Below are 57,671 nucleotides of genomic sequence, written 5' to 3'. Positions count from 1 at the left end.
ATATATTCCTTAATCTTGGGATGCTGAATTATATTAAACTTTTCATCAGTTTCTTGTATACTTATAGCTCTTATGTCTTGAGGAAGATTTTGATTAAATAAATCAAAAAAGTTTTTTAGTTCTAGAGGCGTATGATCTACAAACAATTCAATATAAGCTTCATTTGAAGAAACCTTGGCATCTGTTCGCCCAGCGGCTAATACTTTAAAATCTTTTGTTTCCAACACATAGTTAATAGTTCTCTCTACCATCCGTTGTATAGTATTTACATTTGGCTGTTTTTGCCATCCATGATATCTAAAACCTAAATATTGAAGCTGAATGAGATAGTAGAATCGTTTTCGAAACATAGTCACTTTTAATTATAAGTATTCGAATATAGATAAATTATGCATTTCATCGATTATAAGACGTTTTTTAATCAGGAAATTATATAAAATCAATTTTATAAATTATTATATTTGAGTAAATCTAATTAATAATTTAAAAAATCAACTTAGTTATGGTTAAAGCAAAATATCAAGATGTTTTGGATCTTGGACAAGAATTAAATATCCAAAACGGAGATGTATCTGAAGATAATGGAGTTCTTAAGGTAAAAGGAACTGCAAACACTCAATATGAAAAAAATCAAATTTGGGATAAAATAAAAGAAATTGGTGGAGATGCTCCGTCTGATATCGAAGCGAATATTGATGTAGCGGATAACTCTGTTTATCATAGACATACTGTAAAAAGTGGAGAATCTTTAAGCAAAATAGCGAAGCACTATTATAAAGATCCAATGAAGTACAAAGAAATTTTTGCTGCGAACACTCATATTCTAAAGAATCCTGATGTTATTCATCCAGATCAAGAATTAATTATCCCTAATCTATAAGATAAAATTTAAAACATACTTAGTATCTAAAGGCCATCCAAAACTTATTTTGGATGGCCTTTTTATTATCTATAAATATTTCAAATAGGTTTTAACCACTTGATATAAAGATTAAAAATATAAGTGTTTGTTTAAATCTACTGGTCAAAAGCAATAAAATGTGTAACTTTGCGGTTTTACCGTAAACTTACCCCGCCAAATCTATAAGGAATTATGAAGTCAATTTTATTTTCATTTTTTTTAACAATAGGGATTTCTAGCTATGGGCAGGTCTTATCCAAAACCAATATTATTTATGAGTCTCAGAAAACTGTGGTGATGAATAATGGCAAAGAGTATAAAATACTTAAGGAAGCTCCACTTTATGAAGCTTTTACGGATACAACAATACCTTTAAGATATAACTTCGAAGATAAAGTTCTAATTCTTAAACGAGTATTAATACTTAAAGAGAAAGACAACGAAAAAGAGTTAATAGAATGGGCACAAGGAAAAATGACATTTTATGAACTTAGGGAATCAAAAGATTCGGAATAGTTTTTACGCTATTTATCTACACCAATACTTCTGAAATCAATATATCATTTTCTTATATTGACCATTATAAGCTTAAACATATTCTATTCTAAAAAGTGTCTTTTTTAAGCCAATCAATACAAATAATAATGAATGTTCCGAATTATTAGAGTAGAAAAAGGCAATTATATCTACTATCAAAATAGCGAATTATATTGTATAAATTCAAAAAGAAAAATAACAAAAATCACTAACACTTTCAGTGTTTACTAGCTTATTTCGCAATTACTTTTTTTGCTATAGCAAGAATTTGTTCAAATTGCTCAACAAGAGTAAGATTAGAGTTGTCAATTTCTATAGCATCTTCTGCTTTGCGCAAAGGAGAGTCTTTTCTTGTACTATCTATATGATCTCTATTCACTACGTTTTTTAGAACATCTTCATAAGTAACATCTTCTCCTCTTTCCAAAAGCTCTTTATATCTACGCTCTGCCCTGTCTTTTGCAGTTGCTGTCATAAATAATTTCAATTCGGCATCCGGAAAAACAACAGTACCAATATCTCTACCATCCATTACAATTCCGCTGTCTTTACCCATTAACTGTTGCTGTTCTACTAATTTTTTTCGAACCATAGAAATAGCCGCTACGGGACTTACTAATTTAGAAACCTCGAGTGTTCTTATTTCTTTTTCTACATTTTTATTGTTAAGCACTACTTCGGCAAGACCTGTATCCGAATTAACTTCAAACCTTATGTTGATTAAAGATAGGCTTTGTTCTAGCGCTTCCTTATCAAAGTGAGATTGATCAATGAAGTTATGTTGCATTGCATATAACGTCACTGCACGATACATAGCACCTGTATCAACATATATATATCCTAACTTTTTTGCTAATTGTCGAGCAACGGTACTCTTACCCGTAGAAGAATAGCCATCTATTGCTATTATTACTTTTTTTTCCACTATTGAAGATTTACATTAACACCAAAAGTACTGGAGGAAGCTGCAGAATTATAACGAGCATAAGAATATGCAAATTTAAACTTACCAAGTTTTAGAGAAAATCCACCGCTAAGACCTGCAAATGATCGTTGATCTACTATTCTTAATTCTTCAGATCTCCTGAAATTATACCCTAAACGAATATTAAACCCACTATCTGGAAAAAATTCTAATCCCACAACCATATGACGAAGAGCATTATTCAAAAAACTAGGATCATCAGCTTCTACGTTACCCTCAAGATCCGTAATATCTCGAGCAGGGTTTCTAAAAGCAACATCCCAAACTTGTAAGTTCTCCAACGTCAAATTCCATCGAATTGGTACATTTTTAAGTGTTTGGGCAACCCCCATATCTACAGATAGAGGCAAATCTTCTCTTACATCTGCATAAGTTGTAAATTGAGTTCCCAAATTACGAACTGCAAATCCAAAATCTAATTTTGACTCTGGATTATGATAAATCAACCCCAAATCCAAAGCACCTCCCAAGGAAGTGTACTCTTCTAGTTTTGATGAGATAAATTTACCACTGGCACCAACATGGAAATTCGAATTAGGAATTGCATATCCATATCCAACTGATATTGCTACTTCACCAGCACCAAAATCTCCAGTTTCATTTCCAATTTCATCAAAACCATCAAAATTACCATAATTAATATAGGTAATTCCTGCATGGAAAACTCGTCTCTTTTCTCCAAAAGCTTTAGCATATGAAACAGATCCATAATTAACATCTGCAATATAATTCACATAGTTCACTGCTAATTGGTTATCCATATCGATATTAATAGCAGCGGGATTAAGCATTGCAGAAGTGGGATCCATATTATAGCCCGTTACATACTTACCACCAAGCGCAGCTTGTCTCGGAGAAGAAACCAAATTCAAGAATTGATAAGTATATCTACCTCCTATTTGTGAATAGGTCAAGGTGGTAAAAAGAACTATTACCAGAAATATGTATTTACGCATCATTAGCAGCAAAAATAAAAGAAACTATCTGGAAAACGATAGTTAGCGACAAAAATTTTACGAGACATCAAATAAAACGCAAAAGACTTCTAAAATAATGTGATAGAGAAGTTATTGTCAGTTTTTCCTGAGCAACTTTCTAACTTTACATAAATAAAAAGATAATTATATAATCAACATAAATAAAACACATAACCAACTGATTATCAGTGCGAAAACAAATCACCTGCAATATTATATGTATATCTGAGTTATTATGAGTTAGCAACCCAAATGTATAAATACTATTTCATCAACTAATATTTATACAACTCAAATCAATACTAACTTAACTCACAACCATGGGCTTTTTTGACTTTTTAACCGAAAAAATAGCAGTAGATTTAGGCACAACCAACACACTCATAACTCATAAAGGTAAAATAGCAATTGATGCTCCTTCTATTATAGCTGTTAACAGAATTAGCGGTAAAATAATTGCCGTAGGAAAGGAAGCAAGCGCTATGCGTGGAAAAATACATAAAAATATCAAAACCTTTTATCCATTAAGAAATGGAGTCATTGCTAATTTTGACTTATCAGAAAAGATGCTCAAAATTCTCATCAAAAAACTATCGGATCTTAGCAATGCTATTTTTATTAAATCCTATAAAATGATTATCGCGATTCCTTGTGGAATCACTAAAGTAGAAATGCGGGCTGTTAAGGAATCTGCCAGGCGTCTTAATGCAAAAAAAGTATATTTGATCTCTGAGCCAATGGCCGCAGCTATTGGTGCGGGTATTGATGTATTACAACCAAAAGGGCACATGATAATTGATATTGGTGGCGGTACTACAGAAATAGCTGTGATAACACTTGGAGGAATTATATCAGGTCAATCTGTAAAAATCGCGGGAAACGTATTTAATGACGATATTAGTCAATATGTAAGAGAAAAACACAACTTACACATTGGAGAAAATACAGCTGAGGATATTAAAATTAAGATTGGTTCTGCAATAGATACATTAGTATCACCCCCAGAAAAAATTCCGGTACAAGGAAGAGATATGCTAACAGGTAAACCTAAACAGGTTTATATTACTTATAAAGAAATAGCAAGGAGTCTGGATAAATCAATATCTCAAATAGAAAACTCAGTACTTGATACTTTATCCAATATTCCTCCAGAGATTTCTGCTGATATCTATAAAACGGGTATTTTTTTGACAGGAGGAGGATCCTTACTCCGTGGTCTTGATAAACGATTCTCTCGAGTTACTGAACTACCTGTCTATAAAGGAGAAAAACCTTTGGAAGTTGTTGTTAAAGGAAGTGAAATGGTTTTAAAAAACCTGAACAAATACACTAGTGTATTAATTCATAACGATTAATTCTAATCAAATATTCTGAATATTTAAAACTAAAGTATCAACTATAACATATTTACAAAATTAAATATGTATATTTGATGCGTGGATAAAAAACAGATATTAGAAATAAACAAGGCTTTGGCCAATTCTACTCGATTAGATATACTGAAGTGGTTAAAGAATCCAGCTACGAATTTCCCGCCGCACTCTGATTTAGGTCATTTTGATTTTGGAGTTTGTGGTCAATTTATTCAGGATAAGTCAGGTTTATCACAACCTACTATTTCTCATTATTTAGCCACCATGAATAAAGCTGGGTTATTGATACCCACTAGACATGGAAAGTGGACCTATTTTAAAAGAAATGAAAAGGTAATCCAACAATATATTAATGAAATAACAAATAATCTATAAAAAATTTATTCATACATATTTACAAAACTAAATATATAATTATGAAGATATTAGTCATTGGTTCAACAGGAACCATCGGAAAAGAAATTTACAATTCGCTTAAAAAAAATCATGAAGTATATGGAGCACATAGAAATAGTGACTACTTCCCTATTGATATAACAGATAAAGCCTCTATAAAATCTCTTTTTGAAAAACTACCACAATTAGATGCAGTTATTAATGCTGCTGGAACTGCTTCTTGGAAATCACTTTCTGATCTTAAAGAGGAAGATTATTACATTGGAATTAATAGTAAATTAATGGGACAAGTAAATCTTGTACATATAGCCAAGGACTATTTAAAAGAGAACGGTTCTATAACACTTACTACTGGTATTCTTGCAGAACACTATGAACCTAATGCTGTGGCGCTTTCTTTAGTTAATGGTGCAATTCATAGTTTCGTTAATGCCGCTTCTCAAGAGCTAAATAATGGTATTCGCCTTAATACTGTGGCTCCTGGAGCCATCGCAGGTGATTTTCCGAAAGACCAAAAATTTGCAGGATATTTTCCTGTTGAAATCGAAGATGTTATAAAAATATACGAGTATATACTAACTAATAATAATACTGGTCAAATTCTAAAAATTTATTAAACATATGAAGATTCCTATATATCAAATAGATGCTTTCACCCAGAAACTCTTTGGAGGAAACCCAGCTGCCATTTGTCATTTACCGCATTGGTTAGATGATCAGAATTTATTAAATATAGCAATAGAAAACAATCTAGCTGAAACAGGGTATTTTGTAAAAAAAGATGACATTTATGAAATTAGGTGGTTTATGCCATATGCTGAAATTGATTTATGTGGTCACGCTACCTTAGCATCGGCTTATGTTATTTTTAATTACATAGATACATCCATTACTGAGGTAACGTTTTCTTCTAAAAGCGGTATTCTAAAGGCTAAAAAAGAAGATAACGGTACTATCACACTAGATTTTCCTTCTCGACCTCCTGAACCAGTTGATATCCCAAAAGAGATATATGAAGCGTTCCAATCCAGACCTCTAAAAGCTTATGCAGGAAGAGATCTAATAATAACCGTTAGTTCTGAAGAAGAAATTTTAGCAGAAGAACCTAAACTAGAACTCCTCAAGGGACTCCCCTATTTATGTACAATAATTACTTCTGAAGGAAATACTTCGGATTTTGTATCCAGAGTTTTTGATGCTAATTCAGATATACCTACGGAAGATCCTGTCACTGGTTCAGCGCATGCTGCATTGATTCCTTTTTGGGCAGAAAAACTTGGCAAGACAAAATTAAAGGCACAACAATTATCTAAACGAAGAGGAGAAATAGATTGTAGATTAGAAGGAGATCGTGTTTTTCTTAGTGGGCATTCAGTACCTTATTTAATTGGTGAAATAGAAATTTAGATAATAAAATAAACAATATCAGTAAGTGAAAAAAATTCAAAATAAACAATGGATATATAGTAAAATACCTGAGAAATCTGTTGATCAAAGCCATTATACTTTAGAAGAAAATATACTTACTATTTCGGATTTAAAATCAGGACAAGCCATACTAAAGGCTGCTTATTTTAGTATAGATCCTTATATGCGGATCCAACAATCTAGAAACAATACTTGGGAGGAACCACATCCATTGAATACCGTTCAAAGAGGAGCTGTTGTCTGTCAAATAGTTGGAATTAATGATAGTAATACCACTCTGAAAAAAGGAGATTGGGTATTATCGTATACTGGTTGGCAAGAATATGCAATTACAGAAATTAGCAACCTTCGTTTGCTAGATCCTAAAGAGGTTTCAGTCACAACAGCTTTAGGTGTTTTAGGCATGCCCGCACGTATTGCATATTTTGGATTCATTGAAACTGGTTTGCCAAAAAAAGGAGAAACTGTTGTTGTTTCTGGTGCTTCTGGAGCGGTTGGCCAAGTTGTAGTGCAGATTGCCAAAATTAAAGGTTGTAAAGTTATTGGTATCGCCGGATCAGAGGAAAAAACAAAATTCCTTAAAGAAATCATAGGTGCACACGAAGTAATAAATTACAAAAAATATCCGACGGCAAAAGAAATGCACCAAGAATTACGAAGACTATCTCCAGAAGGAATAGACATATACTATGATAATGTTGGTGGATATATTACTGATGCTGTTTTTGAACACATCAATCTTAATGCACGAATTATTATTTGTGGGCAGATTTCACAATATTTGGGAGGTTTAGATACCCCAGAAATGGGTCCTCGATTTCTCCACAAAATATTATACCAAAGAGCTACTATAAAAGGGATCCTTGCAAGAGATTATAACGATAGAATGGACGAAATGCTTTCAGAAATGATTCCTTGGGTTCAAAATGGTTTGATACAATATCATGAAACTATTATAGAAGGTTTTGATAAATTACCAGAAGCTTTGAATATGTTATTTTTTGGCAAAAACAAAGGAAAATTAATTGTAAAAGTGTAGAATAAAATGTTATTCTATAAACATTTTATTGATTTTGGATCGTAGTTTTCTTCCATAATCCTCCTGCAACCAGTCTCTATAATTTTTGGTGCTTTTACTAATACAATATGAATATCTGCGAACTCTATACTCTATATCCTGATCTAGCAATTTGCTAAGAATTCGTGCGTCAAATACATCTTCACTATTTTCCACACACATTTTAGCATGCTGTTCTATGGATTTTTCTAAAACACTTTTACTACGCAAACCATATCTCTTAGTATTCGTATATTCAGTTTCAATATCAAAATCTATTTCTGTAGAATTACTAAATTCTTTTCTTACTTCATCGGGCATTACATATTTAAATTTACGCTCTATCTCATCATCACTAACCAGACTATCATAGTAAAAATCCGGCGATTTGAAAATAGACTGCCAATCCATCTCTCCATTCCAAAGGCCAAAGCGAGCTGTATTATTTCCCATGTCAATAATATTAAACTCTGGTTTTTTAGGAAGTATTCTAGATCCTCTACCAATCATCTGAAAATAGAGTGTTAAGGATTTAGTAGCTCGGTTAAGAATTACCGTCTCTACAGTAGGCTCATCAAAACCAGTAGTCAAAATACTCACAGAAGTAAGAATAGCATTATCAGTATACTTAAACCATTTAAGTATATCTGCTCTTTCTTGTTTACTATTGGTATTATCTAAATGCCTTATAGGGTACCCTGCTCTATGAAAAACATCATACACCTGAATGGAAGTGTTTATTCCATTGTTAAAAATCAAGGTCTTTTGCCCTTTTGTTCTTTCTTCGTAGGCTTTCAACAACTTATCCTGCATCAATGCATTTGTATACAGATCTTCGGAAGATTTTACCGTATAATCACCATTCATACCGATCTTAAGAGAACCAAGGCCTACGTCATATGTATAGGTCACAGGCTTGGCCAAAAAACCATTCCCGATAAGTGAGGAAATCGTGTCTCCTACAATTAACTCCCTATAGTTATCCTTCATAGGAAGTTTCATATTAGAACTTAATGGAGTCGCAGTAACTCCTAAAATAAAGCAGGTATCAAAAAAACGAAACAACTTCCGAAAAGAATTATAATGGGCTTCATCAATAATCACCATTCCAACATTATCAATCTCTAATTGATCATCATTAAGTCTATTATTAAGTGTTTCTACCATCGCTACGAAACACATATATTCATTTTGATCTTCTAACTTTTTTACAGTACTGTTAATGATCTTATTTTTCACATCAAACTCTGTAAGCATCTTAGAAGTTTGATCACAAAGTTCGATACGATGCGTAAGCACCATCACTTTTTTCTTTGTGGTCTCTATATATCTTCGTACAATTTCAGAAAAAATAACGGTCTTCCCTCCTCCTGTTGGGAGCTGATATAATAAATTATAATTTTCAGGAAATTCCTGCAAACGCCCAAAAATCTTATCTATATCTCTGGCCTGATAATCATAAAGTACTTTTTGTTCCTTTTTTTGTATTTCAGAGGGTTCTACCCGCATTTGCATCTAATTAAAAATAAGCTACAAAATTAAACACTTTATAAACTTATATAAAAGATTTTGTGAAATATATTTCGTTTGATTCAAACATATCTTCTCAAAAGTGTTAATTATTCATAATATTTCTTACAACTGCGTTTGTTCTTTTAATTTTAAATTAAAATTGATAGACTAGCTAATGGCTAAGATTAATAAAGATCTAATACCTGTACAAGCACTGCTTATTCCTAAACCAATTTTGTATACAGGAAAAATATTAAACTGGATTTCGCCTTTTTTAGCTTCTCGGTTTGGAGCCCGTATATTCTTAACTCCGTTTAAATACACGAGACCTGAACGAGAACGAGGTATGGCTATAAAAAGTCAGAAAGAAAGCATCAAAATAGAAAAGATAAATAGAGAAATTGTTGTTTATAATTACGGGAACTCAGCCAAGAAGATTTTGTTAGTACATGGATGGTCTGGCAGCGGCACTCAACTTTCTAAGATAGCTGATCAGTTATTAGAAAAAGGATATAGCACCGTAAGTTTTGATGCTCCGGCACATGGGGAATCTCCTGGTAAAAGAAGTACTATGCCACATTTTATTGAGGCAATTCATCAATTAGAAAAAACACACGGTCCTTTCCATGGTGCAGTAGGACATTCACTGGGAGGAATGTCATTATTAAGAGCTACTAAATTTGGTTTAGGAATTAAAAGACTAGTGATCATTGGTACTGCTAATAGTATTACCAAGGTAACTAAAGATTTTGTAAAGAATCTACAGTTAAGTCAGAAGACCGGTAAATTAATAAAGCAATATTTTGACGCACATTACGGAGAAGATCTTAACAACTATTCTGGTGCGATTTCTGCTGAAAGTGTAAAAATACCAACATTGGTAGTTCACGATAAAAATGATGTAGATGTTCATTATAATGCGGCTCTTGAGATTATGGAAAAACTAGAAGATGGTGAATTACTGTTGACCGAGAAATTAGGACACAGAAAAATACTTGGAGATCAAACTGTAATCGGTAAGATCATTAATTTTGTGAAAGAATAATCATTCTAATGTTATTGATTGTATTCGTATACGACTATATAGTTATAAAAATATTAATCTGAAGAAAATGAAAAATATCCTAATAGTATGTATCAGTATTTTAACTATGAGTTGTACTGGTAATGCACAACAAGAAGTCCAAAAAGAAAAGAAGGAATACGCAGTTTCTAAAACAAATAAGGAATGGAAAGAAATTCTTACAAACGAACAATATTATATTCTTAGACAGGCTGGAACCGAAAGACCATTTTCTAGTCCTCTAAATAAAATGTACGCTGCAGGAACTTTTCATTGTGCTGGATGTAATACTCCTTTATATGAAAGTGAACACAAATTTGACAGTGGTACTGGTTGGCCTAGTTTTGATAGATCTGTAAAAGGAAATGTATCTCTTGATACTGATTATAAATTAGGCTATGCAAGAACTGAACTTTTATGTGCAACCTGTGGAGGTCATTTAGGGCACGTATTTAACGATGGACCAAGAGAAACAACAGGAAAAAGACACTGTATCAATGGCGATGCTTTGGCTTTTGAACCAAAAAAAACTAAAGAATGAGCAAATATCCTTTTCAGAAAACGGAAGAAGAATGGAAAAAAGAACTTTCCGAAGAGCAATATAGAATACTAAGACAAAAGGGAACTGAACGTCCTTTTACAGGGGAATATAATATTCATTCAGAAAATGGAACTTATAAATGCATGGCTTGTCAAGTTCCTTTGTTCGAAAGTACATCAAAATTTGACTCTGGGTGTGGATGGCCAAGTTTCGATGAATCAATTGAAGGAAGTGTAGAGTATTTAAAAGATACTACACATGGAATGATAAGAACAGAAATTTTATGCACTAATTGCGGTAGCCATTTAGGTCATATTTTTGATGATGGACCAACAACAACCGGTCAACGATACTGTGTAAACTCAATAAGTATAGGTTTTGACAAATCGTAACCGAGTATCATTTTTATACTTTGGAACACTTATTGATGTATACCTTTAATATCAAAACAACAAATAATTACACATTATGAAAAAGATTTTCACACTTTTATTTTTATCGACTCTTGTATTCACTTCTTGCGTAAATGACGATGATGTAGATTTCGATACAATTGGACAAACTTTTGAGTTTACTACCACATTTAATCCAGGAAACGAATTTGGGCATCGCTTCTTTTTTAATGAAAACATTTTTGATTCGGATGTAGTATTGGTGTATCGATTAGAAGGTGTTGATAACGGACTTGACGTATGGGAACCATTACCTACTGCTACTATTTTTTTAGATGATGGCAGTGGCGGTGAAATTACAGTACTTTATAGATTTAACTTTACTTCAGGAGATGTAGATGTACTTTTAGAAAGTAATGACCCAGGTTTAGTTCCTGCTAATTTAACCGATAACCAAACATTTAGAATTGTAGTTGTACCGGCTTCTTTTGCAGAAAATACGGATATCAATTTATCAGATTTCAACGCAGTACAATCTGCTTTAAATTTAGAATTCTAAAGACACATTATAATTCAACAATATATAGCATTGCTCCTAAAAAATAAGTAATGTTTCAAAAAATTAACACTATCCTAATGATAGTGTTTTTTTATGCGTTTTATTAAGTAATTATTATGAAAATGGAATCTACAAATCCTTTTTAGGTTAACCGAATTATCCGTAAATTCGTGTCTTCAAAAAATTCACATTTATGAGCGCATATGATATTATCGTATTAGGAAGTGGACCTGGTGGTTATGTTACTGCTATCAGAGCTTCTCAATTGGGGTTTAAAACTGCTATTATTGAAAAAGAAAGCCTTGGAGGTGTTTGTTTAAATTGGGGGTGTATCCCAACAAAAGCCTTATTAAAAAGTGCTCAGGTATTTGATTACCTAAAACATGCTTCTGATTATGGTTTGACTGTAGAAAAATTTGATAAAGATTTTGATGCTGTTGTAAAACGTAGCCGTGGTGTTGCAGAAGGAATGAGCAAAGGTGTTCAGTTCTTAATGAAAAAGAATAAAATTGACGTAATCGAAGGTTTCGGTAAGTTAAAAGCTAATAACAAAGTAACAGTTACCGATAAAGATGGAAATGCTTCTGATTATGAAGGAAAACATATTATTGTTGCTACAGGAGCTAGATCCAGAGAACTACCTAATTTACCTCAGGATGGTAAAAAAGTAATTGGATATAGAGAAGCAATGACCTTGGATTCTCAACCAAAGAAAATGATTGTGGTAGGTTCTGGAGCTATTGGTGTAGAGTTTGCACACTTTTATAATGCTATGGGAACAGAAGTAACTATAGTAGAATTTCTTCCTAACCTGGTTCCTCTTGAAGATGAAGAGGTATCTAAACAATTCGGAAGAAGCTTTAAAAAAGCTGGAATTAAAGTAATGACTAATTCTTCTGTAGAAAGTGTAGATATAAGTGGCGATGGAGTAAAAGCTACCGTAAAAACCAAAAAAGGAGAAGAAATTCTTGAAGCTGATATTGTTTTATCGGCTGTAGGAATTAAAACGAATATAGAGAATATAGGTCTAGAAGAATTAGGCATCGCTACAGATAGAGATAAAATTGTAGTGAACGACTGGTATCAAACTAATATCCCAGGTGTTTATGCTATTGGTGATGTCGTACATGGTCCTGCATTAGCTCATGTTGCTTCTGCTGAAGGTATTACTTGTGTAGAAAAAATAGCAGGAATGAACGTGGAGGCTATCGATTATGGTAATATTCCTGGATGTACATATGCATCTCCAGAAATTGCAAGTGTCGGAATGACTGAAAAACAAGCCAAAGAAGCAGGTTACGAACTTAAAATTGGTAAGTTTCCGTTCTCAGCTTCTGGTAAAGCAAGTGCTGCAGGAACTAAAGATGGTTTTGTTAAAGTGATTTTTGATGCAAAATACGGTGAGTGGTTAGGATGCCATATGATTGGTGCTGGAGTTACAGATATGATTGCAGAGGCTGTGTTAGGTAGAAAACTAGAAACTACAGGGCACGAAGTATTAAAAACAATTCACCCACATCCAACAATGAGCGAAGCTGTTATGGAAGCTGTAGCTGATGCGTATGATGAAGTGATACATTTATAATTTATTTTACATCTTATAAAAAAGCACCTTACTAAAAGTAGTAAGGTGCTTTTTTTATATTTCATATCTTCTTCGAAACAGTATTAATTTGGACCTGGTATAGAACCAATATTAAATGAAGGCACTGGTAATCGTAAACCAAAGAACCAGTAAGGATCGCCAGTAAACACGTTAATAGCAGCTCCAGATTGCACGTAATCATTAAGAATAGAAACCACGATCCCCGCTCCTAGTTCCGGGACATCATCCCCATCAAAATCAGGGGCTGAAATATGTAACCCAATCCCCCAATCAAAAATCCTATTATAAGCTACACTCTTTCTTCTGAATTTTTGATCCCACAAACCTTTAAGAATTAAATTATAATATGGCGCCATTTGAAATTGCGTTTTAACCTCAGTTCTAGCTAATGGGTCCGCAAAAATAACCCCCACAGTCCCCTCTATATGAGGCAAAACTTTGAACATAAACATCCTTCTGTTTTCTGTATAAACAACCCCGTTCTTAGAATTTACTTCCAATTTAAATGCTAATTGATCACCATCTGCCCGCACACCGGAATTAATAAGGTCAAAAGATGCAGATTCTGGTAAATCTTTTAAGGAAAATTTAAATACTTCATCACTAAATTTTAACGCAGCAAAATCAAGTTTCTCTCCTTGTAAAAACTCTTCAATATCACTATTAATTGTATTCTTTACTTCAATATATCTCCTAGTATATTCATCTTTTAAATTATTGAACTCAGTTTTAAGTGTTGCGATGGTAGTAGATAAACTCCCAACTATTGCATTTATAGAATTAACTACTCCATCAATTTGATCTAAAAGTTTTTTGCCTTCATCCCTAAAATATTGTATGTCACTTTGAATTCTTGCTAAAAATTCATTCACATTAATGTTTTGATCTCCAGAAACAATACCTACATAATATTCTTTACGAATGTTGAGTTCATCAATAATTTTCTTAATAGATTTTTCTACTTCCTCTATTTGACCTACTAAAATATTAAAACGATTTTGATCAGCTATATTCAATGAAATCTGTTTGATTCTTTCTATTTCTTCGTCAATTTCATTTTGTAACTCCTGCATTTTTTTATCTAACACACTTCTCAATTGATCTAAGTGATTCTTAGCAATACTTTTTAAAATCTCATCTTCTTTTCCTCTATTTTCTATCGCCAGATCTTGTAACTTCTGTAATTCTGCCAATTGCTCAGGAGTAGGCATAAGTCTCCAGCGATCTACTTCAAAAGGATCTTGCGGAGCATTATTATCAAACCCAGGAATATTTAATGGAGTTTGTTTTCCTCTCGCTATAATCCAACCACCAAATTGTATGTGCACTCCATTTTCATCAGCTATATTTTCTATCTCTTCTTTTAATTCATCTAAAACCACTTCTGCTGCAGCATACACAGAAGCATAAGGCCCCATTTCCGAAAACTGAAAATCTGCCATATCTTCAATTCGATCATCTATCTCAGTTATTTTATCTATGTTTCTAACAACATTACCCAAATTTGTAAAATACTTATTACCATCATCGTTTCGAGTATCTAGGAATTTTTCAAAATCATAGGTATTTACTAACTTTTGCACCTCCTCCATATTTTTATTCCTATTTTGCAGAGCAGTATAGATTTTGGTGATTTTATCCGATAGCTCAACAGGAAATAAGGAATCGTCTCCTATTTTTCCAATTAAGATTGTTTTATTTAGCGCTATATCTAAGACACTATTTATATCTACAATTTTGGGATTTAAATATTCTTCTTTTATTTCACCAGTTTGATTATCAAGGGATCTCCCATCCTGATCTATTTCAGAGATTTTGATAACATTTTGCTTTTGTGCAGATACTAATGAACATATGCACAAAGCAATGATTATGCTATATATCTTATGACAGGCTTTCATAATCTTATATTAAATGAGTACTAAATTAAAAATTAAACTGCATCACAAGCAGCAGCTTTGCGTAGGATTCTGTTGATATATCCTCTGGGCTGATTTGGGAATTTGGATTTCAAAACTATGGCACCTATCATATCCGTATTCACAGAAATAGAAAGTATTACATAATCATCTAAACGATCCCACTTAATAGGTGTCCTGAGTTTAGGATTTACGGTCAAGTTTTTTAACTTTTCTAATATTAAAGAAGGATTTGTTGCATGTATGACTCTGGAACTATGATAAACAGATTGATTAGAATTTATTAATTCTTCAGCCTTATCAACAGCCATCTTTGCAATAGAATCAGTACCTAAAACAACCCATAAAATAGCTGGCTGTGTAAGCCAATGCTCAAATACTGCTGTAGCTTCTGATGTATCAGTATCTGATAAAATGATTGGTTCTATTAACGGCATAATTTTAAGAATAAATGTGTGCTCTTAAAATTATACAAAATAATCTTCATAAAAAAGGGGATAAAGCCCCATTATCTTTTAAAATGAGATATTATGTCATACCTATTTTGGTAACAAATCACAATACCAAAATGAAGTATCCCAACTTTTATCTTTATCATCCGTAAAACAATTATCATTATCATCATCCGAAGGTGTATACCCTCTGAGTACCTTCTCTCCTATTTCAAAATTAATTGGATGATTGAATATTGGACCGTCAAATACAAACGTATGAAATTCTCCATTTTCTCCACAAGGGTCCACATTTTCAGGTAAATTTTCTAAAAATGATTCATCCAAAATCCTACCACAAAATGACTCATCAAGATATTTTGCATTTACACAAACTGTAATTGCTTTAAAGCCTAGATCAATAAATTCTAGTAATAATTCCTTAGTATTTCGTTTCCAAAGAGGAAATACGCCTTGTATCCCGATACTATTCAGCTGGTCTTCTCTGTATTGTCTAAGATCTTCTAAAAAGATATCGCCAAATACACAATGAGTATTCCCTTGAGCTTTTAAGTCATTTACATTATTTTTCATGGCTTCATTATAGGAAGCCATAGAAACATCTGCAGGAAGTTTAATTTTAAGTATCGGAAGATCTAAACTTTTTACTTGAGCATCTAACAACGATTCTCGTAAACCATGCATAGAAACACGCTCGTAATCCTTATTAACAGTAGTTAACAGGGTAGAAATATTATATTCATCCTGTTGCATTATATAATATAATGCCAGCGAAGAATCTTTACCACTACTCCAATTAAAATAGGTTTTGTACATATTTGCTAAAGAAAACTTTGAATTGCTAATGCATAGCTCTGTAAACCGAAACCAAGAATAACACCCTTGGCATTTGGAGAAATATAAGATTGATGTCTAAACTCTTCTCTGCCGAATGTATTGGATATATGTACTTCAACTACAGGTACTGCGACAGCTTTGATCGCATCACCAATACCAATAGAAGTATGCGTATAGGCTCCTGCGTTTAAAATAACACCATCATACATATCATCTGCCTTTTGAATTTCAGTAATAAGGTCGCCTTCTATATTAGACTGAAAATACGTTAAATCAATATCCTTAAATTGTAATTGTAATTCAGAAAAAAAATCTTCAAACGATTGATTCCCATATACACCAGGTTCTCTTTTACCCAACAAATTTAGATTGGGACCATTTAATAGTAAAAGTTTCATTTTTATTGTTCTCGTATGATTCTTCGATTATTTTTTGTCTTAAATAAATATCCTATCGATAATTGAGCAACCGAATTTTGATTAGTAACGTCTATGATACTGGTGTCATTAATATTAGATAATCCAAGATTATATCGCAACTGAAAAAATAGACCACTCTCTAGTTTGTAGCCAGCACCAACACCCCAACTAATATCAAAGCTATTAAAAGAATCAAAAAAAGGATCATCATCTGCTATATCCTCATTCCCTACATTAGCCAACAATCCAAATTGCGGACCTGTTTCTAGGCTAATAGATTCTGTAACATATATTTTTGCTATAATTGGTAGTGAAATATAATTTAGACTAATTTTCTGCTCTTGATCAGCTACATCCAATTTATATCCTTGAGCAGAATATAACAGTTCTCCTTGTAGAAAAAACTTACTAGAAATAGGATATTCCACTACTACACCAAGATGTACACGCACTCGTGCATCTGTTCCATCAGCATCACCAATAATACTACTATAATTAACACCTCCTTTAAACCCGGCACGAGCATACAATGGATCTTCATCACTTAATTTCTGTGCATTAATACTAACAAAACTTAAGATTACTATAATGAGTAAAAAACTATTTCTTTTCATTTTTTTAAGAATAAGTAGACACCCAAAAGTAGCTTTATTTTTTATAACAAGGTAAAAGGAAACCAAAAAACCTTTACTTACTAAAACATAAAAATACTAATATGCATAAATAGAATACTACTCTTCCTTATAAATAACTCATATTATCATAATAAAAATAAATCCTTATTCATTGACTATTAAAATGTTAGATTTTACAAGGATAATTTATTTGAAATTTTAATAAAAAACCTGGTAACAAATACTCAATAAATGATACTTATGGGTGTAATAAAATATAAACAAACAATTATCATGAAAAAATTAATTTTAACTGCAGTAGCAGTATTTACGTTAGGTTTTGTCAATGCACAGGACGGAGGATTTGCTAAAGGAGATATTTTTGTATCCGGATCTTTTGGATATAGCTCACAATCTAATGGTGATGTTAAATCCACAGCATTCCAAATTACTCCTAGAGTTGGTTTCTTTGTATCAGACAACATTGTTGTTGGAGCTAGAATAGGATATAACGCACAAAAACAAGAAGCGCCTTTTACTGATGAGATCAAAATAAACACTTTTAATGGTGGTGCATTTGGAAGGTATTACTTTACTCCTTCTAGCAAATTCTCAATCTTTGGGGAACTTGGAGTTGATTATTTGTCTATCAAAACAGAGATTGCAAGTGTAGACGTAACAGTCGATGGTTTTGGAATCGGTGGTGGACCTGGTGTAAGCTACTTCATAAGTGATAACTTTGCTTTAGAAGCTTTTTGGGGAGCTTTATCTTATGCATCTACTAAGTCAGATGTGAATGGTGCAGAATCTACAGACACTTTCTCTATCGGAGTTAATCTTGACGATATAAACTTAGGATTGGTGTATAAGTTTTAATACATAATTCTAAAATTATAAAGACCCGTCCTAAATTTGTTTTTAGGATGGGTTTTTCTTTTTATATTAGAAAAATGAAATGGAATCATGCTATAAAAGATTATGAACATTACCTAAGAATCGAAAGAGGTCTTTCTAATAATTCGATTATCAATTATAGTTTGGATATCCAAAGATTAATTAAATATCTTGAAGAAAATAATATTAATACGACACCACTTTCGATAGAAAAGGATATACTGACGCTGTTTATTTATGAAACAGCAAAACTAGTAAATGAGCGATCTCAAGCCCGCATTATTTCTGGTTTAAAAAGTTTTTTCAATTATTTAGTTTTCGAAGATTATAGAGAAATCAATCCTATGGAACTTATTGAAGCTCCTAAAATAGGTAGAAAACTACCAGACACCTTATCGCTAGAAGAAATAGACACGATTATTTCCCATGTAGATCTAAGTAAAGCCGAAGGAGAACGTAATAGAGCTATTATAGAAACACTTTATGGATGTGGGCTTCGAGTTAGTGAATTAATTGATTTAAAACTTTCTAATTTATTTTTCGATGAAGGATTCATTAGTGTCACCGGAAAAGGTGATAAACAAAGATTTGTACCCATTGGAGAAATAACGCAGAAGTATATCAATATTTATAAAAATGAAAAAAGAAATCACCTTAATATTCAAAAAGGACATGAGGATACATTGTTTTTAAATCGTAGAGGAAAACAACTTACACGAGCTATGATTTTTACGATTGTAAAACGACTTGTTGAAAAAGCAGGAATCCATAAAAATATAAGCCCACATACGTTCAGACATTCCTTTGCTACCCATTTATTAGAAAATGGAGCTGATCTAAGAGCCATACAATTAATGTTAGGACACGAGAGTATTACAACTACAGAAATATATATGCATCTGGATAGAAGTCACCTAACTGAAGTCATTAATACATTCCATCCCAGAAAATAATATGAATATATACTGGCTAAGGAAAAGCATTACATACATTGTATTCTCGAGTTGTTCTTTTATATACTCACAACGATTTAATGCTGATGGCGGTATACTTATAAAAGCTGAAATCACTTTAGGTAACCAAAATCAATGGCTAAAACTAGGCGCTTTTGGCTTTAGTACCTTAAACTATGGCGATATTTCTATAGAAAGTGGATTATCTTTTGCTTCCTATCAATTTATAAAGCGACATACGGTAAAAACTTCCGGATTGGGGTATTCATACGAGTTTTTTGCATTAGCCGGTATAGGAAAAAACAACAATCTATTAGGATCTTCTCTGTCTAATATGAATACTTCTATCTTATTTAATCCAAAAGGAAAAGGTGGTTTTAATGGATTAGGGTTTGGGTTTAGTAAAGATTACCTTCCTGGATTATTAAAGTCTTATGGACTAAAACGTGGAGCATTATTGATGCGCTTTAGTAACGCCAATCATAACATTCATCTTAGTTTTCAGAATGACTTTAGCATAGGTTGGTTTAGTGGTGCAGGCACAGATTATGGAGTTACAGGTTCCTTAGATATTGGTTTTACAGAAATAATCAATCCACAAACGGTACAAAAATTTGGAGTCGGAATTGATTTATTCACCGCAAGACCTGATTACAGTCAATCACCTCGAAATTCCATTAACTCAGATGATGGACGTAAAAACGTTTGGTTTACATTGCCTCCTTTTAAAGAATTGTTTTATGGAAATCTATATGGATATGCTACTTATCAAGAAAATGATTTTTCTATACATTCTAAACTAGGAATTAATAGTCAAAAAGCTGGAGCTTACATTCAGAATCTTCTTCACGATGGATTAGGACTAAATCCTAGATTTCCATGGCTTGTAGAAACAAAGGATAAAATCTATTTAGAAGTAAGCGGAAACATATTTTATAAAACCATTACGGATGATTAAGAGGCAAATAATATATCATGTATCCACTTCCCTTGTATTGCTCTTTTGTAGTTGTGGCACTTACACGACGTTTTATAGTAAAACTCATATAGAAATTGATTCAGAAAAACTGTCAAAAGTTCATCGACTGGATCTTAGTAATCAGGATCTTGAAGAATTGCCTGTAACAATAGCTGACTTAAAAGACTTGAGAATGATTAACTTAAGTAATAACGCTAAACTAGATATAAATGGTAGTCTACATAAATTGGCAGTTCATAAAAACCTAGAAGTATTAATCCTTGATAGTTTAGGTATTAAAACAATCCCAGAATCTATAAAATTGTTTCCAAATCTTAAGCAAATTTCGTTAGTACATAATCCTGCTCTTAATCTAGAGCAAGCAATTACACAAATTTCTGGGTTACCGATTGAGTTTTTGAATCTAAAAAACAATAAGCTCACTAAACTACCAGAGAATATAACAACTCTCAAGAATCTGAAGGATCTGAATTTGTCCTATAACACCATACAAGATGAAGAAAGTTATTCCTATTTAGGAAAATTACCTAAGTTGTATTCTTTGTGGATCGATCACAATAAGTTGAAAAAACTCCCTAGCACTATTGGAGAACTGAGTCAAATTCGATTTTTTTATATAGATCATAATGAATTAAAAGATCTACCTGCTGAATTAGGTAGCATGAAAAAAGTATGGGTAATACACGCAGGATACAATCAGTTTGCTGAGCTTCCTAAGGTTTTCACAACCCAAAAATCCTTATTAATGGTGCATATCAATAACAATCAAATAAAAGCTATTCCTAAAGATTTTGAAACTGAAAAATATCCATTAGCAGGATTACTTTTGGATAATAATCCGCTTCCTAATACAGAAATTGAAAAAGCAAAAAAACTCTTCAGTGGATTCTTCCTACTATCTTTTGAACAAAGAGTGTATAAATAAAAAACTCCCGAGAATTTCGAGAGTTTTTTTTATTTATAGGAACAAGCTATAATTTAATTTGGTCTTGTTGCTCTACCAGAAGGAACAGAGTTATCCGAAATCATTAAAACTGGGTTTGCAGCACCTGTTGTAATTCCTGCAGTTCCACTTAGTGGTTTAATAAAAAATGGAGCTGGATCTTTATCTTCAAAAGGCTCTACTGTGATATAAACTTTTTTGCTTGTTACCGCAGCAGGAAAAGTTATACCAGTTAAAGGAATTTGACTAGGAATCACAAGAAAATCTTCTCCAGGAAAATTAGGAACTACTCCACCTGAACCTTTAAAGAAATTAGCATCATCTGTTACATCTACATCAGAAAACGTTCCTGTAGAAACGATTTTATTTCCAAAATCAACCCAACCTTCATATTTCCAACCGCTTGCTAATGCAGGTAATGTTAATCCTGCTCCCGTTCCATTCATAAACCATACCCCAAATTCATCGTTATCATCAACGTCATCTGTTGGAGTAGCAAGAAAGAATTGTCCAGCTGTACTAGAAAGATCAGCAACAACTGGTGCAAAGCTCAGTGTTGCAGAATTAGAACCGTTAAAACTACCAGTTAATATTTTAGCATTAGAAGGTACATTATCAGTATCTCCTACTGGTTCTACAGTAAGAACAAATTCCGTAGCATCTGCAAGATCAGAGGCTAGTACCGTAAGGTTTACAGTTCCTGCAGGGTTTGTAAATCGATTAGTAGGCACAGCTTGACCATCTACTATTAACCATCCTTGATAGGTGGATCCACCTGTTAAGTTTTCTAAACCAATAGTTTCAATAGCAATATTTGCCACTGCTGGTCCATCATCACTAGAACAGGAAACACCTAATAGTCCCAAGGCAATTGTTGCAATCGCCATCATTTTTTTTGTCATCATTTTTTGCTTTTTAATTAATGAGATAAAATTATAAAAATCATCAATACCCATAACTATAAAAAGCAAACAAAATTGTACGCGAAAACCACTATTTTTTTAGGTACAATCAGGCTTGAGGTTGAATTGGTTCTGGCTGTTTAAACAATTCTAAATATGATTTTCCAATATTAGAAACAATATCACTAGCTAACAATCCTTGATAACCAGTTTCTTGAATTGCCAAATCACCAGAACTACCGTGTAGATACACTCCAAAAACCGCTGCGTGTAATGGATCATATCCTTGAGAAATTAACCCAGTAATGATTCCAGTTAAAACATCTCCGCTTCCTGCTGTAGCCATTCCCGGATTCCCAGAAGTATTCACATATATATCATCCTTATAGACAATCATAGTATTTGCTCCTTTGATCACAACAATACAATCGTATTTTGCAGAAAACTCTTTTACTTTATTAATTTTATCAAAATCATCTTTCCATTCACCAATTAAACGCTTTAATTCACCAGGATGTGGGGTTAGTACTGTTCGTTTAGGCAAAAACTGCAACAACTCTGGTTCTTTTGCTAAAATATTGATCGCATCAGCATCGACAACCAACATTGTTTTATTTTGTTTCAAAAATTCACCAAAAGCTTGTGTCGTTTTTTCATGAATACCAAGTCCAATTCCGATTCCTATGACAGATGGATCAAAATCAAATTTTATTTTAGATATATAATCGTCCTCATTATCCGTAATGACCATAGCTTCTGGAACTGAGGTCTGTAGAATTTCGTATCCACACTCTGGAATATATGCCGTTGCTAAACCAGCTCCAATACGTAACGCTGATTTTGTAGCTAAGACAGTACTACCTATTTTACCATAACTACCGCCTATAATAAGACAATGTCCATAATCACCCTTATGCGCAAATTTATGTCTTGGTTTATATAATGACAGTACTTCATTTTTACTTATCAACTCCGCAAAACCTTTAGTCTGAGCGATAAAATCTCTATTCAATCCAATATCTATAACTTCCAGATCCTGAGAATACTGACCTGTTTCTGGTAAGAAAAATATTAATTTCGGTAATTGAAAAGTAACTGTTGTAGAAGCATAAATAACACCTTCTGGATTATCAGGAGCTTTATCTGCGTATAAGCCAGAAGGTACATCAATTGATAATGTAAAACATCTAGCGGCATTAATATGTTTGATTAAATTGATTACCCAAGGCACTAAAGGTCTATTTAACCCAATACCAAAGATCGCATCAATCACCATATCCTGTTGTTTAATATTCGGGAGATCTTCTTCAGACTTTAGCTGTGTTGGCCATTCTGTTCCTATGGATTTTAATCGATCATAATTTGCCAAAAAATCTTCCGATCTCTTATCACTAAAATTAACGATGTATGTTGTAACATGATATCCATGCTCTACTAATAATCGAGAGATAACTAGACCATCACCTCCATTGTTTCCAATACCGCAAAAAACATGAATCGGAATCGGAGCACCTTGTAATCGTTGATGTAAAACATTGAATATTTGAGTAGCAGCTCTCTCCATTAATTCTAAAGAAGTAATCTTTTGAGATTGAATTGTAACTTCGTCTGCTTTTCGCATTTGACTAGCGGAAAATATTTTCACAAGTATAAATTTTATTAATTATTGGATAATACGCTTTTCATGATCTAATAATGCCTTTTAGTTTGTTTTTTTTAAGAATGCTTTAACGAATCTACATATAAATTAAAAGATCAATAAAAGTTTATGATTACGAACGATTTTATTTTGTTCAAAAATAAAAAATTATACATTTGAACTTTAATATAAAGCAAACTAATGTTTAGTACGGTTTCAATCTCGGTTTTACTTTTCGCGTTAGAAACAACAGCGGCTTTCGCCTACACTTCTATTACAGGTACTACAACTACTATTATTACCCTTAGGGGTTAATCATTTATATATTATAGAAATCAAGTAAGTAGTTTATTTTACGTAAAGAAACTACCGAAAACCTTTATCAATTACATCTTTTAAAAAATATTATATGAACGTTCTAAAATTCGGAGGTTCTTCAGTTGCAAATGCTGCAACAATAGAAAAAGTTATAAAAATCATTGAGAAACAATCTAATAATAGAGCTCTTTATGTAGTTGTTTCTGCTCTAGGAGGAATAACAGATCTTTTAATACAGGCAGGAAATGAAGCCTCTTCTAACAATGAAAAATATAAAAACACCCTTGTAACAATTGAAAACAGGCATCTAGAAGCTATCAAAGATCTGATTCCAGTGGTTTCTCAAAGTTCTATAATTAGTAAAGTAAAATCAGAATTAAACAAACTGGAATCCCTTTGCGAAGGAGTTTTTTTATTAAGTGAATTATCTCCTAAAACTGAATCTGTAATTGCCAGTTTTGGCGAAATGTTATCTTCCTTCATTATAGCTGAAGCAGCTAAGGTAAAAGGGTTGGATCTTGTTCTTAAAGATTCTAGGGATTATATAATCACTACCGATGCAGCAAAAGTCACGATAGATTATGAAGAGACTAATTTTAGAATAAAAAGATATGCACAAGATAACAAACATCAGATTAGTCTATTTCCTGGTTTCGTAGCAAGAACTGCAGAAGGAGAACCTACTACTTTAGGAAGAGGAGGTTCGGATTTTACTGCAGCAATTTTGGCAGCGGCTGTACAAGCTAATAAATTACAAATTTGGACAGATGTTAGTGGTATGTATACAGCTAACCCAAAACTAGTAAAACAAGCTAAGCCAGTGCCTCATATATCGTATCAGGAAGCCATGGAATTATCTCATTTTGGTGCAAAAGTGATCTATCCTCCTACTATTCATCCTGTTTTAGATAAAGACATCCCAATTGTAATCAAAAACACATTTCAGCCGGAAGATGCTGGTACAATGATTACACGAGAAGTAACCAATAGACAAAAACCTGTTACTGGAATTAGTCATATCGATGACATTTCGGTGATATCGCTAGAAGGAAGTGGAATGGTAGGTATTCCAGGTTTTTCTAAACGATTGTTTGAGGCTTTATTTTTAGAAAACATTAATGTAATTCTGATTACACAAGCTTCTTCTGAACATTCTATCTGCTTAGCTGTTGATGCTGTTGATGCAGAAAAAGCAAAGATCGTTTTGGATACTGCCTTCGAATTTGAGATTACAAAGCACAAAGTTGATCCTGTAAAAATCGAAAATGATGCCGCCATTGTAGCATTAGTAGGAGATAATATGTATCATCACCAAGGATTAAGTGGGAAAATGTTTAGCACACTTGGTAAAAACAATGTGAATATTAGAGCGATTGCTCAAGGAGCTTCAGAAAAAAATATTTCTGTAGTGATTGAGAAAAAAGATATTAAAAAGGCTTTAAATATCTTACATGAACGCTTTTTTGAAGTAAAAACTAAACAACTGAATCTATTCATAACAGGTGTTGGAAATGTAGGTAGTAAATTACTAGATCAATTGGAGCAACAGCGGACTTATTTAAAAGAAAAACTTCGTCTTAAAATACGTGTTGTCGGAATTTCTAATTCAAGAACCATGGTTTTTGATGAAAACGGTATCAAATTAGATTCTTGGAAGGATAGACTTGCAGAAGGAGAAAAAGCAGATTCTTCAACGTTTTTCAGTACCGCTAAAGAGATGAATATTCGTAATTCTATTTTTGTGGACAACACAGCTAACCCGGATATTGCTAAAGTGTATAAAAATTACTTAGCAGAAAGCATGGCAGTGGTAACTTGTAATAAAATTGCTTGTGCTGATGAATATGTTAATTATTCTGAGTTACAGGAACTTTCTCGTAAATTCAGTGCTTCTTTTCTTTATGAAACTAATGTTGGAGCAGGTTTACCAATCATTGACACCTTAAACAATTTGATTGCTTCTGGTGATACTGTTCATAAAATTCAGGCAGTATTGTCTGGTAGTCTTAATTTTGTATTTAACAATTATAAAGAAGGAGTCAATTTTTATGATGTGGTAAAACAGGCACAAGAAGAAGGGTACACCGAACCAGATCCCAAGATTGATCTTAGTGGTGTTGATGTGGCTCGTAAGATTTTAATTTTAGCACGTGAAAGTGGACAAATTTTGGAATTAGAAGACATCGAAAAAGAAGCTTTTCTTCCAAAAGAAAGTTTAGACACTACAAGTGTCGATGATTTTTTCGAGTCCTTAAAAACTAACGAATCTCATTTTGTAAAAATTCTTGATGAAGCAAACAAAAAAGAGAGTCGTTTAAAATATGTAGCACAATATGAAGACGGAAAAGCAAAAGTAGGATTACAGCATATTCCTACTGATCATCCTTTTTATAATCTGGAAGGAAGTGATAATATAGTTCTTTTTTATACGGATCGTTACCCTAAACAACCTCTAATTGTAAAAGGTGCTGGAGCTGGTGCAGAAGTTACAGCTTCTGGTATATTTGCAGATATCATTAGAATTGGTAAAAAATAAATATCCAGATAAAAATGAAAAGTATAAAGATTTTTGCTCCTGCCACCGTAGCCAACCTTTCTTGTGGCTTTGATGTACTTGGATGCTGCTTGGATACAGTAGGTGATGAAATGATCATCTCACTAACGTCAGAACCTGGAGTTAGAATTACTAAGATTGAAGGAGCTGATTTACCACTGGATACAAAAAAGAATGTTGCAGGTGTTGCTGTAGAAGCTTTATTAAAAAATTGTAAAAATGAAATCGGTGTAGATATCGAGATTTATAAAAAAATCAAAGCTGGTAGTGGTATCGGTAGTAGTGCTGCAAGCAGCGCAGGCGCTGTTTGGGCAGTGAATCATCTTCTAGAGAGCCCTTTTACTTCCCATAAGTTAGTTGAATTTGCTATGGCAGGCGAAAAACTTGCTAGCGGAAATGCTCATGCTGATAATGTAGCTCCTGCCCTTCTGGGTGGATTTACGTTAGTTCGAAGTTATGCTCCACTAGATGTGATCAAACTTCATACTCCTCAAGATTTGGTAATGACCGTAATCCATCCGCAAATTGAAGTAAAAACTTCTGATGCTCGATCTGTTATTAAGCAAAATGTAACGCTAAAACAGGCAATTCATCAATGGGGAAACGTTGGTGGTCTTGTATCCGGACTTTTTACAGAAGATTACGACCTTATCGGTCGTAGTTTAGAAGATGTAATTATAGAGCCTATGCGTTCAATTTTAATACCCGAGTTTGCAAATGTAAAAGAAGCCGCTATTAAACAAGGTGCTTTAGGCTGTGGAATTTCGGGTTCTGGCCCATCCATCTTTGCTTTAAGTAAAGGTATGGATACTGCAAAAAAAGTGGCAGAAGCAATTAGAGAAGTATATATTAAAACGGGACTTGATTTTGATATTCATATTTCTAAAATTAATAATCAAGGAGTCAAAATAATTAATTGATATGACAAAGATTAAAAAAATATCCACAGGTTCTCCTTGGGAAGATATTGTAGGATACTCGAGAGCTATAAAAATAGGAAACACCATAGAAGTTTCTGGAACAACGGCTCCAGGAGCCAATGAATATGAACAAACGATTGCCATTATAGAGTCTGTAAAAAAAGTCTTAAATGAATTAAATGCTGATCTTAATCATGTAATTCGTACCAGAATTTACTGTACAGACATCTCTAAGTGGGAAGAAATTGGTAAAGCTCACGGAGAATACTTCGGAAAAATAAAACCAGTAACAGCAATGGTAGAAGTTTCTAAATTAATAGATCCTAATATCTTGGTAGAGATCGAGTTTTCTGCTATAGTTTCACAATAATAAATCAGAATATCAATGCAATACTATAGTTTAAATAATAATGCTCCAAAAGTATCTTTTTCTGAAGCTGTTATTAAAGGTTTGGCTCCAGACAAAGGGTTATATTTCCCAGAAAGTATAACTCCTCTTCCGCAATCATTTTTTGATACTATCGAAAATCTTGATAATATAGAAATTGGTTTTCAAGCCATAAAGCAATTTGTAGGCAATGAGATACCAGAAACTGAGTTAAGAGATATTCTTAAAGATGTACTAAGTTTTGATTTCCCGGTAATTGATATCGATAAAAACATCGGTACTCTGGAACTTTTTCACGGACCTACAATGGCTTTTAAGGATGTAGGTGCTCGATTTATGGCTCGATGTCTTGAATATTTTAATAAAGATAACGATGATAAAGTTACGGTACTTGTTGCTACTTCTGGAGATACTGGAGGGGCCGTTGCGCAAGGTTTTCTTGGTGTAAAAGGTGTAGATGTCGTTATTCTTTATCCATCGGGAAAAGTAAGTGACATACAAGAAAGGCAACTTACTACATTGGGTCAGAATATTACTGCTCTAGAAGTAGATGGTGTATTTGATGATTGCCAAGATATGGTAAAAAAGGCTTTTCTAGATGAAAGTATTACGGATCACATGCAATTAACTTCTGCTAATTCTATTAATATCGCAAGATGGTTACCGCAATTATTCTATTTTGTTTTTGCTTATAAACAACTCAAAAGCAAAGGGAAAGAAATTGTATTTTCTGTGCCTAGCGGTAATTTTGGAAATATATGCGCAGGTATTGTAGCTCATAAATTAGGCCTTCCTGTAAAACATTTTGTAGCAGCTACTAATGTTAATGATACTGTAGTTAGATATATGAAGACATCTGATTATGATCCCAAACCGTCGAAAGCTACTATATCTAATGCTATGGATGTTGGTAATCCAAGTAATTTCATAAGAATTCAACGATTATTTGACAATAATTTTGAGTCTTTAAAAAATAATTTTTCTGCTTATAGTTTTGATGATAATGCTACCAAAGATGCTATGAAAGAGGTGTTCTCTAAAACCAAATATATTGCTGATCCTCACGGAGCAGTTGGTTATTTAGGATTAAAGGAATACGGTTTACAGGAAAATGAATACGGTGTTTTTCTAGAAACTGCTCATCCAGTTAAGTTTTTGGATATTGTGGAAGAAACTTTACATACTAAAATTCTAATACCAGCTCAAATTCAAAAAGTAATGAATAAGCAGAAGATACGCATTAAGACAAATGATTATAAACAATTAAAGGAGTTCTTACTTACATAAAAGAACTCCTTTAAAACATTTTTTTTATAGTTTTTATTATTCTGACAAAGATTTCATCACTTTATAGACAATCTCTGATGTAGATGCTAGATATTTAAAATTAACGGTAATATACTTATCTTCAGACTGATGCACATACGGCGAATTATCACCATTCATTAACTCTGCAGTAATCGTAATAGTATCATACCCTAAGGTAGCGAAAACTCTTGTTTCTGGCGTCGATACTCTTCTTTTAAATACTGGGACTCCAGATTCTAATCGATATGCAGATTCTAAACTTATGTTAGAAGCCAACAATTCTATAGCTCTATCCTCATCATTATCCCAACCAACATAATCTACACGATGCATAGAGTTTATATTATATTTATCATCCTGTAATTTTTTGACAAACATTCTACAACCAATCATATTAGTTTCCTGTTGATCAAAAAATACAATCATAAAATTAATATTTCTCTTAGCTAATTTGGTTAATTTTTCCGCAACATAAATAGTCAAAGCAACACCTGTAGCATTATGAACTGCTCCAGGACTACCCTTAGCAGTATCATAATGAGCACCTAAAACAATATACTCATCACTTTCATTTGTTGCTGGTATCTCAGCATAGATATTAGATCCACTATATTGGTTCCCTTTTTTATCTTGAACGTTATAGCTATTTCGTTTAGCCTTAAGTCCCATACTCTTTAGAGAATTGAATAAATAATCTGCTGTAGTTTTTCTTTCTGAATTACTAGCACGACTTGATAGCTTTTTCTTACCTTTTATTGGAATATATCCAGTAAGTTTACCCACTATATCCTTTTGTATGTTAATTATTTCTGCCTCTCTCAAATCAGCTTCTGATTGAGCCATTGAAATCTGAATGCAAAAAATAAATAGTAGTAGTGTTTTAAACCTATATAATTTCATTTTTAAACTTTTGTATTCGTATTTTTCCTTCTTTTAGCAAATTTATAAAACAATAAATAATATTACAATTAGTATTTTTAAGTTTATAAATAATAAATCTCATTATGTCAGTTTCAAAAACTATACCATTTTTTGTAATACTCCTTTTCACATTTACACAATGTAAAAAGAAAGATTCATCTATTGATCCTTTACTCGCTCCTGATAATTGGAGGAAAGAAACCATAGTGTTTCCATTATCATTTGCCCCATCTCTTAATTACAAAGGTACAGAATATGTTCGATTTGCTCCTGGTTGGGGTAAACAAGGTTCAGAAGAGTATTTTACATACTCATTTCTTTGGTATCTGGATGAAGACCCAAAATTATCTAGTAGCAGCTTAGAATCAGAGATGGAAGCCTATTTTGATGGTCTAACAGATGTAGTTTCGAAGCCAGAATCTGGAAATTTAAAAAATATTTCTAGGACCAAAGCTTTCTTTGAAAAAGTTGACAATCAATCATTTGCCGGTAAAATCATAACATATGATGCATTTACCGCCAACAAAGAAGTAAATTTAAACCTAGTAGCAACATATAGTTTTTGTGAAAATTTAGAAAAGCATTTAGTATTATTTAGAATCTCCCCTAAACCAATTAATCATCCTGTTTGGGATAAGTTAAATGAAGTACAGATTGATTTGAATTGTAGATAACTATCCAATTAAGATAAATTTCTTTTAAGTTTTAATACTTTTTTAGGCATCTAAACGCAAAATTTATTATTTTTCTTTTCTAAAACACATATTGCTCATGAACGTCTGTTTTCTAATGTACCCATGGGAAAAAATTGATCCCGAAAATGATACAAGTTTAACATTAATTCACGAATTTGCAAAGAGAGGGCATGGAGTAGCTTTAGCTACACCATCAAATCTTACCATAAGAGATAGTGTTACGTATTCTTTTTGTAAAGTGATTAATCGACAACAAAAGATTTCCTCTTCTATGAAATCTTTCTATATCAAAACTACCTTTAGGGATGAAATGCTGCCCCTAGCAGGGTTTGATGCCATCATTTTAAGAAGTAATCCTCCTCTTGATATGATTATGCTCAATTTTCTGGATTCTATAAAAGACGATGTTTTTATCATGAATGATATTGATGGAATCAGAAGGTCCAACAACAAACTTTATACTGCTGCTTTTGATGATATTGACACCCATTTTATTCCCAGAACTCACGTAACTAAGAACAAAGATTACTTAATTAACATGATTAAAGAATCTACAAACGATAAGATGATCCTTAAACCTCTAAACGGTTTTGGTGGTTCTGGTGTTATTTTAATAGAAAAAGGAGCTATGACAAGTATCCGTTCTCTATTAGATTTTTATATAGATAATAAAGATGGAACTAGTAACTATGTCATACTTCAGGATTATATTGAAGGAGCTGATCAAGGTGATGTCCGTATTCTTATTTTAAATGGAAAACCTATTGGTGCTATGCGTCGAATTCCCGGAGCGGATGATCATAGATCTAATGTTACTGCAGGTGGTTCTGTGGTAAAGCATTCGTTGACAAAACAAGAAAAAGAATTATGTCGTTTAATAGGTCCTAAACTTGTTAAAGATGGATTATATTTTGTAGGTATTGATGTTATCAACGGTATGCTGGTAGAAGTAAATGTAATGAGTCCAGGAGGAATTACTTATATCAACAAAAAGTATAAAGTAAGATTACAAGAAAAAGTAGTGGATTTTATTGAAGATAAAGTAGTACAAAGAGTTAATCGATTCGATAGAAAAGCTAAGCTCAGAAAAACAGTAGACGATGCTTAAGCTTTCTATTGATGAAATCATCCGTAAAATAAATGCTGAAGAACCTTTTCATGCCATCATAGAAGATTATTCATTTTCTATTAAAATTGATTCTTACACTTTTTATATTTGTGGAGCAGTTCATGACGGGCATCAGTTTAGAAAAGAACTTTGGGATAATTGCCTACATACTGAATTTGAACGATGGTATGAAGAAGATCCAGCTACAAAACAAATGATACAGAGTCATCCTATAGTGATTGCTGGTTGTGATTCTAGATTTGAATATGATCTAAATAGAGACCCCGAAAATGCTATTTATGAAGATGCTTGGGGGAAACAACTATGGGAGAACCCATTAACTGCTGATGCGAAACAATTTTCTCTTAAAAAACATCAGAACTTTTATGAGGTAGTTCACGCCTTAATTTCCAAAATTGAATCCAAATATAATGGGGCTATTGTGTACGATATACACTCATATAACCGAAGAAGATGGGATAGAGATGTTCCTGTTGTAAATCTTGGAACAACTAATATAGATAATAACAGATTTTCTTCATTAATAGATTCTTGGTGTAAAACACTATCAGAAATTAAACTTCCAAATGCAACAGAAATGACCGCTGCTATTAATGATACATTTCAAGGAAATGGATATTTTCTAAAGTACATTACTAAATATTTTCCTAATACTTTGGTACTGGCGACTGAGTTTTCTAAAATATATTGCCACGAATTGGATTATATTATCTATCCCGAAGTAGTTTATGCGATCGAACAAGAACTAAAAGTTAGACTCCCTAAACATGCTCAATTATTTTATCAAAGCTTTATTGATCCAAAGTAGTGTTTCTGAAAACTTAATCTATTATTTTTGTACTTAGTTAAAAAAACAATATGATCGAAGATGTTGTAGACACATACTCAGATTTATTCGAAATTGATCAAAATCTTGATAGACTTGTTAAGAACATTGAACTTCTTAATTATCTGAATCCACTAAATATTGAACAGGAAAAAAAGAGCTTTTTTGCTTGTAAATATCGTTTTAATCCAAAATTTAACTATCGAAAAATAAAATTCGACCCCTATAAATTACAACGTCTATTTTTCAGTCAACGGTTAGAACGTATTGAAGATGAAGGAATCAGAAAATTATATCAAGATATCATTTATGAATATTCTGGATTAATCCAATGTATAGAAACCATTGGTAGTGGTAATAACTTCTATTACAATTCTTTAAAAGTTTTCGGAACTCCTAAAGAACGTGATGTAGAGAATGCTCGATTCATTCTTCATTTTGAAGATGAAAAACCAGAAGAAGAATTCACCAAAAAACATTCTGCGACTGATGCTGAAATATACTTCATGAAATTTGCAGAGCGTTATGATTTTAACTTTAATATTAAAAAGTCTACGCATATATCTGCTGCTGCAATGGTTCTGAATGCGTCAGAAACACTGGTATTAAAGAAAAACAATAAGTTTAGTGATAATGATTTAAAGGTACTTGCTAATCATGAGATAGGAGTACATATGGTTACTACTTTTAATGGAAAAAGCCAACCACTAAAGATTTTTTCTAATGGTTTTGTTAATAATACAGAAACTCAGGAAGGACTTGCTGTATTTAGTGAATATATGTCTGGTTGTTTAACGTTAAAACGAATGAAAGAATTAGCTTATCGTGTTATTGCTGCAGATAGTCTGATTAAAGGATATGATTTTAAGGACACCTTTGATCTACTATATAACCAATATAAACTCGATAAGGAAACGGCCTGGCAAATAACACTAAGAGTGCATCGTGGTGGTGGTTTCACTAAGGATTACCTTTACCTGACAGGTCTTAAAAAAGTCTATGATTATTATTATTCTAATCAAGACATGGATGCATTACTAACTGGAAAGGTAACTTTAGAAAACAAAAATGCTATTGATCGATTACAGCAATTAGGACTGTCCAAAAAGAGTCGTCATATGACAGATTCTTTTACTCAAAACCTAAACACAAATACCAAGTTAGATTTTATTCTTAGGAACTTAAAATAGTATTGATACGCTCTAATTTTGATTAGCGTATTGATCATTTAATAATGAACTTGATTTTATGAAAGTAAACCAAGTTCATTATCATCAACTAATTCAAAATAAAACTTTACAGAATTCCCTTTATTGATATTGAGTCCAAAATAATCATTTCGGTATTGGCTCCATTTCTGAAGGTAACTACCAACCTCCCAGTAGTTAGTTTATCTTCTGGAATGGGTATTCTTAACTCTTGCCACGTACCTTCTGCCGCTTCAACATCATCATCAAAAAGAGAAAGTATTGGATCTCCTAAGCCATCAGCGGTTTCGTAATAAATTACCATTCCGTCTTCGGTTTCCCAAGTTGTTGTACCAAAAAACACTTTTACATCTAACACAGCATTCGTTACATTAGGATTTAGACCGATAATCTCATCAAATCTAAGTGTAACAAAACCATCTAGATCCGACGTTACATATGCTTGATTTCCATCCACAAGTTCTGTTAATCCTGACGGAAACACATCAGGGTTTGCTAAAATAACAGTACTGTTATAAACTCCCATAGTTTCCTGTTCTATGGCACTCACGCTTGCAGCCAGAAAAGATGCAGTAAAACCTAATTCACTACCAGTATTTACAGGGTAACTTACATATGGAACCTCTGATGACGCATCCGAATCCTGAACATTCAAAAGAGGATCCACAGTTCCTGCAGGTCTTGGATATTGGTTAAAATTTTCAAATGTTGGTACATCTTCAAAACTGGAATATCCAAACTCAAATAAATCATCCTCTCCAACAGTTACCGTTACACTTTTAGCTTCTCTATTATCTGGTTTACCTAATATCAAACCATTTGCCGATTCTAGATTGAATATCACTGATCTTGACCCTATAGAAAGATCATCATTGATTAGAGATTCTATAAGCGTAACCTCTGCTATGGTTTCTCCGGCAGGAAGTACAAAACTTCCAGAACCAGCCGGCAATATGTAATCTACTCCTTCCTGAGCTGCGTTCTGATCAGGGAAAGAGATCATATAATTTATAGTAAGGTCTTGAGATAAAAGTGGCCCCGAATATACAAATGATACAGTTATAGAACCTGTATCAGATTCTATAACGTTAATAGTATCAGTCGTAAAAGAAATATAATTGAAATTAGAAGGTAATATTACCTCGTTATCATTAGCATCGCAACCACAAAATAAGCTGATTATGATAGCTATAACACTATTTTTTAAAATTTTCATGATCTTCTTATTAGTTAATTAATACCCAGGATTTTGTTGTCCTGCAAGATTAGGATTCACATTAATTTCATCAATTGGAATTGGCAAAATGGTTCTGTCCTCAGGAGCTGTAATCATAATCGGATCAGCATCTTGTCTGAATTTATTAAAAGTAATTCCGTATCTGGTAAGGTCATATAATCTAAAACCTTCATAGGCTAATTCTTTTCTTCGTTCTAAAATGACTTTATCCAAAAGAGCTTGTCCACTTTCTGCTGATGGACTTGCCATAGGGTCTGCCCTTTGAATAATTAGATCCAAAGCCTCTCTTGATTCTATTTCTTCGGTAAGTTGTGCATGTGCTTCTGCTTTTATTAAGTACATTTCAGAAAGCCTAAGCACTTGAATATTATCATCTTGCACATTATTCCTCGGGAATTTAGTCACCAGGTTTACAGACCCATCAGCGGGATACAATTCTTTTCTTACATCCGTATCATTAAGTGTGTTTTTAAAATTATCTGTAGCAAAAGCATCTTTATAAGTAAGATAAAAATAACCTATAGAACTCGTTCCTGAATTATCAGTTTCATTATTAACTATAGCAAATAAAGTCTCTGAGTTTGAGTCTAATCCCCAACTAGCAACATACTCTTGATTTGTTAATAATCCATTACCACTATTCTCTATGACATCGTTTGCCATATCCCTTGCTTCTGTCCAATTTTCCATATGTAAATACACTCTGGCTAATAATGCTTTTGCGGCATAAACATCCATTCTAAAGGGAAATGATTCTGCCCTCATCAGGTCGATTGCTATTTCTAGATCACTCACAATTTGTGTGTAAACCTCGGCAGTAGTACTTCTGGATGGCTCCTGAATATTTCCACCATCTCCTAATAATTCAAAATCAGGAATTGGAACTCCTAGATGAGATGCATCTGATGTAAAATTGTATGGCTGAGCGAATAAAAGTTGAAAATTATGAAACGCTAATGCTCGTAATGCATACATCTCTCCAATATATTGATCTGCATCTTCCTGAACAGTTTCGGGATACGTTATTTCATTAGCTTTTTGGATGATTATTGAAGTGTTGGCAATGATACTGGTTAGGTTGTTCCACAAAGGGTTTACAAAATTATCATTGGCATTTACGGTATAGCTATCATAATCTAAATATCTCCCCGTATTATCAAATGCATCAATAAATGCATTGTCCGACATAATTTCCGGTAATAATAAAACACTACGATTGTAATGGTTAGAACTAGCAAATACGCTATATGCTCCGTTTGCTGCAAGGTTTAATGAATTGATATCTACAATTGCTTCATTCACGTCTACTGAATCTGACAGTCTTTGTTCTAGTGTATCTTCACAGGCAATAAATGTGAATACAAATAAAGTTATTATTATTATATATATATTCTTTTGCATAATTCGTGTCTTTAAAATGTTATATCCAAGCCTAAAAATATAGCTTTAGAAATAGGAATTTCTTGATTCAATCTACCATCTGATCCTGCTTCAGGATCCCTTTCTAATCTATCATCTTTCAAAAAAGTATAAAGGTTATTTCCTTTTAAATATATTCTAGCATTTGATAACCCTATACTACTTATTGCAGAATTAGGTATTTGATATGTTAATGATATTTCCCTTAACCTCACATAAGATCCATCATAGATAAATCTGCTAGATCGTTGTGAAGAACTCCCTGTTTGTGTATTTCCATATACAAAAGCAGGAACATCTGTAATATCTCCAGGTCTCTGCCATCTCCTTTCATAAGTACCTCTGCTCACATTTCCTGTAGTTGATAACCTTCTCGATCCATCACTATTAGTAAACCTATTCCAGGTATCATATACCAATCCTCCCCAAGCTGAATAAAACTGAAAGTCCAGAGATATCCCTTTATAAGATATCGTATTTCTTAAACCCGCATAAAAATCTGGTGTAGCCCTACCAATAATTACTTGATTAGCATTATTATAATTAGAGGTTATCTCGGTTCTGGTTTCATCAGTATACCATAAAGCATTACCATTTGCTGGATCTACTCCAGCATATGCAGGTAAATAAAATGTTTCAAAGTCTTCTCCAACAGCTATAATACTTGTAGTACCAATAATTGGTTCATCATTGCCAGAAAGCTTGGTCACTTCATTTCTATTCACTGTTATGTTAAAATTTGTATTCCAACTAAATCCACTATTTGATTCCACATAATTTTTAGTAGTAATATCAAATTCAAAACCAGTATTTTCCATAGACCCTATATTTTCAGCAATGCTGGTATCTCCATTGGTTGAAGATATTGGACGATTTCTCAGAAGATCTGTTGTTTCTCTTTTATACCAATCAAAACTACCTTGTACTCTTCCTTTAAAGAACGAATAATCTAATCCTATATTTAAAGGCTTATTTACTTCCCATTTTATATCAGGATTTCCAAGATCTGTAAAAACCAATCCAGGATTGCCATCATAATCATTAACAGAAAATAAATTAAATATTCCGGTAACAGGATCATTACCATTTTCTCCATAGCTGGCTCTAAACTTTAATGTACTAATAAAATCAACTTGATTCATGAAATTTTCGTTAGCTACATTCCATCCAATTCCCACGGACCAGAAATTTGCATATTTATTATTAGATCCAAAGCTTGATGATCCATCACGTCTTACCGATCCACTAACTAAATACTTATCCGCATATGAATATTCTGCATTAAGAAATACCGAATTTAAACCTGATTGTACTTTTTCAGTTGAAGCCTCAGTCGGGAGACTACCATTATTCAAGTCTTCAAAACCATCCGGAATATTCTCAACCGTAAGGTCACTAAATTTGTTTCTCACTTTTTGTAATTCATATCCTCCAAAAGCAGAAAGGCTATGATCATTCCAGCTTTGATTATATTTTAGCATATTTCTAAATAACCAAGTGAATAAAAAATTTGAATCTTGTTCACCACGACCAGTCGGTCTTCCATCTCCAAAGCCAGCAGGAAGTCTTAAAAACTGATCTTGAAAAGTTTGATTCATATTAATTAGTGATTCATATGATAGTCCATCTACAATCATATATGAAACATTAGCTCCAGCCAAAATTCTGTGTGTTATGTTTTTTCTAATCTCCTGTTGTGCTTGTGCAATCGGATTATGTGTACTATTAAAACCAAAATTAAATGTACCATCATCATTATTTGGTGATATATCTGGTCTGATTCTGTATATAGATCTCACTGGGTTAGCAAATGCTCCTCCAGTTGGTCTAACCTTAGAAATTGATTTATTATACGAAATATAGGCGCCAGCTTTTAGACGATTTGTGAAATGGTGATCCAATTTAAGCCTTGAATTCATACGTTCAAACCCAGAAGCCAAAATAATTCCTTCCTGATTAAAATATCCACCAGACAAAAAGAATTTCGTTTTTTCTGAACCTCCTCTTATGGATAGATCATGTTGCTGGTATAATCCATCTCTAGTTATTAAATCATACCAATCGGTATTAACATTTGGGTTAAACCCATTACCTACTAAAAAATCAAGAGCTTCAGCATCGTTATTTCTTATTCCTGCATTCTGTACACCTTCTACTAATAACTCCTGTAATTCAGAAGTATTCAATGGTTTAAATCTATCCGCAACAGTAGCAGAAGAAAACCCGGATTGAGTACTGTAAGAAACTTTAGTTTCACCATCACGTCCTGATTTTGTTTGTATAACAATTACTCCATTAGCCCCACGTGTACCATAAATCGAAGTAGACGCGGCATCCTTTAATACTGATACTGCTTCTATATCATTAGGATTTAACGACGCTACTACATTTGCATCAGTAGTTTGAAACCCATCAATAACGTATAAAGGAAATGCTGAATCGAATGATCCAACCCCTCTTATTCTAACATTTGGGGTTGCTCCTGGTTGCCCACTACTTGCTGTTACTAGAACACCTGCTATATTTCCTTGTATACTTTCTTGAATAGCCGCTCTTGGAACTCCTGTAATTGAATTAAGATCAAGGTTTACGGCTGAACCAGTAACTCTTGACTTTCTTTGTACACCATAACCTGTAACAATTACTTCGGATAACTCGTTTAAACTCTCTTCTAATGTAATATTAAGAAGTTCTTTTGTTGCTGTAATTTCTTTAGCCCTAAAACCAACATATGAGATTACTAATATATCTCCAGGTTTAGCTTTAATTTTAAAAATACCATCAAAATCTGTTTGGACACCTGTATTTGTGCCCTTAATTAGAACTGTTGCCCCAGGCAAAGGGTTTCCAGAATTATCCACAACTATTCCTTCAACCATATTTTCTTGGTTTGAATCTATGGCAATTTTACTTACTTCTTCACTTGACTTTTGTTTTCGTTGTTCCTCCTGTTGCTCTATATCATCTAAAAACTTTCGGATTTCTTGCACTGAGGTTTTAGAGTTTTTTGGAAAGAGAACAATACTGTTTTTATAAAGTTGATAATCTATATTAGTATTTTTAAAAAGTTTTCTTAGAACATCCCTAACTTTTTCATTATCAGCTTTTACTGATACTTTTCTCGAAATATCAATTAAACTATTATTGTAGAAAAAACTATATTCACTTTTTTGTTCTATCTCTTCAATCGCCATCTGTAATTTAACTTCATTTACAGATATAGAAATAGTTTGAGAATAAGAACTAAATGAAAATATCTTCGAAATAGTAATGAAAAGCAAAAGCGAATAGATTTTCATAATTCTTATAAGGTCTTTCCCGGAAAGAAAGTTACCGGATAGATTTTTTTTCATAATTTTGTGTGATTTTAATTATTCAAATTTGTGAGTCTAATTAAATGATCTTTAAAGAGGATGTTGCCGCATCCTCTTTTTTTTGGATCATGTTTTTCCAATTACTGTGATTCTAACATAATTTTATTGTTTAAGTGTTTATAATTAATAGGTGATGAAAGCTTAAGGATTTCTAATGCCTCCTCTAAAGAAAGATTATCAAACTCCCCTGTGTACTTATATTGTAATAGTGTATCAGATTGTATTATGAATTCTACACTATATTTTCTTTTAAGATCCTGAACTACTTGTTTTAATGGTGTTTTATTAAATATTAGCTTTCCTTGTTTCCACGAGATGATATTTTCTGAATCAACATTATCAACTTCAATACTACTTTTATTCTTAATGTAAATTGCTCGCTGAGATGGTTTTAATACAACGGGAGTCTCATTTTTTTGCTTTAATACTTCTACCTTGCCAGTAACCAGTGTTGTTTCTACTTTTTCATCACTTGGATATGATTTTATATTAAAAGATGTTCCCAACACCCGAATCTTTATATCATCGGTATGCACTATAAACGGTTTTGTAGTATCACGCTTAACATCAAAAAAAGCTTCTCCGATTAATGTTACGGTTCTAATACTATCTGTAAACTTTTTAGGATACGTTAAATGGCTTTTTGCATTCATAATTACGGTAGATCCATCTGGTAGTATAATTGTTTTTTGATCTCCAGAATTTGTAGCTATGCTTTTTATATCACTGCCAAAAAAATCTACTGTAGTTACTATTAAATTATCACCTGTAGAAGAATTAAACGTATACCCAGCAATACATATGATTATAATAGAAGCAGCAATAGCAACGTATTTAAACGGTCGTTTAGTGCTAACTTTTCTGGAATAAAATTGCTGATATGCTTTCTCTTTATTTATATCTTCTTCAGCATCCAAAGTAGAAGCAATATATGTAGCTTTAAGAAGATTGTATCTTTTTTGATTAGCCGGATTTTCACCAATCCATCTTAACACATCGCTTTTATCCTCAGGATTAATTTCTCCTTTGATAAATTTTATGAGTTCCCTTTCCTCCATTATTTATTGTCTTATACTTATAAAGACGTATAAAAATGAAACTACCCCTAAGCTGTTTTTAAAAATTTTAGAAAAAAGATAAAAATTCTCTAAGATGAACTCTCATATGCTTGATGGCTTTAGACATATGATTCTCTACTGTTTTTATTGAAATATCTAATTCATCAGATATTTCTTTATTCTTTTTACCATCAATTCTACTTTTTACAAAAACGTTTTTACATTTTTCTGGAAGTAAATCAATGGCTGATTGAATCTTAAGGGCTAATTCTTTTTCTACAATAGAAGATGATCCATCATCACTAAGAGCCTTATGGTTAATAAAAGCTTCTAACTGGATTGTATTATTAGAACTACTTAATTTATATTTTTTAGATCTCAGATAATCCAAACATAAGTTCTTTGTGATCTTAAATAAATAACCGTTTACATTACTTTTAATATCCTTCCTTTTCTTCCAAGCTTTTAGAAATACATCTTGAACGATCTCTTCTGCATCTTCCGTATTATAAACATACCCTATAGCAATATGTAACAATTTTGCATAATAAAGCTCAAAAAGAATTTTGAAAGCTTCTTCGTTTCCTTGCTTTAAATTCTTAATGAAAAAATTATTCTTTATTTGTTCCCTTTGCTCCAATTATAAAAATAATTCATTATAAAGGTAAAGATTTTTTGTTTTAAATCTTATGAACATTTATAATCATTTAAATAATTGACCTTATTACACTTAAAACATAAATTAAAAATTTCTTAAGTAAATTACCTTTGAATTATGAATATTTAAAAAAGTAAGTGTTAAATTTAAAATCAGACTATTTTTTTTAACAGTAATGAAATAACCAATATGCAAAGATTTTATTTCCTATTAGTATTCATCGCCATATCAGGATGTAAGTCTGATAAAAAAGAGATAACGATTCGTAATCAAGTAGAGAAAGCTACAGTTATAGATAATTCTGCCTCTGATATGAAATTACAAGATACCGCAGTAAATAAAGAAGAAACAAATAATAATACTATACCTGACTCCGTTGTAGATTCTAATACAATAAAAGAAGAAGTAACTGCAAAAGAGGTTATTCCAGAAACACTTCCCAAAAAAGAAACACCTAAAGAAGAAATTATAGAAAAAGAAATTGAAAAAATCAGACCTGATCATTCTGTTTGGAACCAATTGACCAAAAAGTACGTTTCTTCTAAGGGAAAAGTAAATTACAATGGTTTTAAATCTAATATTTCCACTATAGAAAAATACCTATCCCATCTCCAAGTTACTTCTCCGAAAAAGGATTGGACAAAGAAGGAGAAACTAGCATATTGGTTTAATTTATATAACGCTGCAACAGTACAATTGATTGCTAATGCTTACCCAATAAAAAGCATTAAGGATATTAATGGAGGAAAACCTTGGGATAAGAAATTTGTTAAATCAGGTAATCAAATCTATTCCTTAAATCAAATCGAAAATACAATTGTTCGTCCTAATTTTAATGAACCAAGATTACATGTTGCTTTTAATTGTGCAGCAGTATCCTGTCCAAAACTTTTAAATGAAGCCTTCAGTCCTAGCAAACTTTATAGTCAATTAAACAAACTATCCAGCACATGGATTAACGACCCTACCAAAAACAAAATCACTGAGAACAGTATAGAGATCAGTAAAATTTTCGAGTGGTACGGTAGTGATTTTAAGAAAGGTATTATTCCTTTTATAAATCGATATGCTACTATAAAAGCTAATGGTTCAGCAAAAATTCAGTATCTAGAATATAACTGGAATCTGAATGATTAATTTGCGTTATATGGATTACCATTTTTAGACCAAGTTAGCATAGTACTATCTTGTACTTTTATATTATTATTTGGTACATCCTCATAGTATGGATTCCCTTTATCAAATCCTCTAGAAATAAACTGAACATTTCCATTACTTAGAATATTAATTGTGCTATATCCAAAAAAAGCTGCTTTACCATCACTTCCACCATTTCCTGCAATAATCTGATAGGTTCCTGTACCATCAGGTTGCATTCTTTGATAATCATGAACATGAGCTGATAGCATAGCTACTACCTCGTTTTTTTGTAATTCAGGCCAAAGAATTGGGCCTTCAGGAAATCCCTTGTGCCCTGTTTCTGGTTTACCATCAACATAATATGGTTTATGTCCTAATACGAAAATATGATCTATATCTGGGTTTTGTTTGTATTGCTCAATTTGATTAATAATCCATTGTGTAGGTATTAACCCTTCATAGCCATAAAGATTTTCTTTTGTTCCTGGATTATACGTATCCGTATTCATTACTACAAACCCTACATTATTACGAGCAAAGGAAAAAGTCATTTGATTAACAAGGCTATCATTACCTTTAATATAATTACGATCTGCAGGCATATATGGTTTCATATATTTCATCCATACAGGAGTAGAACCCGCTAGCGGATATTCCTTTTTATCATTAGTATTATAAAACAGCATTTCATGATTTCCAGGCACAGCGACAAGCTCTATTCCAGAATCACTAATAGTACTAAAAGCTTTATTTTCATATAACTGCACCCATGCCTTTAATTGTGCATCTAAATTAATAGTATCAGACTCTGCTAGTACTAAATCTCCTAAAAAGAAAAATAAAGACGGTTTTTGTTTTAGACTTGTCACATCCTCAAATATTCTTTTTAATACGGAAAGATTTGCCGTAGATGCATTAGTTGCGCTGTCATTATGCCAATCCGCATACTGTACTCTATTACATCCTACAAAAGAAAAACTGAATAGTATAGAATCTTTTACGATTTCAACATCTTCAGATGTGATTTGTTTTGTCTTGTTTCTTTTGTCACAACTACTTATGATAATTGTAAATCCGAATAATATTGTAACCAGAATAACTTTAGATTTCATCATTTTATTGAAGATTTTAAAAACAATAAATCTAATAAGATAATCCAACTTATTTATGGGTAGAAACACCTGTTTATATCGACTAGTTTTTATTTGTATTTGAAATCCAATCTTCTACTACAGGAGGTGGTGGCGGTGGCGGAACAATACCATATAAATCAGCCCATACCTTTCTTCTACAGCTTTTTTCTTTATATGACCTCATAAATGAGTACCACCACGTTTTAAAACCAGCATGATCCTTTAAAACTCTATTTTTTTCTACTGAAACTTTTTTTGATACTTCGTCATATTTGAAAGCAAGCTGTAGAACAAAAAGATAATCGTTTAGCCCCCATTCTGTATTGTTATCAATCCATTTACTGGCAAAAATGGTGTAAATATATTCATCCCCATATGGGTTATAAAATATATTAGGTCCATTAAGAACATACTTTTCATGCTTCATCGTGTTATCCTCAAGTATCTCTATTAGATAATCTACATTAGGGACATTATCGAAAACTCTACTAAGTTTTTTTGTGTTAGATTCTTTAATCAGCTTACCAATAGCTTGGCCTTTTTCCAGACAAATAAATAATGCTTTTTGATCACTTGTACCTTTACTACAAGAGGTGATTAAGGCTAGCGCAAAAAGAAGTCTGAAAATATACTTCACCAAGTATTATTTATTAAGTTATGATTATAAATTATAAAAAAATGTGAGTGACGAATCTACATAATAAATCCTATCAAAACCAAAAATTTTCTTGAGTGTATTCTTTAATTAAAAAAATGTAAAACAACTATATCATCTCTCCGGCTGTCTTTACCTTTTTACCTGCAATATTGCCTAATCCATCGTAGCTAGCATATTTATACAAGTCGTGTAATGTGGGATAATTAAACACTGTAGAAATAAGATGATCTAGTGTTTTCTTCTCTTGTACTAATTGCATTCCAAAATGAATCAATTCTGTAGCAAAATGTCCCATAATATGAACACCCTTAATCACTTTAGACTTTTTATCAAAAATTAATTTCAAGTATCCATTGTCATTATCACCCATAATTTTGCCTCTTGCTGTATCTCTAAAATAGCTGTATCCAACTCCATAATCAATATTACTAGCTTTAGCCTGTTCCTCAGTAATCCCAACCATTGAGACTTCTGGAACTGTATAAATCCCATAGGGAAAAACATCTGCCATAGATTCTAAATCTGCTGTGTCAAACATATTCGTAACTGCCAGACGTCCTTGTTCCATACTAGTACTGGCCAAAGCTGGGAAACCAATTACATCACCAACTGCATAGATATTAGGGATATTTGTCTGAAATTTATCATTAACTAATACCGTTTCTCGTTTTCCCGTTTCTAATCCAATACCTTCACAATTCAATCCTCTTATATTTCCACTGCGGCCTGCAGCAAATAAAAACATCTCTACATTAAGAAACTCTCCAGATCTTAATTTTAGCCTAAGTGGCTGCATTTCATCTTCAGAAATTTCGAACTCAGTCACTGAGTTATTAAATAAGATTTTGATTTCATTCTTTCGCATTTGTTCTACAAGTGCTTCAGAAATTTCTGAATCCAGAAACCCTAAAATCTTATCATGATCGTTGACTATAAAGGTCTTCACTCCCATTGCCCCAAAAATAGTGGCATATTCACAACCAATTACTCCTGCTCCTAATACACAGATAGATTTTGGAAATCGTTTAATATTAAGAATAGAGTCAGAATCTAAAACACGCTTATCATCAAAGGGTATATTCTCTGGATGATATGGATACGACCCTGTAGCTATTAGGATATATTTCCCTTCTATAATTTGCTCTAATTCTCCAGATATTTTAATGTGTGTAGTATCAATAAAGCTAGCAAAACCTTCAAAAACTTCTATTCCGTGTTTTTTTAGGTTATATGCTACTGTTTTGTGCATATGACTTGTTACAATATTTTTACGGTATAAAAAATCGTGTACTCCTGTTTCTCTTCCGATCTGTTTATCTACTCCAAATATACCTTTCTGATAAATTCCAGAGAGATACAAAGCTGTCTCTTTAAGTGTTTTTGATGGTAGCGTACCAGTCTGCACTCCTGCACCTCCATACCTACGTTCTTTTTCTATTATAGCCACTTTATATCCAAAATATGCTGCCTTTGCTGCAGCTTTTTCACCAGCTGGACCTGAGCCAATGACAATAAGGTCAAATTTCTTTTTCATTCACTATTATTTGGTAATCATATGTGTTATTTCATCCCAGGAGGATGTTTTCTTTTCTAAGTAGTTTTCGCATCTTTCAAAAAATATTTCTACTGCTCTATCTTTAGGATTTACTCTATGCAGCTCAGAAAATATTACAGCTGCTTCCCTAATCTTTTTATTTTCAATAAACTTTATTCCTTTATTATAAGTTTTAAGATAGCTTAATTTGATTTTTTCTCCAGGACCTATAAATTCATATACTGATAATGTATTAGTTTTCCCTTTTACCTGAACAGTATCCAGAAACCTATAATGAAATGATTTTTTGTTTTTAAGCTTTGATAAGGTATGCTCGGTTCCTATAACTTTTGCATCATAATATTTGGTAAGACCCTCTACTCGTGAAGCTGTATTAACAGCATCCGATATCACTGTTGTTTCTAACCTGTGATCATGACCTATCGTTCCTAAAATTAGTTTACCTGTATGAATTCCTGTTCCTATTTGAATTGGAAGTGCTATGTTTTTCTGAAGTCTTTGATTATATTCTTCTATAAAATCCTCAAATTCAAAAACAGTTTGTATTGCCGCATCAGGATTGTCGGGAAATAGGGCCATTACAGAATCTCCTATAAACTTATCTATAAATCCTCCATTACGTTTTATTATGGGAACAATTCCGCTTAAATATTCATTAAGAAAATCAAAGTTCTCCTGCGGACTCAATAATTCAGAGATTTTAGTAAACTCTCTAATATCAGAGAAAATTACAGTCATCTCTCGCTCTACCTGATCTCCTAATTGCACATCTTCTATACTCTCTCTACCCAGATTCTGAAGAAATTCCTGTGGTACAAAACGACTATTTGCTTCACTAAGGCGAAGCAATCTTTTATTTGCAGTTGCCAATTCCTCTGTACGTTCATCAACTTTTTGCTTAAAAAACTTTAATCGAGAAATTACCTCATCCTTAAGAAAAGAAAAATTACGAGTAAGGCTTCCTATTTCATCATCTGTACGTATTAATGGATGTTCCGTCTCTAATGTGAAATTACTATCTACAAATCTGGTAATATGCCTAGTAAGATCTGTAAGTGGTCGGGTTATTTTTCGTGAGATTAACGCACTGATCCATATGCTCACGATCAACAATAGAAAAGCAATCACCCCAAAATAGATCGTAAGTTGCTTAAATTCTGCTTTTGCCCATTCCTCTGTATATAAAACTAGATTACTAAAGTCTTCTTCACATATAGTTATATGTTGATCCAATTTTTGTTTTAAACCTGCATTATCTCTTATACCAATACGTTGATCCAGTTTTACTAATTGAATAAACTTATTATGATAGCCATCCAAATAAAATAAAATTGTTTTTTTTCGGGCTTTGGATATTCTCCTATTGTTTATAGTTTGTTGCCTTAGTTTAGTCACCAAAGCACTTAATTTAGTCACATAAACAGATTCATTACGCATAATATAATCCTTTTCATATCGTCTTAGAAAAAGAATATCTTCAGTAGAAATCTCATTGATTTGTTCTAACCAATGTGCATCTTTTCTCATGGAACCTTCCAGATTGAAGTTTTTATAACCTCTTGCCTGGATTTGTTCGATAAGTTCCAAAAAAACAGCATCTATCTCTGCTATGTCGGATTTTATAAATTCAATACCCCCAACTAATGCTGATTCTTCTTCAAAATCCACTTGCATTAAATACGCTCTAGTACTATCTAACATGGTAAGATATTGATCCAGGTATTGATTTTCTCCTGTTTTAAAGAATTGAGGATCCCTACTTGCATGACTAAAAAAATCTTGTTGAGCTTTTGCACTTTTTAAAAGCATTACATAAGATTTCTCTATCGCTTCGGTTCGTTTCAATACAGTTTCTCGCTTTTGAAGATAGGTAATAGAAAGCATGATAATCACAAAGCTAAAGCTGATGAAAACCAGAAACCAAAATAACAATCGATGACGGAAAGTACGAAACATCTGATAGTATTAAACTTTGATATATACCTATTGCACATCAGTGCATATTCATCTCATAAAAGAGTAAAAAGCTCACAATTTGGTTCAAAACTATTTATACTACAATATACTTAAGTTTACGCTCTTTTTGTATGTTTTTAGCTACAATTATTAAAACTTCGTCTAAACAATTAGGTTATAACAGCCTGAATTGATATCTTTTAGCTATGATCTTTAGCTGGATTCTAATAGCGCACTGGATGGGAGATTTTGCATTTCAAACCTCTAAAATGGCTCTGGGAAAAAGTGAAGAAATGAAATGGCTTTTAATTCACGTTGTAGTCTATACGGTTATACTAGGAGTTTTATCGGTGTTTTTATTTCCTATAAAAATTGCTATTACTTATGTTTTAATAAATAGTTTATTGCACGGTTTCACAGATTTCTTCACCAGCAAACTCACTATGCGTTATCGAGAAAACCCTCGAATCTTTTTTCCTCTTCTGGGTTTAGATCAGTTAATTCATCTACTTACCTTGTATATAACCTACCTGAATATAGAAGCGCTATCCTTTTTTTAATCTTACAATACAAAACTTTACTATTTACTATCAATAGAAAAAGGGACTATGTGGTTCTAGTCCCTTTTTTGTTGAAATAATATAAAAACTAATTCAACACAAACAAACAGGTTTTATCTAAAACAATTAAAAGATGAAAACCCAACTTACATATTTTCTTTAGAAGATTAAATTTGTTTTAAACTGTACTCTAATGTTTTAGGATTGAATGTAATCAAGTACTCTCCAGCGGTAACAGGAATATTATTATTTAAAGTACCTGGTTCTAATACACCATCATTATCGACATCACCATAATTTACCTCCCAATCATTATTAAATCGTACTTTAATATTTCCATCTGATAAGTTCACTTCGGCTTTCCAATTATCAAATAAAGGATCATATGTCAATGGCATATCTGGTCCATCCCAACCATTTATAGTAGCATCTCCCACTAATCCCCAAGAATAGGGTTCTACCGAGTAGTTTAATGAATTTTCATTAAAAACTATTTTATAGGTTCCGGCAGATACTATAATATCATTACCTCCTGATTCTAGAGTAGTGTCTGGTTCGTTATCTCCATAATTTGTAGTCCAGGCATTATCTGCTCTTATCTTAATTGCACCATCAACAAGATCAACATAGGCAACAAAAGTACCTGCAGGTTCACTATCATCCGTAGATTGGTAAAATGGCATGTCTGGTCCATCCCAACCATTTATAGTTGCACTTCCTACCAATCCCCATCTAGATGATAAATCTAATGCAGATAAATACGGTGTAACTATTAATGAACTCTGATCAGAAAACCAACTTGTATCACTAGACAATACTGTTTCAATTTTCACAAAAAGCTCTGTTGCTTCTCCAGGATTAGCTCCTAAATTTATTAGAATTTGATTGAGTTCTGTTGTGGTTAATGTTTCTGAAAAAGTATTTCTTACTGCTCTAATCTCTGCTGAACTGAAATCACCATCAACTAAATCAAATAATAATTGATACCCTATAGATCCATAATTATATCCGAAATCCGGTTCCTGAAATGTAATTGATACTGCTTCTTCATTTTCATTATTTCTATCTAGTATAATGTTGTTATTAGAGAAAACGGGGATTCCAGTAGAAGCTGTGGGAGAAATTGTTACAAGATCATCATTATCCTCGCAGGATATGATACATATGAATGCTATCAGTACGATAGCTATTTTATATAAAATTTTCATGATTTTAATACTATTTAATTAATATCCTGGAGTTGGAATAAGGTTAGGATTTGCATTCAATTCTGCACTAGGCATTGGATATAAGTCTCTGAACTTTTCTGTAATTCTTCCTGCAGCTATGTTTCCTTTCCAAGGCCATATTCCTTGATCAGAGAATTGTCCAAAACGGATTAAATCGGTTCTACGGTGACATTCCCAATATAATTCACGGGACCTTTCATCTAAAATAAAATCTAAATTTAAATCAGCTGCGCTTACATTACCACTAGTATCTCCATAAGCTCTTTCTCTAAGATCATTAATATATCCAATTGCAGTACTGGCATCTCCTCCTCCTCCTCGAAGAAATAATTCGGCATACATTAGATACGCATCTGCCAATCTAAACATTGGGAAATTGACATCTACGTTATTTCCTGAAGCATCAGAACCGATATCGCCATTCACATCTACATTACGATATTTAGTAACTGCATATCCTTGTGTAAAATCAAATGGGTTTTCTATTTCTAATGTTTGGCCACTAGTATGGAACATTGCTCTTGTATCTGTATCCCCTGAAATATCATCAAACTTTGCAACAAAAGCACTCGTACTTCTAAGGCCTCCCCAACCAGAATTTACTCCAAAATCAGCAGGATTCATATCTCCACCAATAGCAGCGTGCACCAAATATGTTGCACCTCCAAAAGATCCATTAGCAATTCCATCAAAAAGTATTGGATATATGATTTCATCCTCTGCGCCATTACGATCATTATCCGCTAAAAAGAGATAGTTGTAATTAGATACTAAGTTATAACCTCCGTTAATGATTCTATTGGTATACTCTAAAGCATCTGCATATCTCTCTGTGCCTGTATACACTTCTGCGTTTAAATACAATTTTGCTAATAACATCCATACAAATCCTTTATCTGCTCTACCATATTCGTTCTGACGAGGATTTGGTAATCGCGTTTCAATATCTAATAATTCGGATTCTATATAATTGAACATATCTAACCTGGACATTTGCTCTGGAAAAAATGCTCCTACAGGATCATTCTCATTGACAAATGGAATATCGCCAAACATATCAATTCCATGCCAATAGCTAAAAGCTCTCATAAAACGTGCTTCATCTCTAAATCCAGAAATCTCTTCTCTTAATGCTGCATCTACATTTCCTCTACCGTCGAGTGCTCCTGGTTCTGTTTCTCTTAAAAACTGATTAACTAAACCAACCTGAAAATAAACTCTAGCATACATTGCAGTAATAAATACATCAGAGGATGTCCATACATGGTTATGAATATCGTGGATTGTCTGATCATTCCAAGCGATAATAGATTCATCAGTAGCTAGTTCCTGAGTTGTAAAAAGCAAACGTAGATAATTAGAAAAATTACCGTTGATTCCTGCAATATCATCAAAGTTTCCGCTCGTATCCTGTCCGGTCAGAGAAATCCCTCCATAAATCTTAGCTAAGAATTGTTTGTATGCTTCTGGATTATCAAAAGTAATTTCGGATGTTTGAGCACTTAACGGTTCTAGATCTAATTCATCAGCACATGATGCTAAAACTAGTAACATTAATAGTATCAAAATTGTAGATACACTAATGAGTTTATTTAAAATTTTAATTGTTTTCATTTTCATTTTTTTAAAAGTTCATATTTGCTCCAAACACGATATTTCTTGGTCTAGGAAAGAAATTATTATCAATCCCACCAGGAATTTCCGGATCTATACCATCATACCCTGTGATGGTAAAAACATTCTGTACAGTCAACTGTAATCGTAAACCTATTTTATCATCCTGAATAACATCCTTAAAATTGTATCCTAATGTTATATTGTCCATTTTTAGGAATGATGCATCTTCTAAGTAATAATCAGATAATAGCTGGTTATTTCTAAAACCTGTGTCTAATATTGATGCGTGTACATTTCTATTAGTTCCTAGAGAATGTAAACCAAATTCGTTTCCTGTAGAAGAAGCTACATTGTTATAAACATAGTTTCCTATACTAGCTCTCATTGTAAAATTCAAATCCCAATTTTTATAGCTGGTACTAGAAGAAAAACCAAATAAATAATCTGCAGCTGGACTTTCGTTTATGTTTAGATCTCCTGTATCGATGACTCCATCACCATTTATATCTTCATAAACACCTTCTATAGGTCTTCCGTTGGTATCATATACTTGTTTATATAATAGAAATGATCGTTGTGGAGAACCTACTCTATGTATTTGTACCGTATTTCCAATACCTCCTGAAATAAAACCTGTTGGAACACCTATAAATGAAGGATCATCTACAATGTTCAATTTTACGATTTCATTAGTGAGATAGGATGCATTAAAGCTCACATTCCAATTTAGATTCTTCTTTCTAATAATATCAGAGCTAATAGTAAACTCAAACCCACTATTTTCTAAATCGCCAATATTTGTTGTTAATTGGTTAGTAAGATTTGTTCCTGATGGTATCGGAATTAAGTTTAAAACATCACTTGTTTCTCTTGTAAAATATTCTACGCTTCCCGAAATTCGATTATCCAAAAAACCATAGTCTAACCCAATATTATAAGTTTCGGATTCTTCCCATTTGATATTTTCATCATATCCTTGTGGACGTACTGTATTATAAAATGTATTTCCTAACTGGTATTGCTGATTATCCGCACCATTAACATATACAGGTAGGTACCCAAAATCTACACCAATTTCTTGTTGTCCAGTTTCTCCGTATCCCAATCGTATCTTTAGATTAGAAATGGTTTTAGAATCTTTAAGAAAATTCTCTTCAGTGATATTCCACGCTATTGCAGCTGCAGAAAAATTACCCCAGCGATTATCTTCACTAAATCTAGAAGAACCATCCGATCGATAACTTAGCGTTAGGAGGTATCTACTATCATAAGAATAGCGCAATCTAGTAACATACGATTCCAAAGCATTCTGAGTAGCGAAACTATTTTCAATAGGTGCTCCTACCATTGGAGTGCTACTATTATAATTCTTTCTATAAAATTTCTGAAATGTATGTCCAGCTGTTAATTCTATTGTACTGCGTATGCTTTCGATTTCCTTTTTGTAGTTTAGGAAAAAATCAACGAGCGTACTTCTTCTTATACTTCCATAATCACCTACAGTTCCTTGAGAAAGAAATCCTGAAGCAGAAGATGCTGGTGTATTGGTGTTACCACTTACTTCATTATAATCGAATCCTAGGTTTATATTAGCATTTAATCCCTTTAAGAACGGAGCATTATAGTCTAATTTAATATTACCTAAAGCTCTTTCTGTTTCTGCTGTATTAGTCAACTGCTGTAATAATCCAACAGGATTTCTAGGAGCTAATGGTTCTGGGTTCCCGTTAGGTTGTAACCACTCCCAATACCCTCCATAGGCATCTGATCCACTGAATACAGATTGCGTAGGATCAAATTGTGCTGCAGATCCTAAAGCTCCTCCATTGGCAAAATCATCCTGTGTAAGTGCTCCCCGAATATTTAAATCAACTGACAAACTATTATCAAACAATTTCTGAAGCAAGCTTACAGAAGCAGAACTACGCTCAAATTTAGAGGTTTTCACCAGTCCCTCTTGGGTAGTATACCCCGCAGAAAATCTGTAAGATGTACTTCCAAAACCTTGGCTGAAGGTTATATTAGTATCTGTTCCTATAGCTTCCTGTAATATCTCATCCTGCCAATCTGTATTACTATTACCTAATAAAGGTAGAATTAATGCTGCATTTTGACTATTAGCAGCAACTTGTCTATATTGATCTGCATTAAGTACATCGGTTGTTCGTTGTACCATACCTATGGATCCTGTGGTATTTACTTGTATTTTAAAAGGGGAGCTTAGTTTTCCTCCTTTAGTAGTAATTAATATAACACCTGCAGAAGCTCTAGATCCGTAAATGGCCGTTGAAGAAGCATCTTTTAAAACCACAAAACTCTCAATATCATTGGGGTTTATACTATTTAGCGCTGATACTCCATTACCTCCTGTTGTTCCTTGATCTATGGGTACTCCATCAATTACCACTAATGGACTATTATTAGCTGACAAAGAAGAGTTTCCTCCTCTAATACTGATAGTTCCTGCCTGTCCTGGTCTTCCTCCAGGTGGGATTACATTAACTCCAGCAGTTTTACCGGTGATTAATTGTTCTGGAGAAGAAATAGCTCCTTGATTAAATTCATCAGAGTCTACTTTCTCGATAGCTCCTGTAGCATCTTTTACAGTTGTTGTACCGTATCCAATAATAACAACTTCATCCAATGCTGCTGCATCTTCGTCTAGTGCAATATTAATAATAGTAGTATCCACTATTATTTCAAAATTCTTAAACCCCAAATAAGAAAATACTAACACATCTCCGGTAGTAGCATTAATTACATACTTACCATCAAAATCCGATACAGCCCCATTGGTTGTTCCTTTAATAACAACATTTACACCTGGAATAGAATTTCCAGTCGATTTTTCTGTAATAATACCACTAACTTCATTTTGTGCTTGAATCCCTAAGGAAAAAAAAGTGATTAAAAGTAATACTAGTTTTTGTTTTGTTTTCATACATTAATTTGATTCTAATAGTTTAAATTAAATAGTTAGTTAAGTGGCAAGTCATTATCAATATGTGATTGAGGAAGATTGTTTTTATCTCATAATTCTATAAGTATTCGATACGTGGTTATGGTGATATATTGTGTATCAGAAAACAACCGTTTTTTAAATAAAATCATACTAGTTTTGTACTAATTGTTCAAATGAGATCCTATATTATTAAAAATCAATAGCTTCTTAAAATTGATTAAACAAACAACAGATTATAGCAACAAAAAACAGGTTGTTTATGTTATTTCAGTTTATAATTCTTTTTTGAGCCTATATTGACATTTATACACAGCAAACTGTTGTTTATAAACAGTAATAAGTAGTTCGACACTATCAATAGCGAAGTGTTAATTTGTTTGGAATTTTATTCTTACATTTCGCGACTAACACGAATAATGACAGATTTTTTTTACAGCAATCAATTACGATACAGGATTAGTAGACACGTTCTATACTGGTTAGGGTTTAATTTGTCTTTAGTATTTATTTGGGCGAGTTCTAATAATAACTACCAGATTCATCTTACAGTACAGGCTTTATTATTGCCCGCAAGAATGTTAGTGGTTTACGTAGCTCTTTACGTTTTAATTCCTAAATTTTATATAAAAAGAAATCTATTTGTATTTGGTATTAGTTACGCAATTTGGTTACTATTGGTCACTGTTTTAGTGCAAAGACCTATTTGGGGAATTAGTAGACCTTATATATTTCCAGATTGGACACATTTTGAAATATATAATATAACCGAAATTATGGGAAATTTTTTTGATATTAACCGTGCTGCCATTATTCCTATAATTTTTGTTTTTGTACGATTTTATAACAAAGAGCAAAAAAGGACTTTAACATTAGAAAGAGAGCAGTTTAAATCAGAATTAACTCAACTACGAAATCAAATACATCCTCATTTCCTATTCAATACGTTAAACAACCTCTATTCATTAATTATCAAGAAATCTGATGCTGCAGAAGATGCACTTATCCGTTTATCAGGATTAATGAGATATATGCTATATGAAGCTAATGTGCCGAAAGTTCCTTTATCAAAAGAAATAGAATACTTAAGAAACTATATTGATCTGGAGAAACTAAGGCTTAATAGCAGTAACACTATTCATTTTACAACTAGTATGAATAAGGATAATCAAATAGCTCCATTTATCCTTATGCCTTTTGTAGAGAATGCTTTCAAGCATGGGATTAGTAATGATAAAATATCCTCTATAGAGATAAGCGTGAAAGCTGATAAAGATGTGTTAATAATGACAGTATACAACACCAAGAAATTAAATGCTCATAAGGATATTGGTGAAAAAACAGGTGTAGGTTTGGTTAATGTAAAAAAACGTTTGGAATTGTTATACATAGATAAATATGAAATTATAAAAAGTGAAACAGACTCGCATTATAAAATTATTCTGAAATTAAATCTTATTTAATATTGTATATGAAAAACCAAAAAATAAGATGCCTGGTTGTGGATGATGAACCGCTTGCTAGAGATGTTATAGAAAACTTTATTTCACGTATTGATGATCTGGACTTGATTGCTAAATGTAGTAGTGCGCATGAAGCGTTTAATGTATTGCATAAAGAAGATATTGATCTAATTTTTTTGGATATACAAATGCCTGAGATTACCGGAATAGAATTCCTTAAAGATCTATCTCCTGCTCCAACGGTTATTTTTACTACCGCATATAAAGATCATGCTATAGATGCTTACAATCTTGATGCAATAGATTATCTATTGAAACCTATCGAGTTTTCTAGGTTTTTGAAATCTGTCAACAAAGTATATCGGCAATCAAAACCTATATCCGAAACTCGTATAGAAGAACAAGGTACTATGCAAGAAACTAACCCTTATATATATCTTAAGGTTTTGAAAAAAATGCAGAAAATATACCTTCAAGATATTCTTTACATAGAAAGCCTAAAAAGTTATATTAAGGTGAAGACAATTTCTAAAGAGATTATTGCACATAGACCCATATCTTCCATAGAAAGTATACTCCCAACGGATAAGTTTTTAAGAGTTCATCGATCATTTTTGATCTGTGTGGATCATATAGATGCTTTTTCTCCGATTGAGATAGAATTAAAAGGAAACAAGGTTCCTGTAGGTAGAAAATATAAAGAAACGGTTAAGGAAATGCTAGGGTATTTCTAATTCTATGGTAATAGGATACATAATTAATCTACTAAATTTAATAAAACTTTATAATAAACGGGGAAATTTCACACAATTAAACGTATAGATTTGTTGTTATACATTTAGAATCTCATAACAATTTTTAACTCTTAAAACCTTAATTATGTTAAAAAACATTTTAAACCTAAACAGTGCTAAAGTATTAAACAAGAATCAACAAAAGGAGATTGTTGGAAATGGCATTCTTACACCATGTCCATTTGCTCCTCCTTGTGATCCAGGCATGATAGAATACCTTTGTGAATGCTATCATCCTTGGGAGCTTTAAAAAAATAAAGAGGTAGTCTGAAAAGCACAATATTTACTATACTGTCACATTGAGCGGAGTCGAAATGTACTGAAATCGAAGGATGGTTATTTCTCGACTCCGCTCCTTTAGATTAGCAAATAAATAAAAAGGATTAATTTTAGAAAGAGAAAAGGAAGAAAAGTAAACTAAGACTTTCGCTCTGAGATAAACTCATATTTCGATTTAGACTTTTCTTCCTCTATCATCAAAACTCAAATAGAAATTAGGGATTTAAAGCCCATTATTAAGGAGTTAAGTTATTGATGATTCTTTCTCTTTTCTGTTTCATTCAAAAGCTAATTTATGAAAAGTAAAATTATTGGTATTGATATTAGTAGTACAACTTTAGACATTTGTGTTAAGAAAGATAAAGACTTAGCTTATTATCAGATTAATAATGATAAGAAAGCTATAGAAAAGTTCTTTAATTCATACTCAGATCAGC

General features: G+C 32.6%; 53 protein-coding genes (1 of these 53 running past the window's edge). 29 read left to right on the top strand and 24 right to left on the bottom strand.

The window, feature by feature from the left end:
- Positions 1-350, bottom strand: the beginning of a protein-coding gene (locus tag Q0975_RS10330; protein ID WP_299436101.1) for a tRNA pseudouridine(38-40) synthase TruA. The gene continues 442 nt to the left of window position 1, outside the view; only the first 350 of its 792 coding nucleotides appear in the window; its start codon is at positions 348-350; its stop codon lies off the left edge, out of view.
- A 152-nt stretch (positions 351-502) separates the two neighbouring features.
- Between Q0975_RS10330 and Q0975_RS10325 the strand changes: the two genes are divergently transcribed.
- Both Q0975_RS10325 and Q0975_RS10320 read left to right on the top strand, forming a co-directional pair.
- The gene (locus Q0975_RS10325) at positions 503-880 is read left to right on the top strand and encodes a LysM peptidoglycan-binding domain-containing protein (protein WP_299436098.1); all 378 of its coding nucleotides are present in this window, start codon (positions 503-505) and stop codon (positions 878-880) included.
- A gap of 213 nt (positions 881-1,093) precedes the next feature.
- The gene (locus Q0975_RS10320; protein WP_299436095.1) at positions 1,094-1,417 is read left to right on the top strand and encodes a hypothetical protein; all 324 of its coding nucleotides are present in this window, start codon (positions 1,094-1,096) and stop codon (positions 1,415-1,417) included.
- 253 nt (positions 1,418-1,670) lie between these two features.
- On the opposite strand, the gene cmk is transcribed toward Q0975_RS10320, so the two are convergent.
- Both cmk and porQ read right to left on the bottom strand, forming a co-directional pair.
- Positions 1,671-2,363, bottom strand: coding sequence for a (d)CMP kinase (gene cmk, locus Q0975_RS10315; RefSeq protein ID WP_299436092.1), 693 nt, complete (start codon positions 2,361-2,363; stop codon positions 1,671-1,673).
- Complete coding sequence (porQ, locus tag Q0975_RS10310; RefSeq protein ID WP_299436089.1) at positions 2,363-3,382, bottom strand: type IX secretion system protein PorQ; 1,020 nt, start codon at positions 3,380-3,382, stop codon at positions 2,363-2,365. Before porQ ends, cmk begins: the two co-directional genes overlap by 1 nt.
- Before the next feature lie 338 nt (positions 3,383-3,720).
- Between porQ and Q0975_RS10305 the strand changes: the two genes are divergently transcribed.
- From Q0975_RS10305 to Q0975_RS10285, 5 genes are all read left to right on the top strand, one after another.
- Entirely contained in the window at positions 3,721-4,755 is a 1,035-nt protein-coding gene (locus Q0975_RS10305; protein WP_299436086.1) for a rod shape-determining protein, read from the top strand.
- A gap of 81 nt (positions 4,756-4,836) precedes the next feature.
- Positions 4,837-5,148: a helix-turn-helix transcriptional regulator gene (locus Q0975_RS10300; protein WP_299436083.1), complete on the top strand. Its 312-nt coding sequence runs from the start codon at positions 4,837-4,839 to the stop codon at positions 5,146-5,148.
- 41 nt (positions 5,149-5,189) lie between these two features.
- Positions 5,190-5,786, top strand: a complete 597-nt coding sequence (locus tag Q0975_RS10295; RefSeq protein WP_299436080.1) for a short chain dehydrogenase — start codon at positions 5,190-5,192, stop codon at positions 5,784-5,786.
- Positions 5,787-5,790: 4 nt separating this feature from the next.
- Positions 5,791-6,576, top strand: a complete 786-nt coding sequence (locus tag Q0975_RS10290; RefSeq protein ID WP_299436077.1) for a PhzF family phenazine biosynthesis protein — start codon at positions 5,791-5,793, stop codon at positions 6,574-6,576.
- A gap of 25 nt (positions 6,577-6,601) precedes the next feature.
- Entirely contained in the window at positions 6,602-7,636 is a 1,035-nt protein-coding gene (locus Q0975_RS10285; RefSeq protein ID WP_299436074.1) for an NADP-dependent oxidoreductase, read from the top strand.
- Positions 7,637-7,645: 9 nt separating this feature from the next.
- Here Q0975_RS10285 and Q0975_RS10280 read toward each other — a convergent pair whose 3' ends face one another.
- Positions 7,646-9,163, bottom strand: a complete 1,518-nt coding sequence (locus tag Q0975_RS10280; protein ID WP_299436072.1) for a DEAD/DEAH box helicase family protein — start codon at positions 9,161-9,163, stop codon at positions 7,646-7,648.
- A gap of 178 nt (positions 9,164-9,341) precedes the next feature.
- Between Q0975_RS10280 and Q0975_RS10275 the strand changes: the two genes are divergently transcribed.
- From Q0975_RS10275 to lpdA, 5 genes are all read left to right on the top strand, one after another.
- Positions 9,342-10,211 carry an alpha/beta fold hydrolase gene (locus Q0975_RS10275; RefSeq protein WP_299436069.1) on the top strand — a complete coding sequence of 290 codons (870 nt, stop codon included), beginning with the start codon at positions 9,342-9,344 and terminating at the stop codon, positions 10,209-10,211.
- 67 nt (positions 10,212-10,278) lie between these two features.
- Positions 10,279-10,770 (top strand): peptide-methionine (R)-S-oxide reductase MsrB, encoded by a 492-nt coding sequence (msrB, locus tag Q0975_RS10270; RefSeq protein WP_299436066.1) that lies wholly within the window; start codon positions 10,279-10,281, stop codon positions 10,768-10,770.
- Positions 10,767-11,162: a peptide-methionine (R)-S-oxide reductase MsrB gene (msrB, locus tag Q0975_RS10265; protein ID WP_299436063.1), complete on the top strand. Its 396-nt coding sequence runs from the start codon at positions 10,767-10,769 to the stop codon at positions 11,160-11,162. Before msrB (Q0975_RS10270) ends, msrB (Q0975_RS10265) begins: the two co-directional genes overlap by 4 nt.
- A 76-nt stretch (positions 11,163-11,238) precedes the next feature.
- Entirely contained in the window at positions 11,239-11,721 is a 483-nt protein-coding gene (locus tag Q0975_RS10260; protein WP_299436060.1) for a hypothetical protein, read from the top strand.
- A 193-nt stretch (positions 11,722-11,914) separates the two neighbouring features.
- Positions 11,915-13,306: a dihydrolipoyl dehydrogenase gene (lpdA, locus tag Q0975_RS10255; protein ID WP_299436057.1), complete on the top strand. Its 1,392-nt coding sequence runs from the start codon at positions 11,915-11,917 to the stop codon at positions 13,304-13,306.
- Between the two features lie 83 nt (positions 13,307-13,389).
- Here lpdA and Q0975_RS10250 read toward each other — a convergent pair whose 3' ends face one another.
- The 5 genes from Q0975_RS10250 to Q0975_RS10230 form a co-directional block, all read right to left on the bottom strand.
- Positions 13,390-15,228 (bottom strand): hypothetical protein, encoded by a 1,839-nt coding sequence (locus Q0975_RS10250; RefSeq protein ID WP_299436055.1) that lies wholly within the window; start codon positions 15,226-15,228, stop codon positions 13,390-13,392.
- A 32-nt stretch (positions 15,229-15,260) separates the two neighbouring features.
- Positions 15,261-15,683, bottom strand: a complete 423-nt coding sequence (locus tag Q0975_RS10245) for a hypothetical protein (RefSeq protein ID WP_299436052.1) — start codon at positions 15,681-15,683, stop codon at positions 15,261-15,263.
- A gap of 102 nt (positions 15,684-15,785) precedes the next feature.
- Positions 15,786-16,514, bottom strand: a complete 729-nt coding sequence (locus tag Q0975_RS10240) for a diphthine--ammonia ligase (RefSeq protein ID WP_299436048.1) — start codon at positions 16,512-16,514, stop codon at positions 15,786-15,788.
- Positions 16,515-16,519: 5 nt separating this feature from the next.
- Positions 16,520-16,933, bottom strand: coding sequence for a type II 3-dehydroquinate dehydratase (aroQ, locus tag Q0975_RS10235; protein WP_299436045.1), 414 nt, complete (start codon positions 16,931-16,933; stop codon positions 16,520-16,522).
- 2 nt (positions 16,934-16,935) lie between these two features.
- Entirely contained in the window at positions 16,936-17,568 is a 633-nt protein-coding gene (locus tag Q0975_RS10230; protein WP_299436042.1) for a porin family protein, read from the bottom strand.
- A 294-nt stretch (positions 17,569-17,862) separates the two neighbouring features.
- Between Q0975_RS10230 and Q0975_RS10225 the strand changes: the two genes are divergently transcribed.
- From Q0975_RS10225 to Q0975_RS10210, 4 genes are all read left to right on the top strand, one after another.
- Complete coding sequence (locus Q0975_RS10225; protein WP_299436039.1) at positions 17,863-18,444, top strand: outer membrane beta-barrel protein; 582 nt, start codon at positions 17,863-17,865, stop codon at positions 18,442-18,444.
- A gap of 74 nt (positions 18,445-18,518) precedes the next feature.
- Positions 18,519-19,415: a site-specific tyrosine recombinase XerD gene (xerD, locus tag Q0975_RS10220; RefSeq protein WP_299436036.1), complete on the top strand. Its 897-nt coding sequence runs from the start codon at positions 18,519-18,521 to the stop codon at positions 19,413-19,415.
- Position 19,416: 1 nt separating this feature from the next.
- On the top strand, positions 19,417-20,373 hold the full coding sequence (locus tag Q0975_RS10215) for a hypothetical protein (RefSeq protein WP_299436034.1): 957 nt from the start codon (positions 19,417-19,419) through the stop codon (positions 20,371-20,373).
- Positions 20,366-21,319 (top strand): leucine-rich repeat domain-containing protein, encoded by a 954-nt coding sequence (locus Q0975_RS10210; RefSeq protein ID WP_299436032.1) that lies wholly within the window; start codon positions 20,366-20,368, stop codon positions 21,317-21,319. The genes Q0975_RS10215 and Q0975_RS10210 overlap by 8 nt, the downstream gene beginning before the upstream one ends.
- Before the next feature lie 53 nt (positions 21,320-21,372).
- Here the strand turns inward: Q0975_RS10210 and Q0975_RS10205 are convergent, their stop codons facing one another.
- Together Q0975_RS10205 and Q0975_RS10200 are read right to left on the bottom strand one after the other, a co-directional pair.
- Positions 21,373-22,242 carry an anti-sigma factor gene (locus Q0975_RS10205; protein WP_299436029.1) on the bottom strand — a complete coding sequence of 290 codons (870 nt, stop codon included), beginning with the start codon at positions 22,240-22,242 and terminating at the stop codon, positions 21,373-21,375.
- 106 nt (positions 22,243-22,348) lie between these two features.
- Complete coding sequence (locus tag Q0975_RS10200; protein ID WP_299436026.1) at positions 22,349-23,884, bottom strand: NAD(P)H-hydrate dehydratase; 1,536 nt, start codon at positions 23,882-23,884, stop codon at positions 22,349-22,351.
- 403 nt (positions 23,885-24,287) lie between these two features.
- Between Q0975_RS10200 and thrA the strand changes: the two genes are divergently transcribed.
- Genes thrA through thrC form a run of 4 tightly spaced genes read left to right on the top strand, consistent with a single transcriptional unit; the run spans position 24,288 to position 29,345 of the window.
- Positions 24,288-26,732, top strand: coding sequence for a bifunctional aspartate kinase/homoserine dehydrogenase I (gene thrA, locus Q0975_RS10195; RefSeq protein ID WP_299436023.1), 2,445 nt, complete (start codon positions 24,288-24,290; stop codon positions 26,730-26,732).
- 14 nt (positions 26,733-26,746) lie between these two features.
- Positions 26,747-27,670: a homoserine kinase gene (locus Q0975_RS10190; RefSeq protein ID WP_299436020.1), complete on the top strand. Its 924-nt coding sequence runs from the start codon at positions 26,747-26,749 to the stop codon at positions 27,668-27,670.
- Position 27,671: 1 nt separating this feature from the next.
- On the top strand, positions 27,672-28,040 hold the full coding sequence (locus Q0975_RS10185; protein ID WP_299436018.1) for a RidA family protein: 369 nt from the start codon (positions 27,672-27,674) through the stop codon (positions 28,038-28,040).
- A 15-nt stretch (positions 28,041-28,055) separates the two neighbouring features.
- Positions 28,056-29,345 (top strand): threonine synthase, encoded by a 1,290-nt coding sequence (gene thrC, locus Q0975_RS10180; protein WP_299436014.1) that lies wholly within the window; start codon positions 28,056-28,058, stop codon positions 29,343-29,345.
- Positions 29,346-29,381: 36 nt separating this feature from the next.
- On the opposite strand, the gene Q0975_RS10175 is transcribed toward thrC, so the two are convergent.
- On the bottom strand, positions 29,382-30,266 hold the full coding sequence (locus tag Q0975_RS10175) for a M28 family peptidase (protein ID WP_299436011.1): 885 nt from the start codon (positions 30,264-30,266) through the stop codon (positions 29,382-29,384).
- A 104-nt stretch (positions 30,267-30,370) separates the two neighbouring features.
- Between Q0975_RS10175 and Q0975_RS10170 the strand changes: the two genes are divergently transcribed.
- From Q0975_RS10170 to Q0975_RS10155, 4 genes are all read left to right on the top strand, one after another.
- Positions 30,371-30,961, top strand: coding sequence for a hypothetical protein (locus tag Q0975_RS10170; RefSeq protein WP_299436008.1), 591 nt, complete (start codon positions 30,371-30,373; stop codon positions 30,959-30,961).
- 97 nt (positions 30,962-31,058) lie between these two features.
- Positions 31,059-32,090, top strand: a complete 1,032-nt coding sequence (gene gshB, locus Q0975_RS10165; protein ID WP_299436005.1) for a glutathione synthase — start codon at positions 31,059-31,061, stop codon at positions 32,088-32,090.
- Positions 32,083-32,919, top strand: a complete 837-nt coding sequence (locus Q0975_RS10160; protein WP_299436002.1) for an N-formylglutamate amidohydrolase — start codon at positions 32,083-32,085, stop codon at positions 32,917-32,919. Before gshB ends, Q0975_RS10160 begins: the two co-directional genes overlap by 8 nt.
- Positions 32,920-32,969: 50 nt before the next feature.
- Positions 32,970-34,127 (top strand): flavohemoglobin expression-modulating QEGLA motif protein, encoded by a 1,158-nt coding sequence (locus Q0975_RS10155; RefSeq protein ID WP_299435999.1) that lies wholly within the window; start codon positions 32,970-32,972, stop codon positions 34,125-34,127.
- 106 nt (positions 34,128-34,233) lie between these two features.
- Here the strand turns inward: Q0975_RS10155 and Q0975_RS10150 are convergent, their stop codons facing one another.
- The 5 genes from Q0975_RS10150 to Q0975_RS10130 all read right to left on the bottom strand — a co-directional run bounded on the left by Q0975_RS10150 (position 34,234) and on the right by Q0975_RS10130 (position 41,873).
- The gene (locus Q0975_RS10150; protein WP_299435996.1) at positions 34,234-35,361 is read right to left on the bottom strand and encodes a hypothetical protein; all 1,128 of its coding nucleotides are present in this window, start codon (positions 35,359-35,361) and stop codon (positions 34,234-34,236) included.
- 18 nt (positions 35,362-35,379) lie between these two features.
- Entirely contained in the window at positions 35,380-36,783 is a 1,404-nt protein-coding gene (locus Q0975_RS10145) for a RagB/SusD family nutrient uptake outer membrane protein (protein ID WP_299435993.1), read from the bottom strand.
- An 11-nt stretch (positions 36,784-36,794) separates the two neighbouring features.
- Positions 36,795-40,154 (bottom strand): TonB-dependent receptor, encoded by a 3,360-nt coding sequence (locus tag Q0975_RS10140; RefSeq protein ID WP_299435991.1) that lies wholly within the window; start codon positions 40,152-40,154, stop codon positions 36,795-36,797.
- Positions 40,155-40,255: 101 nt separating this feature from the next.
- Entirely contained in the window at positions 40,256-41,233 is a 978-nt protein-coding gene (locus tag Q0975_RS10135) for a FecR domain-containing protein (RefSeq protein ID WP_299435988.1), read from the bottom strand.
- A 67-nt stretch (positions 41,234-41,300) separates the two neighbouring features.
- Positions 41,301-41,873 carry an RNA polymerase sigma-70 factor gene (locus Q0975_RS10130; RefSeq protein ID WP_299435986.1) on the bottom strand — a complete coding sequence of 191 codons (573 nt, stop codon included), beginning with the start codon at positions 41,871-41,873 and terminating at the stop codon, positions 41,301-41,303.
- 207 nt (positions 41,874-42,080) lie between these two features.
- Between Q0975_RS10130 and Q0975_RS10125 the strand changes: the two genes are divergently transcribed.
- Positions 42,081-43,028: a DUF547 domain-containing protein gene (locus tag Q0975_RS10125; protein WP_299435983.1), complete on the top strand. Its 948-nt coding sequence runs from the start codon at positions 42,081-42,083 to the stop codon at positions 43,026-43,028.
- Here Q0975_RS10125 and Q0975_RS10120 read toward each other — a convergent pair.
- From Q0975_RS10120 to Q0975_RS10105, 4 genes are all read right to left on the bottom strand, one after another.
- Positions 43,025-44,146, bottom strand: a complete 1,122-nt coding sequence (locus Q0975_RS10120; protein WP_299435980.1) for a metallophosphoesterase family protein — start codon at positions 44,144-44,146, stop codon at positions 43,025-43,027. The two genes, Q0975_RS10125 and Q0975_RS10120, sit on opposite strands and share 4 nt — an antisense overlap.
- A gap of 79 nt (positions 44,147-44,225) precedes the next feature.
- The gene (locus Q0975_RS10115) at positions 44,226-44,801 is read right to left on the bottom strand and encodes a hypothetical protein (RefSeq protein ID WP_299435977.1); all 576 of its coding nucleotides are present in this window, start codon (positions 44,799-44,801) and stop codon (positions 44,226-44,228) included.
- Between the two features lie 127 nt (positions 44,802-44,928).
- Positions 44,929-46,356 carry a Si-specific NAD(P)(+) transhydrogenase gene (gene sthA / locus Q0975_RS10110; RefSeq protein WP_299435975.1) on the bottom strand — a complete coding sequence of 476 codons (1,428 nt, stop codon included), beginning with the start codon at positions 46,354-46,356 and terminating at the stop codon, positions 44,929-44,931.
- A 6-nt stretch (positions 46,357-46,362) separates the two neighbouring features.
- A complete protein-coding gene (locus Q0975_RS10105) occupies positions 46,363-48,333 on the bottom strand; it encodes an adenylate/guanylate cyclase domain-containing protein (protein ID WP_299435972.1) in 1,971 nt (656 codons plus the stop codon).
- A gap of 206 nt (positions 48,334-48,539) precedes the next feature.
- Here Q0975_RS10105 and Q0975_RS10100 point away from each other — a divergent pair, with 206 nt between their 5' ends.
- Complete coding sequence (locus Q0975_RS10100; RefSeq protein ID WP_299435969.1) at positions 48,540-48,893, top strand: DUF3307 domain-containing protein; 354 nt, start codon at positions 48,540-48,542, stop codon at positions 48,891-48,893.
- 167 nt (positions 48,894-49,060) lie between these two features.
- Here Q0975_RS10100 and Q0975_RS10095 read toward each other — a convergent pair whose 3' ends face one another.
- From Q0975_RS10095 to Q0975_RS10085, 3 genes are read right to left on the bottom strand one after another with little or no spacing between them, the layout of a single operon-like run.
- Complete coding sequence (locus Q0975_RS10095) at positions 49,061-50,101, bottom strand: SusE domain-containing protein (RefSeq protein WP_299435966.1); 1,041 nt, start codon at positions 50,099-50,101, stop codon at positions 49,061-49,063.
- Positions 50,102-50,119: 18 nt separating this feature from the next.
- Complete coding sequence (locus Q0975_RS10090; RefSeq protein WP_299435963.1) at positions 50,120-51,736, bottom strand: RagB/SusD family nutrient uptake outer membrane protein; 1,617 nt, start codon at positions 51,734-51,736, stop codon at positions 50,120-50,122.
- A 10-nt stretch (positions 51,737-51,746) separates the two neighbouring features.
- On the bottom strand, positions 51,747-54,680 hold the full coding sequence (locus Q0975_RS10085) for a SusC/RagA family TonB-linked outer membrane protein (protein WP_299435960.1): 2,934 nt from the start codon (positions 54,678-54,680) through the stop codon (positions 51,747-51,749).
- A 437-nt stretch (positions 54,681-55,117) separates the two neighbouring features.
- On the opposite strand from Q0975_RS10085, the gene Q0975_RS10080 reads away from it, so the two are divergent.
- The 3 genes from Q0975_RS10080 to Q0975_RS10070 all read left to right on the top strand — a co-directional run bounded on the left by Q0975_RS10080 (position 55,118) and on the right by Q0975_RS10070 (position 57,205).
- The gene (locus tag Q0975_RS10080; protein ID WP_299435958.1) at positions 55,118-56,161 is read left to right on the top strand and encodes a histidine kinase; all 1,044 of its coding nucleotides are present in this window, start codon (positions 55,118-55,120) and stop codon (positions 56,159-56,161) included.
- 8 nt (positions 56,162-56,169) lie between these two features.
- Positions 56,170-56,895 carry a response regulator gene (locus Q0975_RS10075; protein WP_299435956.1) on the top strand — a complete coding sequence of 242 codons (726 nt, stop codon included), beginning with the start codon at positions 56,170-56,172 and terminating at the stop codon, positions 56,893-56,895.
- 145 nt (positions 56,896-57,040) lie between these two features.
- The gene (locus Q0975_RS10070; protein ID WP_299435953.1) at positions 57,041-57,205 is read left to right on the top strand and encodes a hypothetical protein; all 165 of its coding nucleotides are present in this window, start codon (positions 57,041-57,043) and stop codon (positions 57,203-57,205) included.
- The last annotated feature ends 466 nt before the right edge of the window (positions 57,206-57,671 follow it).

Origin of the sequence: uncultured Aquimarina sp. (assembly GCF_947500065.1) — a bacterium.
Classification (GTDB): domain Bacteria; phylum Bacteroidota; class Bacteroidia; order Flavobacteriales; family Flavobacteriaceae; genus Aquimarina.
Note: the sequence above shows the minus strand (reverse complement) of the source record. Positions and strands in the feature narration are given on the sequence as shown.

What these genes read in the sequence shown, in the direction of transcription:
- gshB (WP_299436005.1), top strand. Translation starts at nt 31,059, where the DNA reads ATGAACGTCTGTTTTCTAATGTACCCATGGGAAAAAATTGATCCCGAA.
- thrA (WP_299436023.1), top strand. Translation starts at nt 24,288, where the DNA reads ATGAACGTTCTAAAATTCGGAGGTTCTTCAGTTGCAAATGCTGCAACA.
- sthA (WP_299435975.1), bottom strand. Translation starts at nt 46,356, where the DNA reads ATGAAAAAGAAATTTGACCTTATTGTCATTGGCTCAGGTCCAGCTGGT.
- Q0975_RS10215 (WP_299436034.1), top strand. Translation starts at nt 19,417, where the DNA reads ATGAATATATACTGGCTAAGGAAAAGCATTACATACATTGTATTCTCG.
- Q0975_RS10205 (WP_299436029.1), bottom strand. Translation starts at nt 22,242, where the DNA reads ATGATGACAAAAAAAATGATGGCGATTGCAACAATTGCCTTGGGACTA.
- Q0975_RS10295 (WP_299436080.1), top strand. Translation starts at nt 5,190, where the DNA reads ATGAAGATATTAGTCATTGGTTCAACAGGAACCATCGGAAAAGAAATT.
- Q0975_RS10105 (WP_299435972.1), bottom strand. Translation starts at nt 48,333, where the DNA reads ATGTTTCGTACTTTCCGTCATCGATTGTTATTTTGGTTTCTGGTTTTC.
- Q0975_RS10185 (WP_299436018.1), top strand. Translation starts at nt 27,672, where the DNA reads ATGACAAAGATTAAAAAAATATCCACAGGTTCTCCTTGGGAAGATATT.
- xerD (WP_299436036.1), top strand. Translation starts at nt 18,519, where the DNA reads ATGAAATGGAATCATGCTATAAAAGATTATGAACATTACCTAAGAATC.
- Q0975_RS10145 (WP_299435993.1), bottom strand. Translation starts at nt 36,783, where the DNA reads ATGCAAAAGAATATATATATAATAATAATAACTTTATTTGTATTCACA.
- porQ (WP_299436089.1), bottom strand. Translation starts at nt 3,382, where the DNA reads ATGATGCGTAAATACATATTTCTGGTAATAGTTCTTTTTACCACCTTG.
- msrB (WP_299436063.1), top strand. Translation starts at nt 10,767, where the DNA reads ATGAGCAAATATCCTTTTCAGAAAACGGAAGAAGAATGGAAAAAAGAA.
- Q0975_RS10125 (WP_299435983.1), top strand. Translation starts at nt 42,081, where the DNA reads ATGCAAAGATTTTATTTCCTATTAGTATTCATCGCCATATCAGGATGT.
- Q0975_RS10240 (WP_299436048.1), bottom strand. Translation starts at nt 16,514, where the DNA reads ATGTACAAAACCTATTTTAATTGGAGTAGTGGTAAAGATTCTTCGCTG.
- Q0975_RS10120 (WP_299435980.1), bottom strand. Translation starts at nt 44,146, where the DNA reads ATGATGAAATCTAAAGTTATTCTGGTTACAATATTATTCGGATTTACA.
- Q0975_RS10190 (WP_299436020.1), top strand. Translation starts at nt 26,747, where the DNA reads ATGAAAAGTATAAAGATTTTTGCTCCTGCCACCGTAGCCAACCTTTCT.
- Q0975_RS10225 (WP_299436039.1), top strand. Translation starts at nt 17,863, where the DNA reads ATGAAAAAATTAATTTTAACTGCAGTAGCAGTATTTACGTTAGGTTTT.
- Q0975_RS10175 (WP_299436011.1), bottom strand. Translation starts at nt 30,266, where the DNA reads ATGAAATTATATAGGTTTAAAACACTACTACTATTTATTTTTTGCATT.
- Q0975_RS10140 (WP_299435991.1), bottom strand. Translation starts at nt 40,154, where the DNA reads ATGAAAAAAAATCTATCCGGTAACTTTCTTTCCGGGAAAGACCTTATA.
- Q0975_RS10325 (WP_299436098.1), top strand. Translation starts at nt 503, where the DNA reads ATGGTTAAAGCAAAATATCAAGATGTTTTGGATCTTGGACAAGAATTA.
- Q0975_RS10090 (WP_299435963.1), bottom strand. Translation starts at nt 51,736, where the DNA reads ATGAAAACAATTAAAATTTTAAATAAACTCATTAGTGTATCTACAATT.
- Q0975_RS10305 (WP_299436086.1), top strand. Translation starts at nt 3,721, where the DNA reads ATGGGCTTTTTTGACTTTTTAACCGAAAAAATAGCAGTAGATTTAGGC.
- Q0975_RS10275 (WP_299436069.1), top strand. Translation starts at nt 9,342, where the DNA reads ATGGCTAAGATTAATAAAGATCTAATACCTGTACAAGCACTGCTTATT.
- Q0975_RS10250 (WP_299436055.1), bottom strand. Translation starts at nt 15,228, where the DNA reads ATGAAAGCCTGTCATAAGATATATAGCATAATCATTGCTTTGTGCATA.
- Q0975_RS10245 (WP_299436052.1), bottom strand. Translation starts at nt 15,683, where the DNA reads ATGCCGTTAATAGAACCAATCATTTTATCAGATACTGATACATCAGAA.
- Q0975_RS10085 (WP_299435960.1), bottom strand. Translation starts at nt 54,680, where the DNA reads ATGAAAACAAAACAAAAACTAGTATTACTTTTAATCACTTTTTTTTCC.
- Q0975_RS10170 (WP_299436008.1), top strand. Translation starts at nt 30,371, where the DNA reads ATGTCAGTTTCAAAAACTATACCATTTTTTGTAATACTCCTTTTCACA.
- Q0975_RS10210 (WP_299436032.1), top strand. Translation starts at nt 20,366, where the DNA reads ATGATTAAGAGGCAAATAATATATCATGTATCCACTTCCCTTGTATTG.
- thrC (WP_299436014.1), top strand. Translation starts at nt 28,056, where the DNA reads ATGCAATACTATAGTTTAAATAATAATGCTCCAAAAGTATCTTTTTCT.
- Q0975_RS10100 (WP_299435969.1), top strand. Translation starts at nt 48,540, where the DNA reads ATGATCTTTAGCTGGATTCTAATAGCGCACTGGATGGGAGATTTTGCA.
- Q0975_RS10075 (WP_299435956.1), top strand. Translation starts at nt 56,170, where the DNA reads ATGAAAAACCAAAAAATAAGATGCCTGGTTGTGGATGATGAACCGCTT.
- Q0975_RS10150 (WP_299435996.1), bottom strand. Translation starts at nt 35,361, where the DNA reads ATGAAAATTTTAAAAAATAGTGTTATAGCTATCATAATCAGCTTATTT.
- Q0975_RS10230 (WP_299436042.1), bottom strand. Translation starts at nt 17,568, where the DNA reads ATGAAAAGAAATAGTTTTTTACTCATTATAGTAATCTTAAGTTTTGTT.
- Q0975_RS10260 (WP_299436060.1), top strand. Translation starts at nt 11,239, where the DNA reads ATGAAAAAGATTTTCACACTTTTATTTTTATCGACTCTTGTATTCACT.
- Q0975_RS10080 (WP_299435958.1), top strand. Translation starts at nt 55,118, where the DNA reads ATGACAGATTTTTTTTACAGCAATCAATTACGATACAGGATTAGTAGA.
- Q0975_RS10155 (WP_299435999.1), top strand. Translation starts at nt 32,970, where the DNA reads ATGATCGAAGATGTTGTAGACACATACTCAGATTTATTCGAAATTGAT.
- lpdA (WP_299436057.1), top strand. Translation starts at nt 11,915, where the DNA reads ATGAGCGCATATGATATTATCGTATTAGGAAGTGGACCTGGTGGTTAT.
- Q0975_RS10160 (WP_299436002.1), top strand. Translation starts at nt 32,083, where the DNA reads ATGCTTAAGCTTTCTATTGATGAAATCATCCGTAAAATAAATGCTGAA.
- Q0975_RS10290 (WP_299436077.1), top strand. Translation starts at nt 5,791, where the DNA reads ATGAAGATTCCTATATATCAAATAGATGCTTTCACCCAGAAACTCTTT.
- Q0975_RS10280 (WP_299436072.1), bottom strand. Translation starts at nt 9,163, where the DNA reads ATGCGGGTAGAACCCTCTGAAATACAAAAAAAGGAACAAAAAGTACTT.
- Q0975_RS10135 (WP_299435988.1), bottom strand. Translation starts at nt 41,233, where the DNA reads ATGGAGGAAAGGGAACTCATAAAATTTATCAAAGGAGAAATTAATCCT.
- msrB (WP_299436066.1), top strand. Translation starts at nt 10,279, where the DNA reads ATGAAAAATATCCTAATAGTATGTATCAGTATTTTAACTATGAGTTGT.
- Q0975_RS10320 (WP_299436095.1), top strand. Translation starts at nt 1,094, where the DNA reads ATGAAGTCAATTTTATTTTCATTTTTTTTAACAATAGGGATTTCTAGC.
- Q0975_RS10070 (WP_299435953.1), top strand. Translation starts at nt 57,041, where the DNA reads ATGTTAAAAAACATTTTAAACCTAAACAGTGCTAAAGTATTAAACAAG.
- Q0975_RS10095 (WP_299435966.1), bottom strand. Translation starts at nt 50,101, where the DNA reads ATGAAAATTTTATATAAAATAGCTATCGTACTGATAGCATTCATATGT.
- aroQ (WP_299436045.1), bottom strand. Translation starts at nt 16,933, where the DNA reads ATGAAACTTTTACTATTAAATGGTCCCAATCTAAATTTGTTGGGTAAA.